The sequence below is a fragment of the Neorhizobium sp. NPDC001467 genome, from assembly GCF_050275975.1.
GTDB lineage: Bacteria > Pseudomonadota > Alphaproteobacteria > Rhizobiales > Rhizobiaceae > Neorhizobium.
On record NZ_JBNNPS010000001.1, the window covers coordinates 1 to 55,428 of the forward strand.

Genomic DNA, 55,428 nt, shown 5'->3' on the forward strand with positions numbered 1-55,428 from the left:
GTCCGGGGCGTGGCCGTCACGCTGCCGCCCGAGGCCGAGCACCTGATGGGCCATTTCGACCAGGGTCCGGGACTGGTCAGTTCGGGCAGCGCGCTGCGCATCCCGCGGGTGCCGCTCAACCCCGGCGCGTACTACAAGCTCCTCGTTCTGCTCACCGGCGGACCGGTCGACAGCGACACCACCGTCCAGGGGGATGTCGAGGGCGGTGAGCTGCACGAGAACCACAGCGTCACGCCCGACGAGAAGCCCCCCGTGTTCGGCCTCTGGGCCCGCCGGGTGACCGGCCTCCTGAGCGCCTTCGTCATCGCGCTCGCGGCCCTCGCCCTGTGGCCCGACACTCCACCGCCGCCCGACTACTGCGAGAAGGGCACGCTCACGGTCACCGGCTCGACGGCGTTCGCGCCGGTCGCCGAGGAGCTGAAGCAGAAGTACGAGGAGCACTGCCCGGACGTGACGATCACGGTCAGCGCCCACGGCAGCCAGTCCGGCGTACGGGAACTCGCCCTCGGCGGCGCGCGGGGAACCGGGGCCGCCGGGCAGCCGGCCAAGGGGTCACCGGCCGTGGTCGCCTTCTCCGACGGGCCGCGCCCCGCGAGCTACACGCAGCTCAGCGAGAACCACGTCGCCGTCTCCCTCTTCACTCTCGTCGTCAACGACCGGATCCGGCTCAGGAACCTGCGGGTCGCCGACGTACGGCGCCTCTACCGCGGCGAGATCCGCTCCTGGGCCCAGCTCGGCGGCCCCGACCTGCCCGTCGTCCTGGTCAGCCGCACCTCGGGCTCCGGCACCCGCCGCGCGCTCCAGCCACTGCAAGCCGCTCGGTGACACCGACTGGAACGGTTCGGGCATGCACTGCAACTTCTCGACGAAATACATGCGCGAAGTCGGCGGCAAGGACTATTTCGAAGCGCTGATGGCGCAGTTCGAAAAGAACCTTGAAGCCCATATCGCCGTCTATGGTCCGGACAACCACATGCGCCTGACCGGCAAGCACGAAACGGCTCCGTGGAACAAGTTCTCCTACGGCGTTGCTGACCGTGGCGCCTCGATCCGCGTTCCGCATTCCTTCGTCAACAACGGTTACAAAGGCTATCTGGAAGACCGTCGCCCGAACAGCCAGGGCTGCCCCTACCAGATCGCCTCCCAGGTTCTGAAGACGATTTCGGAAGTCCCGACCGCAGCTTCGGCTGCCGCCTAAAGCCTTCAGGGGCTCACATCGAAGCCGCCGGCTGCAAACGCAGCCGGCGGCTTTTTTCGTCATTGGTACCCTCAAGCCTTATGCGCACTTCCGCGCGACTGGCAGAGGTCCCGATCATGGCGCGGTTCAGGATGGCAGACGGCGGTCATTGCCGGCCGCGGCCTCTATTCCGCGCGTCAGGCAGCGCCGGCGGGGTCGCCGACCGGCAGAAGAGCCGGTTCGAGCGGCGGGTCATTGGGGTTCTTGCTGTCGCCCGGATCCTTCACGGGCGGAACCGGCGGTTTTTCCTGGACGCGGTCGGGAATGCCGGGCGTCGGCGTCGGGCCGCGCGGAGTGTCTGTGTCCGGCGTCGGGATCGGATCGCGATTGGGCATGTCCTGTCTCCTTGGTTTTGGTCCTGCAAAGACAACTGATGCGCCGCCTCGATGTTCCCGACTGATTCCGCGGACGCCTTCCCGCCGAAATCCACCGAGAAGCAGCAGGCATCGCCGCATAGGGGCCATTTTCGATTCGACAATGGCATGATTTGCCGCTACGGCTGGTTAAACGATTAATCACCGCGTTTCTCGTTCAAACCGCAAGCCCCGTTCCAACTGCAAGCGTTATATCCGTGTCGCGCCAAACGCCTCGACTTGCCAGAATAGCTGATAGCCTGGGGGTTTCGACCGCCACGGTCTCCAACGCGCTGTCGGGCAAGGGAAGGGTCTCGCCGGAGCTTGCGGAACGCATTCGCGCAACGGCTGCCGAACTCGGCTATGTGCCCAGCCTTGCCGGGCGCGCCCTGCGCACCGGCCGCAGCGGCGTTTTGGGCCTGGTTCTTCCTGATATCGCCAACCCGCTTTTCCCGCAGATCGCCCAGGCTATCGAGAATGCGGCCGCCAAGGCCGGTTACGGCGTGCTCATCGCCGATTCCCGCGGGCAGATCGCCACCCAGACGCAGGCGATCGAGCGGCTGCTCGAGCGTGGTGTCGATGGTCTTGTCGTGGTGCCTCGTCGGGGCACGCGGATTGGGCAGCTCGGCTGCCCCGTCGCTGTCATCGACAGTCCGTCGACGCCGGGCAATACCGTTTCGGCCGACCATTGGGCCGGCGGCGCCGAGCTTGGCCGGCATCTCCTCTCTCTCGGTCATCGCCATGTGCTTCTGGTCGGCAACAGCCCGGCCTCGACGGTCCAGAACGACCGGATCGGTGGCATCAGGGCGGGGCTCGGCAAGGTCGTGGCGGAGACGATCTGGATCGAAGCGCTCGAAGATGCGGGCGGCAGGGGATGTTCGCTGGGTCTGGCCGATGCCGTGGCCCGCGGTGCCACGGCGGTCGCCACCGTCTCGGATCTGATCGCGCTGCGGGCGCTGACGGAATTGCACCATGCCGGTCTGGAAGTGCCACGCGATGTCAGCGTCACCGGCTTTGACGACCTGATCTGGTCCTCCGTCATCACTCCGGGCCTGACGACCGTGCGCATGGATGTGGCGACGATCGCCGAGCTTGCCGTGAATGCGCTGATGACGGCGATCGCGGCGCCGTCCCCCGCGGCGGCTTTGGACACCGAGACGACGCTGGCGGATGTGGCGCCGGGCGAGCGTGGCGGCCCGGGGCGCAGCCGGGTCGAGCGCGATGCCGTGGTCGCCGCGCAATCGAAAGTACCGATGGAACTGGTGGTTCGCCAATCCACCGGACCTGCAAGCCGTTCGCATAAGAAGACTGCAAATCTCACAGTAGGAGAACTGATACAATGAACAAGGTCATGCTCGCATCGGGCGTCGCCCTGATGCTCTCCATGGGCACCGCCCATACCGCGTTTGCGCAGGAAAAGACCCTGACGATCTCCGTCTATGCCCTGGCGCAGGACGAATACAAGAAGATCGTCTACACGCCGTTTGAAGAAAAATGCGGCTGCAAGCTGGTCGTCGAGACCGGCAACAGCGTCGAGCGCATTGCCAAGATGGATGCCAACAAGGCCAATCCGGTGGTCGACATGGCGGTCGTCTCGATGGCGGATGCCCTGTCGGCAGCGCGTGCCGGCCTGATCGACAAGATCGACACGTCGAAAATCGCCAGCTTCAACCAGCTCTACGACATCGCCAAGGATCCGAACGGCGACGGCATGAGCATCGGTTACACCTTCTACACCACCTCGATCGCCTACCGCACCGACAAGATGAAGATCGAAAGCTGGGCTGATCTCCTGAAGCCGGAATATGCCGCGCATATCGCATGGCCGAACGTCACCACCAACCAGGGTCCGCCGTCGCTCTATATGCTCGGCCAGGCGCTGGGCAAGGACACGCCGGATCTCGCCGCCCCGATCGAGGCGGTCGGTGAGGCCAAGGACGATATCGTCACCTTCTATGAAAAGTCGTCGCAGCTGGTGCAGCTGATGCAGCAGGAAGAAATCTGGGCTGCCCCGATCGGCCGCTTCACCTGGGCGCCCTTCACCAAGCTCGACATGCAGATCGCCTGGGCAACGCCCAAGGAAGGACAGACGGGCGGCATGAACGTGATGATCGTCACCAAGAACTCGAAGAACCGTGATCTCGCGCTGCAGTTCATGGATTTTTGGCTCTCGGCCGAGACCCAGGCAAAGCTGGCCGAAGCGCTGATCGACAGCCCCGCCAACAAGGAAGCCAAGGTTTCCGAGGCGGCCGCCAAGAACCTCACCTATGGCGAGGAAACGGCCAAGAGCCTGAAGCTGATCCCGTCTGCTGTGGCGCTCGACAACCGTGCCGGCTGGCTGAAGAGCTGGAACGAAAAGGCCGGACAGTAAGCTTGTGACCGGAGCAGATTGCTCCATGACCCTTTGCTCTCCTCCCGTTTGAGGGGGAAGGGATCTGCTCCGCTCGCCAGTCAATCGCCGCGAGCGGGGCATCGCAACATCCTGGTTCCCGCAGCCGGCGGGAAGAAGGGGCGCTCAGGCGGGGAAGGGCAATCCGCCCAGCCGTTGCGCCGGACACGAGACGACACGCAGGAAAGACCAAGAAATGTTCCAAAACAGGGCCGAGGCCCTCGCACTGGCAATGCCTGCCGCGCTGTTTGCAGCCGCGGTTTTCATTGCGCCAGTGGTGATCCTCCTCTCCGATGGTTTCAGGGCGCCTGGCGGCGGCTGGACGCTTTCCGCCTATACGGATTTCTTCTCAAGCCCGCTCAACCAGGCGGTGTTTTTGCGCACGCTGAAGCTCGGTGTGCTGGTCACCATCGTTGCGGCGGTTATCGGCTATGCGGCGGCATTCGCCATTGTCAGCCTCGAACCGGGTAAGAAGGGCAAGGTTACGGGCCTGATCGTGCTGCCGCTGATGATCTCGCCCGTCGCGCGTACCTATGCGTGGATCGTCATTCTTGGCCGCACCGGTATCGTCAACCAGGCGTTTCAGGCGCTCGGGGTCAGCGAAGCGCCGCTGCGCATCCTGTTTTCGGAAACTGCCATCTTTATCGGCCTTCTGCAGCTCTTCCTGCCGCTGATGATCATCTCGTTGATCTCGGCGCTGGAAAACATGCCGAAGGATGCCATTCCGGCGGCCCGCGTTCTTGGCGCCAACTGGTTCCAGGTGTTCTGGAAGGTCATCCTGCCGCTGACCAAGGAAGGTGTGGTCATCGGCGGTACGCTGGTCTTCACCGGCTGCCTCACCGCCTATATCACGCCCGCCATTCTCGGCGGCTCCAAGGTGCTGATGCTGGAAACCCTGCTTTACCAGCAGGTCACGGTTTCGAACAACTTTGTCGCCGCCAGCGTCATCGCGCTGATCCTCATCGTCATGAGCTTTGCCGCCAACATTCTGCTGAAACGTGTCGCCACCGCGCGCAACAAAAACCGGAGTGCTGCGTGATGATGGCCCGTAACCTCTTCATTCCGATCACGCTCGGTCTGGTCATCACCTTTCTGATCGGCCCGTTCCTGATCATCGTCGCCGCGTCGTTTTCGGGTGGCGAAACGCTGGCCTTTCCGCCGCAGGGCTTTTCGCTGCGCTGGATCGCAAAAGTGTTCACCGTCGAAAGTTTCCGCGACAGTTTTTACATGTCGATGTTCCTGGCGATCGGCGGCACGATCGCGGCACTGATCCTCGGCATTCCGGCCTCCTATGCGCTGTCGCGCTACAAGCTGCCGGGGGGTGAAACCATCCGCACCATCGTCTCGGCGCCGATCATCGTGCCCGGCATCATCGTCGGCCTGTCGCTGTTGCGCTACATCGTCGTGCCGTTTCAGGTCGGCATCACGCTGGCACTGTTTCTCGCGCATACGGCGCTGATCCTGCCTTATGCGGTGCGCGTCGTCTCCGCCAGCCTCGGCAACCTGCGCTCGGATATCGAGGAGGCGGCGGTCCTGCTCGGCTCGTCACGGCTTGGCGCCTTCTTCCGTGTGGTGCTGCCGAACATCCGCGGCGGCATCATGTCCGCCTTCATTCTCGGCTTCGTCACCTCGTTCAATCAGGTGCCGGTCTCGCTGTTTCTCTCGGGTCCCGGCGTGCGCACGCTGCCGGTCGACATGATCGCCTATATGGAAATCGTCTTCGACCCCTCCGTCGCCGCGCTCTCCGCGCTGCTCGCCTTCATGTCCATCGGCATTGTTTTCCTTGCCGAACGTTTTCTGGGGTTCTCCCGTTATGTCTGATCCAAACTTCCTTACCCTCGAAAACCTGACGCTTGCCTATGGCGACACCGTTGCCGTCAAGGACTTGAACCTCACCATCGGCAAGGGCGAACTCGTCGCTTTCCTCGGGCCATCGGGCTGCGGCAAGACCACGACCATGCGCGCCATCGCCGGCCTTTTGTCGCCGGCTTCGGGCCATGTGAAGCTGGATGGCGCCGATATCACCCGCGTGTCGGCCAACAAGCGCAATGTCGGCCTGATGTTCCAGTCCTATGCGCTCTTCCCGCACCTGTCGGTCTATGAAAACGTCGCCTTCGGCCTGCGCCTGAAAAAGACGCCGGCGGCTGAACTCGATAAACGCGTCCGCGCCGGCATCACCTCCGTTGGCCTGACCGATTATGCCGACCGCAAGCCGGGTGAACTGTCCGGTGGTCAGCAGCAGCGCGTGGCGCTTGCCCGTTCGATGGTGATGGAGCCAAAGGTTCTGCTGCTCGACGAGCCGCTTTCCAACCTCGATGCCCGCCTGCGGCTCGACATGCGCTCCGAACTGCAGCGCGTGCAGAAGGAGACCGGCGTGACGATGATCTTCGTCACCCATGATCAGGGCGAGGCGCTTTCTCTGGCTGATCGCATTGTCGTGATGAAGCGCGGCGCGATCGAACAGATCGGATCCCCAGAAGATATTTATAATCGCCCCACTTCCGCCTTCGTTGCGGATTTCGTTGGCTTCGAGAATATTTTCGAACTTTCCGACGGACGACTGCTGACCCCAAAGGGTCCGGTCGAACTTTCCGGACCGGTCCCGGTAGCGGCGGGACTGGCCTGGCGACCGCGCATGGTCACCCTGGGCTCAGGTCCTTTCCAGGGAACCGTGCGCGGTGCATCCTTTGCCGGCAACAGCCGCGAATACCTGCTCGATACGCCGCTCGGGGCCATCAAGGCCGAAGTCGATGCCGCGCTGCCGTCGCATGAACTGGGCGCCGAGCTGGCCTTTGACCTGCCGGCAGGCGCCGCTGCGCAATTGCGCAGATACGCGTAACGGACGGGCTGGCACATGGGTATGTGGATCGATACCGATATGGGCTTTGACGACATCGCCGCCATCATGGTGGTGGATGCCGCAGCCCGTTCGCGGCCCGAGCTCGTCATTGACGGCGTCTCGCTGGTGGTCGGCAATGCGCCGCTTGAGCGGGTGACGCGCAATGCTGCGGGTGCCGCGCAGGTTTTTGGCTGGCGTTTTCCCGTCCATGCCGGGCGTGCGCTGCCGGTGCTCGGCAAGCTCGAAACCGCGACCGCGATCCTCAGCGATCACGGCATGCCGACATCGGGTCAACGGCTGCCGGACGTGGTGGTGCCGGCCATGGCCGATGCTTTCAATGCCCTGTGCCGATGGCTGGAAGGTGAGGGCCCCAAACGCATTCTGGCGCTTGGGCCGCTGACCAATATTGCCGCGCTGGCACTTGCCCGGCCTGACCTTGCGGCACGTATCACCGATATTGTCTGGATGGGAGGCGCGGTGACGGTCGGCAATCACACGGCATCGGCGGAATTCAACGCTTTTGCCGATCCAGAAGCCGTCGCCATCGTGCTTGCCCACGCCATTCCGTTCAAGATGGTCGATCTCGATCTGTGCCGCCAGGTTCTCGCAGCACCGTCGGATGTCGAGCCGGTACGCATGGCGGGAGGACGCAATGCCGCCCTGATCGCCGATCTTCTGGACGGGTTCATCGCGATTGCCACCAGCCGCGGACGGGCCGCGATGGCGCTCTATGACGCGGTGGCTGCCGTCGCCTTCATCGACGACGACCTCGTCGCCTGGAGGCCGGCGCGCATCGATGTCGAACTCTCCGGGACCTTTACACGGGGGCGCACCGTCGTGGAGACGCGATCCGGCAAGGCGGAATTCAATGCCGCCTATGCGGCGACAATTGCGGTCGACCGGGCGCGGTCGATCATTCTGGAAACGTTGCGACTGGAGGGAAGCCGTTGAACGAGATCATTGTCAACGTCCACAAATTCATCGATCCCGACCTGCGCAGCCGCGCCATTGCCGCGGCCCGCGGCGATGCCGCTTTCGACATCCTCATTACCGGCGGCACGCTGGTCGATGTGATGACCGAGGAGCGCCGCCAGGCCGATATCGGTATCATCGGCCCGCTGATCGCGAGCGTCCATGCGCCGGGCCGCCGTTCGGATGCCGCCCGGATCATCGATGCCGCGGGTGCCTTCATCACCCCGGGTCTGATCGACACGCATATGCATATCGAAAGCTCGATGGTGACGCCGGCCACCTATGCTGCGGCTGTCATCCCGCGCGGCGTCACGACCATCGTCTGGGACCCGCATGAATTCGGCAATGTCCATGGCGTCGACGGCGTCCGTTGGGCTGTCGAAGCGATCAAGCAACTGCCGCTGCGCTCCGTCGTGATGGCGCCGTCCTGCGTGCCGTCTGCACCCGGCATCGAGACGGCCGGCGCCGATTTCGATGCCTCGGTCATCGAGGAACTGCTGCTGTGGCCGAAGATCGGCGGCCTTGCCGAAGTGATGAACATGCGCGACGTGGTGAGCCGTGAACCGCGCATGGCGGCCATCATGCAGGCCGCGCTTGCTTCAGAAAAACTTATCTGCGGACATGCCCGCGGCCTGACCGGCGGCGATCTTGCAGCCTTCATGCTGGCCGGCGTGACCTCCGATCACGAACTGACCTCCGCCGACGACCTGATGGAAAAACTGCGCGCCGGCCTGACGATCGAGTTGCGCGGGTCCCATGATCACCTTCTGCCGGAATTCGTCGAGGCGCTGAACACGCTCGGCCGTCTGCCGTCCTCCGTGACCCTGTGCACCGACGATGTCTTCCCGGACGATCTGGTAAAGGGCGGTGGTCTGGATGATGTCGTGCGCCGTCTGGTGCGTTACGGCCTCAAACCCGAATGGGCCCTGAAGGCAGCCACCATCAACGCCGCCAACCGTCTCGACCGCGCCGATCTCGGCCTGATCGCTGCCGGTCGCCGCGCCGATATCGTCATTTTCGAGGATCTCGTCGATTTCCGCGCCCGCCATGTGTTCGCAAGCGGTACCGAGGTGGCGAAGGATGGGGCGATGACGGTGGCAACGCCGCTGATCGACACTGGTCCGCTGATGGATTCGGTGAAGCTGTCGTCCCTCTCCGAAAACGATTTCCGCGTCGCCTCCAATGGCGAAAGGGTCAAGCTTGCGGTCATCGACCGTCCGCGCTTCACGCAATGGGCCGAGGCCGAGGCCGACGTCCTCGATGGTTACGTCGTGCCACCCGAAGGCACGACGATGATCGCCGTCACGCATCGCCACGGCGTCGCGGAAACCTCGACCAAGGTCGGCTTCCTCGGCAATTGGGGGCATTGGCGCGGTGCGTTTGCGACGACGGTTGCCCATGACAGCCATAACCTGACGGTGTTCGGCGGCAATGCGGCCGACATGGCAGTGGCGGCCAATGCGGTCATCAAGGCGGGCGGCGGCCTGGCCGTTGCCGCGCAGGGCAAGATTATCGCCATTCTGCCATTGCCGCTCTCCGGCCTCGTATCGGATGCTCCGCTCGAAGATGTCGCCGGCGGTTTTGCCGCGGTGCGTGCCGCCATGGATACGATCGTCGAATGGCAGCCACCCTATCTCGTCTTCAAGGCCTGCTTCGGGGCCACGCTGGCCTGCAATGCCGGGCCTCACCTGACGGACCGGGGCATCGCCGACGTCGTCACCGGTCAGTTGCTGAAAACGCCTATTGTCGAGACCCTACGCTGAGGCCTTTGCCGGCATAGGGCGGCAGGGCCGGTCGCTGGTGTGATCTTCGTAGCCTTCGGAACCGATCGCGAAATCGAGCGATCTCGGAACCAAGTTTTCCGCCGGCATGTTATCCTGTCTGAAACGGCAGGAGGACCCGTCATGCAGGACCAGACCGGAATGCAGGATCGAGACGCCCACAGGGCCGGTCGGGAGCCGGATATCGCGCGCAGCTGCGGGACGGGTGAAGCGCCCCATCATGGCCGCGATCCGATCACGGCCGATCTGCGTCGGGCGAAAAAGCAGTTCGAGGGCGACAGGCCAGCCGGTCATGTCAGCCACGTCGTCGATGCCGGCGATTCCGGCGGCTATGTCAGCCCTTACGAGATCGACATGGACGATGGCGACGGCGATGATCCGGCGGGCCGTCAGCCCGGCGGGCCGAGGGATGAGGCGGAGTGACCGCCGCCTCCGCCTTTCAGCCCGTTTTCCCCGCCAGTCGCCCGGCCAGTGCGGCAATCCGCTCCATGGCGGTCGCCAGAATATCGTCTGGCACGGTCAGCGAAATGCGCAGGAAGCCGGCGGCCTGATCGCCGAAAGACGTGCCGGGCATGACGGCGACCTTTTCCGCGCGCAGCAGTTCCCAGGCGAATTCCTCGCCGCCCATGCCGGTCGCCGTGACATCGAGCAGGATGAACATCCCGCCTTCAGGCAGCATCGGTTTGACCAGATTGCTGCCGGCAAAGCTCTGCGCGACAATTTCGGCGCGGCGGGCATAGTTGCCGCGCATCACGTCGGCCGTTTCGAAACGACGCGAAAGCGCCACCGCCGTCATGTCGGAAATGAAGGGCTGCACGCCGAACAGCATTGTTTCGGAAACCGGCAGAACCTTTTCGCAGAATTCTTCCGGGCCGGCTGCCCAACCGCTGCGAAAACCCGGCGCCGCATGCGACTTCGAAATCGAGGAGACGGCGATCGTACGGTCCGCCAGTTCCGGAATATCGAAGGGCGAGGCGAACTTGACGCCATCGAAAATCAGCTCTTCGTAGACTTCGTCCGAGACGATCCAGAGGTCGTGCCTGCGGCAGACATCGCCGATGGCGGCGATTTCCGCCTCGGTCAGCACGGCGCCGGTTGGATTATGCGGCGTGTTGAGCAGGAGCACGCGGGCTTCCGGAGTGATCGCCCGTTCCAGATCGGCAGCCTGGAGATGGAACTTCTTTTCCGGGCGCAGCGGCACCGGGATCATGTGTGCGCCGGTCGAAGCGATCACGCCCTCATAGGTCGCGTAAAGCGGATCGCCGACCAGCACGCCGTCGCCGCGTTCCACAAGCCCGGTCATGACGCCGTAAAGCGCAGTCTGGGTGCCGGGAAAGCAGAGGAAATTGCGTTCCGTCACGCCGGGGCGGCGCTTGGCATATTTTTCGACCAGCGCCTTCAGCACGCCCGGTTCTCCGCGTCCGTTGGAATAGCGGGTACGGCCGGCATACATGGCACGCGACGCCTCGTCGAGCAGCGCCTGGTCGGGCGCCAGGTCCGGCTCTCCAATCGTGAGTTCGATAATGTCCTCGCCGGCCGCCTTCATGCGTCGCGCGTTGGTATGCAGGGCCCAGCGACCCGAGCCGAGATGGGCGAGGCGGTCGGTGATGGAGGCATAACGCATCAGATGTCTTTCTCGGTTGGGGGTGTATTGCCCAGAGCGCGCGGGGCCGGCACGCCCTCTGTCTGCACCGAAAGCGCGCCGGATTTCAAGCCGAGCAGCGCTTCGACGGCGCGAAAGGCAAGTGTCGGCAATTCGCCTTCCGCGAAAAGATCGTTGGCCAGCGTCGCTTCCAGCCACAGCCCGTCCAGAAGGCCGGTCATGGCGACCGTATGGTGACGGCAGCGAGGAAGATCTTCCGGCCGTCCGTTTTCGGTGAAGAAGTCCTTCAACAGGTTTTCGAGCGCGGTCAGGATGGCAGTATAATGTTCGCGGTGAATGGCGGCAAAGACGGGATCATGCGGGATGTGGCCGATAAACGCCGCCCAGAGCGACAGCATGCGCGGATCGGTGACCGTCGCGGAATGGTTGGCGTCGATGAAGCGGCCGAGCCGCCCCCTCGCGGTGCCGGCACTGTTTGCCGCGGCAATGGAGCCCGACGTCATCGCCATCATCATCTGACGATAGGCGGCCTGCATCATCTGATCCTTGCTTTCGAAATAATGCCGGATCAGTCCGCCGGTCACGCCGGCACGCGCCGCGATCTGGCGCACGGTCGCGCCCTGTATGCCGAATTCCGCGATACAGTCGAGCGTCGCGGCGATCAGGTCTTCGCGCCGCTCCGCCTCGCTGGCGCGATGAAAGGTGCGCCGGCTCATGCGCTCACCGTCAGCCGGCCTTTTGCCGCAGGATGGGACGCGTCAGGCAGGTTGGCCCACCCTCGCAGGCAATGCACAGCGCATCGGCCTCGAATGTCTCCACCGTGCAGCCATGTGCTTCCATCGCGGTTTTGGTGTCGGGAAAACCGCTGACCATGATGACATGGTTCGGCGCCACGGGCAGAACGTTGAGGTTGAGGCCGTTGCTGGCGGCAAAATCCGCGTCCGGCGCGTGGATCAGCGTGTAACCCCGCTCGCGCAGCAGCATATAGAAGGCGGCGGGCATCAGTGGCGCGTGAACGAGCGCCAGTTTGGGCGCAAGCGGGCTCATCACCGACATTAGGTGGAGGCAGGCGTCCTCGCCCTGCCAGAGCGGCAGATCGAAACCGAGAACGGTAACGCCGATCCGGCCGAGAATGTCTCGCATCTGTTCGATGCCGGCCTGGTTGGACCGTACCCCGCGGCCGATCGCCAGTGTCTCGTGATCGACCCAGATGCAATCGCCGCCTTCGACCGTGCCTGGCGCCTCGATGCGGCCGAGGATCGGAATGCCGGCATCGCCATAGGTCTTCTCGTGCAGGCCCGGTTCGGCAGCCCTCAGCGGTTTGCCCATGCGCAGGATGACCGCCCCGTGGTCGGTCATCAGCGACGGGTCATGGGTGAACATGGCGTCGGCCAAGCCGTCCCCGGCATCCTCGATCCACAAAACCTCCGCACCGGATTTTTCCACCAGCGCCGCAAAGGCCTGGTGCTGTACTATAGCCTTTTGCGCGTCGAAGGTCGGCCCATAATGCCATTTTGCCGCATCGGCGCCGATGAGGCTTTCGCCCGGCCGACGCATCATGACGCGCAACAATCGTTCCGACATGACCTGGCAGCCGTAATCGCTCATCGGGCACCCCTGGAAAGCTGTGGGTTGATCGGTCGGGAACCGGGCAAAAGCCCGGACAACCCGGTCACCGGCTTATTATACGCTTGAGTAATTTTTGGACAAGTGCATAACTTGCATCAAAATCGGGCTGCAATTCCAGCAAGTAGTCTTTGAAACATGCGCTGGGGGAACATGTCAGAACAGCAGATCGGGTAGCAGAAGCCCGGCGGTGACGGTGTGAATGAGTGATACGGCGCAAGCCATCGAGGTTCGTGACCTCCACAAGCGGTTTGGCCCGCTCGAAGTTCTCAAGGGCGTGTCCCTGACGGCCGGCCAGGGCGATGTCATCGCCATTATCGGCGGCTCCGGCTCCGGCAAATCGACGCTCCTGCGGTGCATCAACATGCTGGAACTGCCGAGCGCCGGTTCGGTGACGGTGCATGGCGAAGAAATCCTCATGAAGTCCGACGGCAGCGGCGGCCTGATGCCGGCCAATCGCAAACAGGTGCAGCGCATCCGCAGCCAGCTTGGCATGGTGTTCCAGAGCTTCAATCTCTGGCAGCACATGACGGTCTTGCAAAACGTCATCGAGGTGCCGGTCCATGTGCTCAAGCAGCCGAGGGACGAGGCCATCGCCCTTGCCGAAAGCCTGCTCAAGCGCGTCGGTCTTTATGAAAAGCGCGATGTCTACCCAGCCTTCATGTCCGGTGGCCAGCAGCAGCGCGCGGCGATTGCGCGGGCGCTCGCCATTCAGCCGCTGGTCATGCTGTTCGACGAGCCGACATCGGCACTTGATCCCGAACTGGTGGGCGAGGTGCTGACCGTTATCGGCGATCTGGCGCGCGAGAAGCGGACCATGATCCTCGTGACGCATGAGATGAAATTCGCCCGTCAGGTCGCCAGCCATGTGGTGTTCCTGCATGACGGCATCATCGAGGAACAGGGGTCGCCCCAGGCGATTTTCGAGGATCCGCAATCGGAGCGGCTGAAGAAGTTCATCAGCTCCATTCATTGAAGAACGAAAAACTGCGATTGAAAAAGGGGAAAATCATGAAGAGCATTTTGAAAACCGTTGCGCTCGCAGCGCTGGTCGGGGTCGCCTCGTTCGGTGCCGCTTCGGCCGAACCGATCAAGATGGGCGTTGCCGCCGAGCCCTATCCGCCGTTCACCTCGCCGGATGCCAGCGGCAAGTGGATCGGCTGGGAAGTCGACCTGATGAACGCCGTCTGCGCGCAGGCCAAGCTGGAATGCGTTGTCACGCCGATCGCCTGGGACGGCCTCATCCCCGCGCTTACCAGCAAGAAGATCGATGCCATCATGTCGTCCATGTCGATCACCGACGAACGCCTGAAGACGATCGACTTTTCCGATAAATACTACAACACGCCGGCTTCGCTCGCCGGTCCGAAGGATGCTACGTTCACGCCCGATGCCGCCGGTCTCAAGGACAAGATCCTTGCTGTGCAGGTGTCCACCATCCACGCCGAATATGCCCAGAAGCATTTCAAGGACACGGTAAGCGAGATCAAGGAATACCAGACGCTCGACGAAGCCAATAACGATCTCGCCGCCGGTCGCGTCGATGCCGTCTTTGCCGACGCGATCACGCTTGACGCCTTCCTCACCTCGGAACAGGGCAAGGCCTGCTGCGACAAGAAAGGCGATGTCGCCGACGACCCGGCGGTTCTGGGCGCCGGCATCGGCTTTGGCTTGCGCAAGGGCGACACCGAGCTGAAGGACAAGCTCAATGCCGGCATCAAGGCCATCCGTGCCGACGGCACCTATGAGAAGTTCTCCAAGAACTATTTCGACTTCGACGTCTACGGCAAGTAATGGATGACATGGATACGGTTCCGGCGCCTTGCCGGAACCGTCCTGCCCGGACCTTTTTTGCGCTGATCTCTCCTGACGGAGCTGTTATTTCATGGATCTGAGCCTGCTTGCTCTTTCTCCCCCGGGATGGGGCGGCGTGCTGCTGGCCGGTCTTGTCAGTTCCCTGCAGCTTGCGGTCGGCGGCTATCTGTTGGGGCTCGTCATCGGCATAGGCGGCGCTTCCGGCAAGCTTTACGGCGGCCCGATCCTTCGCGACCTTCTGGAAATCTATACGACACTGGTGCGCGCCATTCCCGAACTGGTGCTGATCCTGCTTCTCTATTATGCCGGCACCGATCTGGTGAACCAGGCAGCCGCGCTGCTTGGCCTGCCAGCCATGGATATCAGCGGTCTTGCCGCCGGCATTTTCGTCATCGGCGTGGTCCAGGGAGCCTATTCCACGGAGGTCCTGCGCGGCGCCATCAAGGCCATTCCGGCCGGACAGATCGAGGCGGCGCGCGCCTATGGCATGTCGCCGTTCATGACGCTGCGCCGCATCACCCTGCCGGCCATGCTGCCCTATGCCGTCCCGGGACTTTCCAATCTCTGGTTGATCGCCACCAAGGATACGGCGCTCCTGGCCGTTGTCGGCTTCACCGAACTGACACTGGCGACCCGACAGGCGGCCGGCACGACCAAGCATTACATGACCTTCTTTCTGGCGGCCATGGCGCTCTATCTCGCCGTCACGCTCCTGTCCAACCTTGTCATCGGCATGATCGAAAAGCGGTCGCGCCGCGGCATGGCGCGGGAGGCATGAGACGATGAGGGACGAGGTCACCATCATGCCCGCCTACACGCCGCCGAAAGCCCGCAGCCTGCTGGAGCCGCATCGGCTGCTGCTGATGGCGGTGTTTCTCGCCATCGTCGTCTGCGCGGTCGTCTTCATGCGCTGGGACTGGCTGCCGAAATACCAGGATCGTCTTATCGCCGGGGTCTGGCAAACGCTGGTTCTGCTGGTCACGACCTCGTTTGTCGGCTTTCTGCTGGCCGTGCCGCTCGGCCTGGTTCAGGTCACCGGTCCAAGGCCGTTGAAATGGTTCGCCCAGGGTTTTTGCACGATCATCCGCGGCACGCCGCTGCTCTTGCAGCTCTGGCTGATCTATTACGGGCTCGGTGCGGTTCTGGCGCAATATCCCGAAGTGCGGTCGTCCTTCGCGTGGCCCTATTTGCGGCAGGCGTGGCCGTACGGGTTCGTGGCGCTGGTGCTGTCGTTTGCCGCCTACGAGGGCGAAGTCATGCGCGGTGCCTTTGCCGGCGTGCCACGCGGAGAACTGGAGGCGGCGCGCGCCTTCGGCATGGGACGTTTTACCCTGTTTCGCCGCATCTGGCTGCCGCGTGCCATCCATCGCTCGCTGCCGACACTGACCGGCGAGACCGTGCTGCAGCTGAAATCGACGCCGCTTGTCGCAACCATCACGGTGGTCGATGCCTATTCGGTGATCACAAAGGTCAGGGCGGACACGTTCCTCACCTATGAGCCGCTGCTGCTGCTGGCGGCGATCTATGTGGTTCTGACCGGCATTCTGGTCATTGGCTTCCGATTCCTCGAAAACCGGATCCCCAGCCGCGGCGCCTGACAGGAGCTGCATCCGCCAAGGCTGCGACGGAACGACCGTGCCCCCAGTCGGTTTTCACCTTGCCCCATGGGCGAAGGCTAAAACCGCAAGGAGATGCAGATGGCCCTCAAAGCACTGGCCCTGAACGGAAGTTTGAAGACAAGCGGAAATGACCCGTCCTCGACGGAGCGCATGTTGCAGCTCGTGGCGGATGCGCTTGGCGCGTTCGACGTCGAAACGGAGACGCTGCGGCTCGCCGATCACGACATCAAGCCCGGCGTGACCTCAGACGAAGGTCCGGGCGACGCCTGGCCCGAGATCCGCCGCAGGATTCTGGCGGCCGATATCCTCATCCTGGGAACGCCGATCTGGCTCGGCCAACCTTCCAGCGTCACAAAGCGCGCACTTGAGCGAATGGACGCGTTTCTGGAGGAAACCGACGAACAAGGCCGGATGGTTTCCTATGGCAAGGTCGCCGTTGTCGCGGTCGTCGGCAATGAGGACGGGGCGCATCATGTATCGGCCGAGCTGTTTCAGGCGCTGAACGATGTCGGCTTTACCATCCCTGCCAATGCGGTCGCCTACTGGGTGGGAGAGGCGATGGGCAGCACGAATTTCGTCGATCTCGAGCAGGTGCCGGATGTCGTGACCGGGACGATCGACATGCTGGCCCGCAACGCTGCGCATCTCGCCGCCCTTTTGAAGGAGCGGCAATATCCCGGCGAGGCGTGAGAGGAAAAAGAATGGCGCTTCCCTCGTGTGAGGGAAGCGCCAGATGGGGAGGTATCCATGACGCACCGCCACGGTTGGGCGTAGCGGTACATGTCTTCAACCGCCGTCTGCGTATTTGGTTCCCGCGCTCTAGAAATCGACGGTTGCCAGCAACGGCAGATGGTCGGAGGCAAGCCGGGTCATCGGGGTCGAGACCGCCTGCGCCTCGACGATCTTCGGACCATCGGATACGAAAACATGGTCGAGCCGCAGCAGCGGAAAACGCGAGGGGAAGCTTCGGCTGGCCAGTTTGCCGGTCTCTGCGCTTATATCGCGCATCGTGGCGGTAAGGCGCTGGTAGGCCGGGGAGGAGGGGATGGAGTTGAAATCTCCCATCAGAAGCCTGGGCTTGCCGAGGGCATCCGGATGGCTGATCCATTCCGGCCCGGTCAGGATCGCGGATTGGCGCAGGCGTTCGCGCCGAAACAGGCCAAGATGGGTGTTGAATACCTGCAGCGGCCGACCGTCAATGTCGATTTCAGTCCAGATCGCCCCGCGCGGTTCGCCATAAGAGGGCAGCGCATCGGCCTTGACCAGCCGCAGCGGAAAGGCAGTCAGAATGGCATCGCCGTAATGCTCGTCCTCGACCTTCAGTGCCGGATGAAAGTGAAAATGCATTTTCAGAAGGGAGGCGATGACATGGGCCTGGTCTATGCTGCCGCTGCGCCTGCGTCCGACATCGAGTTCCTGAAGGCCGATAATGTCCGGCTCAAGCCCGGCAATGACGTCGGCGATCCGCGCAGGGTCAAGCTTCCGGTCGGTACCGATGCAGGAATGGACGTTATAGCTGAGAATCTTCAGGCGTCGGGTCGGCGCTTTGGCGGGCGTCGGCACTGAAATTTGCGGGCGGTCGTTCATGAGGCATGGAACACCGCAGGCAGGCTTTTCGTTCCGCCTGCACGCTTGAAAACCAATGCCGAACAGACAGGGAGCATGCCGCGGGTGAAGCGCCATTTATTCAGGATCCTCGTTGCGCTTGCCGTCTGCATCGCCGCCTATCTCGTCTACCGGGCGCTGGGGCGCTACAGCCTTGCCGATATCCGTGCGTCGATGAGTGCGATCCCGGCGGCGCGGATGGCTGGCGGCCTCGCCTTCGTCATCGCCTCCTATATCTGCCTGACATGGTTCGACATGCTGGCGCTGCGCTATGTCGGACGGCCGCTCGCCTATCGCCGTGCGGCGCTGGCATCCTTCACGGCTCTGTCCATCGGCCACAATATCGGTGTCGCGGCGCTGTCGAGCGGCACCGTGCGTTACCGCTTCTACACGCGCTGGGGGCTGAACGGCGAACAGGTGGCAAAGATCATTCTGTTCTGCGGTGTCACGGTCGCGCTCGGCCTCGTCACTCTGGCCGGGCTCGCCCTGCTGTTGCAGCCGGGTGGCGGCATCGACCTGCTCGATCTCGGTGACGATGCGAAACGGATGCTCGGCCTCGTTCTCTTGGCGGCACCGCTTCTCTATCTCGGTTTCTGCGCGCGGGTGCGGCGACCGCTTCGGCTGCGCTCCTGGCGGCTCGAGCCGCCCTCGGTCGGGCTGGCTCTTGGCCAGATCGCAGTCGGCACCGCCAATTTCGCCTGCGTCGCCGCAGCGCTCTACCAGCTGATGACGGCATTTACTGCCGCCGGCTATCTGGATGTGGCGGCCGCCTATGTCACGGCGATGCTGGCGGCCATCATCAGCCATGTCCCGGGCGGTCTCGGCGTGCTGGAAGCGGCCATGCTTGGGCTGATGCCGGCCAGCGCTTCGATCGGCGCGCTAGTCGTCTTTCGGGCGCTCTACTATTTCCTGCCGCTGTTGCTCGGCGTGCCGCTGCTCATTGCCAGCGAAGCCTATTACCGGCGTCGTGGTGGGCGCCTACCGCAGCAGGCCGAGGGTAAGCCGCGACAGGCTTAGGCGCAGCACCGATCGCACCTGCTGATAGGGCCAGAAGGGCCGCTTGGGATCGGCAAGACTGGTTCCCAGCACCGAATCCGTCTCGCCCTTGGTGATATCGACCGTGAAGGGCCGCAGACCGCGGCTTCCGTCGTTGAAGCGGTCGATCGTCGCCAGCATAGAGCCGGTCTCGGCCATGGCGGCGGAGATTGCCGGACGGTCCGCGCCCATATGTTCGGCCAGCAGGTCGTCGCGAAGGTCGGTAATGGCCCGGCGGCCCTCGGCGCTGATCGGTTCGAAGGCGAGATCGGATTCGGTATCCAGCCCTTCCGAGCGGTGATTGAGATTGGAAGAACCGATGCGCAGCAGCCGGTCGTCGATGACGATCAGCTTGGAATGGACGATGATCTCGCGTTCCAGCCCATTCCCATCGGCGGTAACGGCAAAATACACGCGCAATCGATTGAAGCGGTCGGCGCGTTTAAGCCCCCGGATCAGCCGGTTGCGGTTGTTGCCCATCATGACCTTTTCAAGGAAGCCATGCGATTCCCGGGTTACAAGGATGACGATCTCGGGCCCATCCTCCTCCTGCAGACGCGCCGCGATCGTGCGGGCGACGCCAAACGAGGCGAGATACTGGGATTCGAGATAGATGTGGCGTTTGGCGGCACGCAGCGCATCATGGGTCAGCCGTATCGACTCGCGATGGCCGCGTTTGCCATGCCAGCGCCACGGCATGGTAAGCGCAAGACCGGTCGGGCAATCGGTGAGCGCGGGCTCCAGGTCCTGCGGCCACAACGCCTGCGCATGGTCTGCGGGCGGGGGATCCTGGGCGACGACTTCGCCCGTCGCCCGTTTCCAGCGCTTGCGCGCCGCTTCCCCGACATTTGCCGCAGCATCGCCGCAGACCACCGCCTGCATGTCGTGCACCGGCCCATAGGGCTTGCCGTCCGGCGATACACGCAGAGGCTCGTCGATGGCATGTTCGCGCGTGTCCCAGCGCCGCGACGTCAGGTCGATGCCACCGAGAAAGGCCACCGCGTCGTCGACGCAGACGATCTTCTGGTGATGGCTGGCGCGCATCGGATGGCGAAAATCGAAGCGCAGCGACATGCGTTCATGCGTGTGCCATTCCATCGGGCTGAACATACGGAAACTCTTGCCCGAATAGACGGGTCCCATGCCCCAGACCAGAATGCGCACGGTAAGGTCGGGCTCTTCCTCGACCCGACGGCGCAAAAGTCCGCCGATCGTGGGGCTGTCGGGATCGCCCGGCCGCAGCAGGATGTCAGGGTTGAAATCCCAGCCGACGATGAAGATCGACCGTTTCGCCTTGAGGATGACCTGTTCGAGACGGCGGTAATAATCGGCGCCGTCGATCAGGAAGGCGGCCTTTCGCGCAATCGCTGTGCGCCAGGCATTTCGGCCATGCCGGATGATCGCCCCCGCTGCCTCGGTGCGGGATTGGTTACTGGTCTTTTGCATGGAATACACTTGGTCACGCCCCAAAATCCGTCGTGGCCATAAACGCGCAGGCATGAGGCTGGTTCCCTCAAAGGGTCGCCGCCGCATGCTTTTATACGTGCAATTTCCTAGAGTTGTGTCGAATGCAGCGGCGGTGCATCGCTTTCGTCCGGGTTGGGCAGCGGCACCTCGTCGGGAAGGCGATCGGGTTCCGGTTCCTCGATCGGCGGTTCCGGTGTCCAGGTCGGGGCCGGCATCGGCGGCTGTTCGCTGGGTTCGCGCGGATCAGGCATGAAATCTTCCTTCGTCTCTTTTGCGGAGCCATTTCGGAAACCGGAAAGGGCGGGGAAGGTTCCCCACTGCCGGCAGATCTTTTCGGAACCGCCTCGCTATTGCCACCGTTATCGTCCTGATTGTGCAGCCCGAACAGATCAAGGGAGAGGTTGAGCGATGACCCATGTCCAAGATCACTTCAATATCTGGCTCCGCGATGCATTTGCAGCCGAGGGCCAGTCGATCACCATGCTGACCAATCAGGCCAAACGCATCCAGAACTACCCGGACCTCAAGGCGCGGGTGGAGGACCATCTGGCCGAAACCCAGACGCAGCAGGAGCGCCTGCGCGCTCTGCTGGAGCGCACGGCCGGGCCGCCACTCATCCGCACCGTGGCGGGGCGGCTCAGCACCGCGGCGCAGGGCATCAGCGGCATGCTGGCCGGCGACGAGGTCATCAAGGGTGCGATGTCGACCTATATTTTCGAACAGGGCGAGATTGCCAGCTATCAGGTCCTGCTCGCCGCTGCCGATGAACTCGGCGATACGCAGGCACAGGATGTGCTTTCCGCCATCATGGAGCAGGAGGTGGCGATGGCCGCCTGGCTGCACGATCATCTCGACGTCCTGACGCGCATCTACCTCATGCGCGACGAGCGCGACCTGCAGGCCAAGCGCTGACGCGGCACTGACGAAAAGCCGCCACTCGAAAGGGCTGGCGGCTGCGATCTTAAGTTTCGGCGAAGTTCAGACGGTCAGCGCGCGCTCGATGTCGATCCGCGTGCGCGCACCCTTCTGGTAGGATAGGATGATACGGGCCGCGAGATCGTGGGCGGCAAGACTGTTGCCGTCAAAACCCTGCTCGGTGCGGACGTCGTCATAGAATTTCTGCAGGAATGCCAGCTCGACCGGATCGAGCGTCGGATATGCCATGGATGAATACATGTTTCTGCCTCCACAGGGGGGGCGAAAGCTGTCGAGGCCCAGTATCGGCCTGCTCTTCCAGTCGCGGCCGCCCTTGTTCGTCCTGGCCGGCGATGGGGCAAGCCTACGCTTTTGAAGGTCCATTGCAAGGCAAATCGCCCCGCCGGTTCTCAACCTGCCGTGATCGCTCGTTTATCACATGTCAGGCGGCAAGCGGCTGCGGGCGCACGTTCCGGAGATAGACGAAAAGACCGAAAACGAGCGCCAGGCCGATGCCGATGACGGCCCCGGCAACCCCGCCACCGGCAACCAGCAGGGGCGTGGCCGGCGGCCAGCTGCGCGTCTTCGGGGGAACGGGATTGGAAATGACCCGGACATTGCTGGTATCGATTTCCTGGCGTTCGCTGATCTGGTTCGTGCGGGTGAGATAGGTCTCGTACACCGCAGCCCTTGCGCGCGCATCGCGTTCCAGATCGCGCAGCCGCACCTGGGCATCATTGTTGGTAAAGACGGTGGCGCGTTCCGCATCGGAGCGACCGCGCAGGGCGGTCAGCGTCGTGCGGGCCTGATCGCTTTCCTGCTTTGCCTGCTGAAGGATGCGTTCGGCTTCTTCGTTGATGGCCTGTTCCAGCGTGGCGCGCTCCGACTGCATGGCGACCAGGCGCGGATGGCGGCTGCCATAGGTGCGTGTCATCGCGCCGATCTGCTGTTCCAGCGCGGTGAAATTCCCGCGCATCGTCGTCATCGCGGCGGAATCGAAAATCGTCGCGCTGGCGGTGCGGCGGTCGGCAACGGCCGCGCGCATCTGGTTGTAGCGGGTTTCAGCCTGGATCAGGCGCTGCTGGGCATCGAGCACTTGGGTATCGAGCGCGCTGGAGATGCGGCTGCTGGTCAGCTCGCCGGCACTCGATTGCAGCTTGTTGTCGCGCTTGAACTGCTCGACCTGTTCTTCCGCCTTCGTCACGGAAGCGCGCAATTCATCCAGCCGCGCATTGATGCTGGCGGCGATACGGCCGGCGCTTTCGGAGGAAGATTCGAACAGCTGCGCCTGAAAGGCTTCGACAACCGCATTGGAGAGGCGAATGGATTTTTCCGGATCGGAGGTCCAGACCGATAGAACGACGACGAAGGAGCGTTCCTCGCGGGTCGCCTTGATGCGTTCCTCGAGCATGCGTTGCACGGCCAGTTCGCGGGTCTCCTGGGTGGCATCGGTCGTGCCGCCGCCAAACAGCGAGGAAAGCAGGCTGGGCTTGAAGAATTCCGCATCCTCGGTCAGCTTCATGTTGCGGATGACCTGCCGCAGGACATTGCCCGAGGTCATGACCCGAATTTTGCTGTCCACTTCGAGAAGCTGCGAATCCCGCTGTGGATTGACCGCCGTCAGATCGTCCGGGGTGACGTTGAAATTCGAAGGATCGACGATGAGGTCGGTATAGACGGTGTAGCGCGGAGTGGCGGTGCTAGCATAGCCGAACGCGATCACGGCCCCCAGAACGGCCATGCCCAGGATGATCGGCAGTCCCCGTTGCAGCCAGTGTAGGACGTGACCGATACCAATGCGCGTCACGCTTTGCCACTGCGCCTGCAGCCGGGCTTCCAGCGCAGCCGAAGCATCGTCGTCCTGACGGATGCGGGCACCGGAAGCCTGCCCGGCGTTCGGCAGGATCGCTTCGGCGCTCTGCTCGGCCTGGGCGCTGCTGCGATAGACAGGCTTGATCGGTCGCCCCGGGCTTTCGGCGCCGTGCTGATCCATCTCGTCGAGAAGCGAGCCGTTTGACGGCGCGGAGGGGCGCGAGGCGTCTGCCCGCCTTGTTCGACAACTGTCTTCGGACGCGTTGGGGCGAAACATATCCATTCTCCATCCCGCACGGCACGGCCGCGGGGAGAATTCCTACCGTTCCAGAATGTTTGAGGCGCGTGAAAATCAGGTTAATTTGGCGGTGGATGCTGGTGCGATACGTTAGCCATGGCCGGCACCAGCTTCGGCTCGGGCCGGCGTGCAGGCGGCGTCAATGGAACCGGACGCCAATCCGGTGAACGTCTGCTGCCAAAGCTGGGTCGAGATGATGCCGACAAAGGCGGCATTGTCGCGAAAGCCGGCCGCCGGCTTCATCTCGCATTTGCGGGCAAGCATCGCGACCGCCTTCGGATCGAACAGGCCGCCCTTCGCAATGGCGGCCTCATCGAGCGCGGCCTTCACATAGCCTGTCAGTCCCTGTTCTGACGGAGCAAGCCCCGATGGAGCAAGGAAGGCGGCGCTGTCGGGGGCGCGATAGGGCTGTTTCGGTCGTTCGGCCACTGCGGGCGGCAGGAGATCGCGGGCGACGCGGCGCAGGATATGCTTTTCCTCAAGCCCCTTGAGCTTGAGGCCGGGGGGCAGACTGTTGGCGAATTCGACAAGCCGGTAGTCGAGGAACGGGAAACGGCCCTCTATGCCATGCGCCATCGCCATTCGGTCGCCCTGGCTCGAGAGGATATAGCCCGGCAGCAGGAACCGCATTTCCAGATATTGCGCTTGGTTGAGGACATGCCAGCGTGAAAAATCGGCAGGCAGACACGCTGCCAGTTCCTCTGCCGCGTCGTAACCCGCCAGCTGTTCCTTCAGGGCGGCGGAAAAGAATATCTTGGCAGCGCCAGTATTGCGCAGGCGCGGGCGCAGCGCGAACAAGGGGTCGTCGAGCGCATCTTTCGTCGTGCCGAAGAAGGACGAAAGATAACCGCCCGATTGCTGTTGCAGGCCGGGCAGGTAGGGATAGAGTTTCTTGAACAGATGCGGGCGCATGGTCGAGCCCGGCTGGCGGGCGCAGAACCGACGGACCTTTGCTTCCTTGAAGATGTCGTAGCCGGCGAACACCTCGTCGGCGCCTTCACCGGTCAGCACGACCTTCATGCCCCGGGCGCGCACGAGACCAGAAAGCCGGTAAAGCGGGGCGGGCGCGGTGCGAATGATCGGCCGTTCGGTAAAGCGGATCACGTCCTTGAAACTCCCGGCGATCTCGGCTGGTCCGCAGGCAACAGCGTTATGGCGGGTCCCGAGTGCCGCGGCGACCGCCGTCTGGTGCCGGCTTTCATCGTGTTCGGCGCTGTCAAAGGTGACGGAAAACGTGTTGAGCCCGCCCGGCGCCATCGGCGCAGCGATTGCCGTGATCAGCGAACTGTCCAGCCCGCCGGACAGATAGGCGCCGACCGGAACGTCGGCGCGCATGCGAAGCCGTGTCGCGTCGGTCAGCAGCGCATGCAGCGCTTCCGCCGCTGCGTCCGCGTCCATGTCGGTATGATCGCCGGCATCGGGAAATTGCGGCTGCCAATAGGGGCGGATATCGACCCGCCCGTCTTCGACGACGATGCGGCTTGCCGGTTCCAGTTCGAAAATGTCGCGAAACGCGGTCCGCGGCGCAATCGGTGCCCAGAGCGTGAAAATCTGGTCGAGCGCGAAGGGATCGAGTTCGGCAACGATGCCCGGTGCCTCAAGCAGGGCCTTGACCTCCGAGCCGAAATAGAAGGTGCCGTTGCGCTGCGCATAAAACAGCGGGCGAACGCCCATGCGGTCGCGGGCGAGCAGCATGCGGCGGCGGCGCGCGTCCCAGATGGCGAAGGCGAAATCGCCATTGAGATGCGCCAGGCAATCGTCGCCGTGGAGCCGGTAGAGATGCAGGATGACTTCCGTGTCGCTGCCGGAGCGCAGGCGGTGGCCGTCGGCCTTCAGCGCGTCGCCAAGTTCGACATAATTGTAGATCTCGCCGTTGAAGACGATCGTCAGATCGTCGTCTCCCTCGCGCAGCGCCATCGGCTGCTGGCCATCGCCAAGCCCGACGATCGACAGGCGGACATGGGCAAGACCGAGACCGGCGCCGGCATGGATGCCGCGTTCATCCGGGCCGCGATGGGCGATCGCGTCTGCCATCGCCGCCAGCAGTGCCGGCGCTTGCTCGCGCGGCACGCCGTCCCCCAGAAAGCCTGCAAATCCGCACATCGCCATCACCCCGATAGAGGAGCGTATCCAAACAGGTCCGGCTGGAAAACCTGTTAACGCCGGTGCTTCGCCTTTCGAAGACGCAAGATGGGGTTACTCTTTCGTTAAGTCCTGACCATGGACAGGATGACCGTCGGCCAGAGTTCCGACACGGTGGGATGGATCGGTACGGCCCAGCGCAGGCTGTCATAGGGTGCGGCCTCATTCATCATGTCGAGCACGCCGTGGATCGCCTCGTCGCCGCCGGTTCCGAGAATCGAGGCCCCGAGGATCTGGCGTGTGTCGGCATCGGCGATGATCTTCATGAAGCCTTGCGTCTCGCCCTTTTCGATGGCGCGCCCGACGCGGCTCATGGGACGGGTGCCGACAAGGATGTTCCTGCCGCTTTCGCGGGCCTGCTTTTCCGTCCACCCGACACGGCCGAGCGGCGGGTCGATGTAAAGCGCGTAACCGGGAACGCGGTCCGACAGTTTGCGGTTCTCGCCATCGAGCAGGTTGGCGGCGACGATCTCGAAATCATTGTAGGCGGTGTGGGTGAAGGCGCCGCGGCCGTTGCAATCGCCCAGCGCCCAGATGCCTTCGACGCTGGTGGAGAGATCGTCATTGACGGTGATGTAACCGCGCGCGTCGGTGTCGACGCCCGCCTTGTCGAGACCGAGATCGTCGGTATTGGGACGGCGGCCGACGGCAAGCAGCACATCCGAGCCGATCACCTCCGGCTCACCCTGCGTGCAACTGACGCCGACCGAAACGCCATCGTCATGTCTGGCGAAACGGATACACTCGGCATCGGTACGGATTTCGATGCCCTCCGCTTCCAGGATCTGTCGCACCGCATCGGACACATCCTCGTCCTCGCGGGCAAGGAGCCGCGGCCCTTTTTCGACCACGGTCACCCGGGCGCCGAACCGGCGGTAGATCTGCGCGAATTCCAGCCCGATATAGCTGCCACCGACCACGACCAGATGGTCCGGCACGCGTTCCAGCATCACGACGGACGTATTGGTGAGGTAGGGCACGTCGTTGATGCCCGGAAAATCGGGAATGGTTGCGCGTCCGCCAACATTCAGAAAGATTTTTGGTGCGGTCAGCAGCGCATCGCCGACGCGCACCGTGTTGCTGCTTTCCAGCCGCGCATGCCCTTCGATGAAGGTGCAGCGCTCCATGTTGCACAGCCATGTCTCGTTGTTGTTGCGGGCGTTGAGTGTCACCTGATGCGAGCGTTGTTTTACCCTGGGCATGTCGATGGCGATATCGTCGCCGAGCACGACGCCATATTCCGCACCGCGTCGGGCGAGATGCGCGGCATAGGCGCTCGCCACCAGCGCCTTGGTCGGCATGCAGCCGGTGTTGACGCAGGTGCCGCCGACATGCTTGCGCTCGATGATCGCAACGCTTTGCCCGGCCGCGGTGAGGCGGCCCGCCAGCGACGGCCCGGCCTGCCCGGTGCCGATGATGATGGCGTCGAAGGATTGCATCATGGGGTCACGACGCCTGCCGGGAGCGCGGCGATGATCAGATAGGCGGCGATGATGGCAATCGCATCTTCGACCAGAGCCGCCGGCGGATCGCGGTGGAAGCCGATCGCCAGCCGGGTGCGCAGGGCCGCGCCGCCATAGGTGCCGATGGCCGCGCCGATGATGCCGGCAATCAGCCCGCCGATCCAGACACCGCTGCCGGCGCCGATGACCGCACCGGCGAGCGCGCCCATGACGAGCCGGGCACCGAATTGCGGCGCAACCTTGCGGCTCGGTGTCGAGGGCAACTGATCGGTGATGAGTTCACCGATGGCAAGGACGGTGAAGATGCCGACGGCCCAGGCCGAGGCCATGAAGGAAAGCCAGGTGGCCGAAAGATCGAGCCAGCCGAGATAGGCGGCCCAGCTTACGGCGGCGGGCGCGGTCAGGGCCCTCAGAGCCGCCACTACACCGATGAGAAGTGCAAGTAGATATATCATGACCCCGTTCCCCCTTGGACGCCAACGCGCCCCGTATTGACGAATAAGCGTTGTGCCAGAGGCCCGGCCGCCAAACTCTCGCGTCCCCATCGCGGGATCAGGCCGCAAACCCGCACCGCATGCCTAAAGGCGACGCCGGCAATCGGATCGCCGACCCGGATGCGCCTGTTTCGTATAGTGTGCGCCCGCGTTCGAACGGAAGATAAGCACGGTTCCGCTTCGCGCGGAAGCTGTATTTTTCTAAGCGTATTGCGGCGATTTTTTCGCGCCGTGGTGACAATTGCCCCGTCTTGCTTAGAATAACCCGGCACTGAGTGCGGGAGGAGGAGCCCGGGCTTTCTTGAAAACACGTTTCGTCCCGTTGGCCGCTGGTCTGGCGGCTTTGGCACTGGCGCTGATCGTGCATGGCGGCACGGTTGCCGGCCGCAGTTACATGCGCGATGCATCAGAGCAGGCCGGCACGACACTGCGCCTCGCCGTCTCGGCACTCGACGGGCATCTGCGCCGCTACGAGGCCTTGCCTGCCTTGATCGCCGACCATGAGGATGTCGAGGCGCTGATCGTTGACCCGGCCAATCCGGGTCTGCGCGATGCTACCAATCTTTACCTGAAAGAGATCAATACGCTTCTGAAATCCTCGGACATCTATGTCATGACCATGGACGGCAAAACCATCGCCGCCAGCAATTTCGACAGCGATACCAGTTTCGTTGGCGAGAATTTCAGCTACCGTCCCTATTTTCAGGAGGCGGCGGCCGGACGACAGTCGCGCTTTTATGCCCTCGGCACCACGTCGGCCAAACGCGGCTATTACTTTTCGTCACCCATCGAGATCGGCGGCACGATTTTTGGAGTCATCGTCTTCAAGGTGGATATCGACGGTATCGAGGCATCCTGGGGTGACGGCGACAGCCGTATCGTGGTCTCCGATCCGCAGGGCATCATCTTCATGACCGGCACGCCGCACTGGCTCTATAGCAGCTTTCTGCCGCTGACGCCGGAGCGGCTGGCTGATACAAAAGCCTCGCGTCGTTATTCCGATGCCGTGTTGCGCGAACTACCGGTTCAGCGAACCAAAGATGGCGAGCATGACATGCTGTCGCTTGCGGAGGAGGGGGCGACCAAGGAATTTCTCGCGGTATCGCAAGGCATGCCCGAAGCCGGGTGGACCGTATCGGTGCTGATGGATACCGCCTCGGTGAGGGCACAAGCACGCAATTCGACCATCGTCGCCGTCCTGCTCGTCTGCCTTGCCTTTCTCGGTGGCGCCATTCTGGTGCAGCGGCGCATGCGGCTGGCCGAGCGCATCAAGCTGCAGGCGGAGGCGCAGGAAAATCTGGAGCGGCGGGTGGCAGAACGCACCGCCGATCTCGCCCGCGTCAATGGTCAGATCAAGCAGGAAATCGCCGAACGTCGGCTGACCGAACGCCGCTTGCGACGCACCCAGGCGGATCTCATCCAGGCCGGCAAACTGGCGGGGCTGGGGCAGATGTCCGCCGCCCTTTCGCATGAGTTCAACCAGCCGCTTGCGGCAACAAAAACCTATGCGGACAGTGCCATGCTGCTGATCGAACGCGGGCGGCCGGGCGAGGCCAGCGACAATCTGAAGCGCATCTCGGCGCTGATCGACCGCATGGCCTCGATCAGCCGCCACCTGCGCAATTTTGCCCGCAAGCCGGAGGAAAAGCTGTCCGTTGTGTCCTTCGATGACGTGATGCGCGATACGCTGGAAATCGTCGATGCACGTCTGCGTGCCGCCGATGCGACGCTGATGATCGAGATGGACACGCCGCCGCCCGTCGTGCTGGCTGGCGCCGTGCGGCTGCAGCAGGTGCTGGTCAACATCATCACCAATGCCGCCGATGCCATCAAGGGATTGGAAAATCGGCGCATCACCGTTGCCTCTGCCCGCAGCGATGACGGGCGGGTGTTGATCACCGTGCGCGATCTTGGTCCGGGCGTGCCGGCTGCCATTCGCGAGCGCATCTTTGATCCCTTCTACACCACCAAGGGCGTCGGCAAGGGGCTGGGGCTTGGCCTGTCGATCTCCTACAATATCGTCAAGGATTTTGGCGGCAGCCTCAGCGTCACCGACCACCCGGAAGGCGGCGCGGTGTTTGCCATCGATCTGACCTCGGCCGAGGCCGCCATCGGGAGGGCCGCTGAATGAGCGAGCAGCGCGTGCTTCTGATCGATGACGAGGAAGAGTTGCGGCGCTCCACCAGCCAGGCGCTGGAACTGGCAGGCCTCAATGTGCAGACCTTTTCCAATGCCGATCATGTGCTGGAACTGACCGGGTTCAGTTTCGACGGCATCGTGGTGAGCGATATCCGCATGCCGGGGCTGGATGGCATGACGCTGCTGCACCGGATCCGCGAACTGGATGCAGAGATTCCGGTCATTCTCGTCACCGGCCACGGCGATGTGCAACTGGCGGTGAAGGCGATGCGGGAAGGGGCGTATGACTTTCTCGAAAAACCCTTCACCATCCAGCATCTGGCCGGCATTATCCGCCGCGCGCTCGACCGGCGTGCGCTGGTGCTGGAAAACCGCCGTCTGAAGGCGGTGGCCGGCAAGCGCGACGACCTCGAAACCCGGCTGCCGGGACGCACCCAGGCCATGGTCGATCTGCGCTATGCCATACGCGCCATCGGCGCCACGGATGCCGATACGCTGGTGATCGGCGCGACGGGCGCGGGCAAGGAAGTAGTGGCACGCGCCCTGCACGATGTCAGCCCGCGCGCCAACCGCCCGTTTGTTGCCATCAATTGCGCGGCCTTGCCGGAAAATTTGATCGAAAGCGAGCTGTTCGGGCACGAACCGGGCGCGTTTCCCGGCGCGCTCCGCCCGCGTTACGGCAAATTCGAGCATGGCCGGGGAGGGACGATCCTGCTCGACGAGATCGGCTCCATGCCCTTCGACCTTCAGGCGAAACTTCTGCGGGTCTTGCAGGAGCGGGTCATCAATCGGCTCGGTTCCAACGAGACGGTGGAACTCGACGTGCGTTTCATTGCGACGAGCAAGGTCGATCTGGAAGCGGAAGTGCTGGCCGGACGTTTCCGCGCCGATCTTCTCTACCGGCTGAATGTTGCCACCGTGCATGTGCCCTCCTTGAGAGAAAGACGTGCCGATATCCCGCTGCTTTTCCTGCAGCTGGTGCGGGAGGCGGCGGCGCGGTATGGCCGCGAGGATCAGTCGATTTCGCACGAGCTGCTGACCACCGTCGCGCAACGCGACTGGCCGGGCAATGTGCGCGAACTCCGCAATGCCGCAGATAGGCTGGTGCTCGGGCTGGACCTCAATCCGGGTGATGCTTCGAGCGCTGCGAAATTGCCGGACGGACGGCTTGCGGAAAAGGTGGCGGCGTTTGAGCGCACCGTGATTGCCGATGCCATCGCAGCGCATGGGGGAGCCTTGCGGCCGGTCTATGAACAGCTCGGCATCTCCCGCAAGACGCTTTACGAGAAGATGCAGCGTCATGGGCTGGACAAGAAATTGCTAAGTGCTGACCACGTCTATGTGGGCGAGGCGGATGGCTGATCGGCTGCGTTTTCGAAAAGGCAGTCCGATGGGTGGAAACATACTCACCGGATGATTGTCATGGGTGGATTTCCACACATTTGCCGCTTCGTATTCGGGAAAAAACCGGCACATGCAAAGCGCCTGATTGCGCGCCGCCCCGAGGCTGCGGACAGATAAAACATTCGGACGAAGCGGGAGGAGCCGTGGCCGTCCGGTCAAGTTTATCTGGGAGGATAACAATGAAAATCCTGAATACGATTCTTGGCGCGGCGGCGTTTGCCGCTGCGGGTGTCATGGCAACGGCTGCCTTCGCGCAAACCTATCCGACACGCTCGATCACCATGGTCGTGCCGTTCGCGGCCGGCGGCCCGACCGATACGGTTGCGCGTCTTGTCGCCGAATCCATGTCGAAAGATCTCGGCCAGCAGATCATCGTCGAAAATGTCGGTGGCGCCGGTGGCACGCTCGGTGCCGGTCGTGTCGCCAATGCGGATGCGGATGGCTATACCGTGCTTCTGCATCATATCGGCATGGCCACCAGCGCCACGCTTTACCGCAAACTGCCCTATGACACGCTGAACGCCTTCGATTATGTCGGCCTCGTCACCGATGTGCCGATGACGGTGGTTGCCCGCAAGGATCTCGACGTCAAGGATTTCAAGGGTCTGGTGGAATATGCCAAGGCCAATAGCGACAAGGTGACGGTGGCCAATGCCGGTATCGGCGCTGCCTCGCATCTGTGCGGCATGCTGTTCATGTCGGCGATCGAGACACCGCTCGTCACCGTGCCTTACAAGGGCACCGGCCCTGCCATGACCGATCTCCTGGGCGGTCAGGTCGATATCATGTGCGACCAGACCACCAACACCACCAAGCAGATCCAGGGCGGCACGATCAAGGCCTATGCCGTAACCTCGCCGGAGCGCCTTGCGATCTTCAAGGATCTGCCCACGGTTGCCGAAGAAGGCATGCCGGCCATGCAGGTGGGTATCTGGCACGGCATCTACACGCCGAAGGGCACGCCGGCGGAAGCCAACGAGCGCCTCTCCAAGGCTTTGCAGGTAGCCTTGAAGGATCCGAACATCGCCACCCGTTTCGCCGAACTTGGCACGCTGCCTTCGCCGGAAGCAGATGGCACGCCGTCGGCGCTGAAGGCGAAGCTTGAAAGTGAAATCGCCCGTTGGGAACCGGTCATCAAGGCCGCGGGACAATACGCGGACTGACAGGTTCGCCAGTCGGTCCCTTGCCTCTAATGGGTTTTGGATTGCCCCTCACCCGGTGAGCACTGTGTGCTCACCGCCTCTCCCCGTAAAGCGGGGAGAGGGACGTGCCAGACCAGCCCTTAGAGGTTAAGGCGGGACGGTGCCACCTCTCCCATCTCCCCACGAGTGGGGGGCGCAGGACCGGACGGGGCAAGCGACCCATCCCCGGTGGGTGCCGGCAGACGAACGAGGGGTGGATTTCCGCACACGGCTAACCAAGGCGGACGATCAAAAAACCACCCGATCCACACGCATCGGAGACACCATGAACTCCCTGAAATTCGATAGAACCAATCTCATCTGCGGGCTGATCTTCGTCGGTCTTGGCATCTTTTTCGCCCTGCAGTCACTCGATCTGGAACTCGGCACGGCGTTTCGCATGGGGCCGGGTTATTTCCCGTTCATTCTGGCCTTGGCGCTCATCCTGTTCGGCGGCATCATTCTCCTGCAGTCGCTGCGTGTGGTTCACGAGGCGATCAGCGGCATTGCCTGGCGCGGCATGCTCTTCATCCTCGCGGCTCCCATCCTGTTCGGCATCACCGTGCGGGGACTGGGTTTTGCACCATCGCTGTTCATCTGCGCCTTCGTGGCCTGCTTTGCCTCGACCCGCATGAAGCCGCCTGCCGCTGTTGCCCTGTCTGCGGCCGTCACGGTGTTCTCGGTCCTGGTCTTCACCTATGGCCTCGGCCTGCCTTTCCGCATTTTCGGCCCCTGGCTGAGCTATTAGGATCAGCGCCACATGGAACTTTTTGACAATCTCGCGCTCGGTTTTTCCACTGCAAGCTCAATCGAAAACCTGTTCTTCTGCCTCATCGGCGTGCTGCTCGGGACGCTGATCGGGGTCTTGCCCGGCATCGGCGCCACCGCCACCATCGCCATGCTCCTGCCGATCACCTTCCAGCTGGAGCCGGTCTCCTCGCTGATCATGCTGGCCGGCATCTATTACGGCGCACAATATGGCGGTTCCACCACCGCCATTCTCATTAACATGCCGGGCGAATCCTCTTCGGCCGTCACCGCCATCGACGGCTACCAGATGGCGCGCAAGGGCAGGGCGGGTGCAGCACTTGCCATCGCCGCCATCGGTTCCTTCTTCGCCGGCACGGTGTCGACTTTCCTTGTCGCCGTATTTGCACCGCCGCTCACAGACGTGGCGCTGCAATTCGGCGCCGCCGAATATTTCTCGCTGATGGTGGTCGGGCTTGTCTCCTCGATCGCGCTTGCGCACGGCTCGGTCGTCAAGGCGCTGGCCATGGTGTCGCTCGGCCTGTTGCTTGGCCTCGTCGGCACCGACATCTATTCCGGAACGCCGCGCTTCACGCTGGGCATCCGGGAATATTCCGACGGCCTCAATTTCGTCGCCGTCGCCGTCGGGATCTTCGGTATCGCGGAAATCCTGCGCAATCTCGAAAACGAAAGCACCCGCTCGGTGCTGATGTCCAAGGTCAGCGGACTGATGCCGAGCCGCGAGGATTTCCGGGCGATGATCGCGCCGGTTCTGCGCGGTACCGCTGTCGGCTCACTTCTTGGCATCCTGCCGGGCGGCGGTGCCGTGCTTGCGGCCTTTGCCTCCTATACGATCGAAAAGAAGGTCTCGAAAAATCCGGAGGAATTCGGCCAGGGCGCGATTGCCGGTGTGGCTGGACCCGAAAGCGCCAACAATGCCGGCGCCCAGACCTCGTTCATTCCGCTTTTGACCCTCGGCATTCCGGCCAATCCGGTCATGGCGCTGATGATCGGCGCAATGATCATTCAGGGCATCGTACCCGGCCCGAATGTCGCGACCGAACAGCCGGCTCTGTTCTGGGGCATCATCGCCTCGATGTGGATCGGCAACCTGATGCTGGTCATTCTCAACCTGCCGCTGATCGGGCTTTGGGTGAAGCTTCTGACCATCCCCTATTACGTGCTCTTCCCGATCATCATGGCCTTCTGCTCGATCGGCGTCTACAGCGTCAATTCCAACGTCTACGACCTCTATGCCGTCGCGTTTTTCGGCTTTATCGGTTACGTGCTGGTGAAACTGCGTTGCGAGCCGGCGCCACTGCTTCTGGGCTTCGTGCTGGGGCCGTTGCTGGAGGAAAATCTCAGACGTGCGATGATCCTGTCGCGCGGCGATGCGACCACCTTCGTCACCCGCCCGATCAGCGCCGGCCTGCTGTTCATCGCGGCTGCGGTTCTGGTCATCGTCTTCCTGCCGAGCGTCAAGGCCAAGCGCGAAGTGGTGTTCCAGGAAGAGGATTGAGGATTAGCAGGCCGCCGAGAAGGCCGAAAACCCCTCCGATGCATCCTCGGGCTTGTCCCGAGGATCTGCAACGGCATGATGTCGGTGAGGTGGTTAGATCCTCAGCACAGGGCCGAGGATGACGACAATATCGAACGGCAGCGTCATCAAAGGCAACCGGACCGGGGTTCCCCGATCCGGTTTTCACGCGTCTTCGAGCCTCTGCACATGCTGCAATTCCTCAGCCGTCACCGGTCCCGCAATGCGCCGCAGCAGCAATTGTCCCATAAGCAGACCGGCCTGCGTCAGGTCCTCGTAGATCGTTTCGATCCTCGGACGGATCTGGTCGAACAGGCCCGACGTCTGTTTGGCGACGAAATCGACTTCGCGGCCCGGCAGAAGACCTCGGTCGTAGCAGGCGGCCATGATCGCCATCGCCACAACCTCGCCACCACAGACAAAACCGTCCGGCGGCGAGGGGCCGCGCAGGCGCGCGTCGAAATGCCGGCGGATCGCATCGGATTTGCTGTCGAGCGTCACCCCCTCCGCAATCTCGAAATCGACGCCTTCCTCGCGCACGGCGGCCATGAAGCCGTGGCGCATGTGATGCGCGAAGGTGAAGGTCTCGGGCGGCAGCACGATCGCCAGCTTGGTACAGCCGGATGCGATCAGTTTCTTGGCCGCGCGGTAGGCAAAGGCGAAATTGTCGTAATCGACGAAGGGATGCGGTGTCGCCAGTTCCGTGCGGCCGTGACAGATGAACGGAAAGTCGTTCTGCATCAGAAGTTTCACCCGGTCGTCCATCGGCTGGGTACGGGTAAAGATGATGCCATCGGCGAGCCGGTTGCGCAGGATATGGCTTACCGGCTCGATCTGCGGACTGTCGGAAAAATGCGGCGAAATGACGAGGTGGTAGGGCGTGCCGCGCAATGCCGATGTCAGGCCGTTGATCATCGAGGTCGCGTAGCCGAGAATTTCCTCGTGCGGGTCAAGGATCAGGCTGATGACATTGGTGCGACCGGTGCGCAGGCGCTGGGCCGCACGGTCCGGCAGGTAGCCGATCTCGGCGGCGACCTGCGCCACGCGCTGCCGGGTTTCCAGCGCGATCTGCGGTGCGCCGGCAAGCGCCCGCGAAACGGTGGTCACCGCCAGTCCGGTGATCTGCGCGATGGTCCGCAATGTCGGCTTGAGTGCCGCCGTCCTCAACGGCGTCACAGTCGTCACGGGCGCCGGCAGGTTGGCGGGCGTGGATAGCCATGCAGGCTCCCCCGCCTTGCCGGCATGCGCAGCCCTCTTGCCGCGTCGCGCACGGCGCTCGTCGAGATCGTCCGGCGACATCTGTCATCCTCCTCCATGTCGCGCGCAGGCCGGGGTCCGCGCGACATCGTGAAAACGTTGCAAAAGCCGAGGGATATTTCAAGTTCCGATTTCGGCCTCCTACCGTTATCCTTATCTTTCAATTGTTTAGGTCGAAAGCCGTGAGCCTTGACAAAGTGCTGAATGCGGGTTGACACCCACCGGGGTTGTATCGTTATAAATCTGCATGTCCGGAGAGGAGACCGGATTTGAGGGAGAGAGATCATGAACATGCGTAACTTCGCCAGCCTCGCTGCTGGCGCTGCATTGATTGCATTGGCTGCCGGTTCGGCAAAGGCTGCCGAAGAGGTCGAAGTCCTGCATTGGTGGACCGCAGGCGGTGAAGCCGCAGCGCTCAACGTCTTGAAGGAAAACCTCGCCAAGGAAGGCGTTTCCTGGAAGGATATGCCGGTTGCCGGCGGTTCCGGCGTTCAGGCCATGACCGCGCTTCGTGCCCGCGTCACCTCAGGTGATGCACCGACCGCCGTGCAGATGCTCGGCTTCGATATCCGCGACTGGGCCGAACAGGGCGTTGTCGGCAATCTCGACGAGCTGGCTGAAAAGCAGGGTTGGGCGAAGGTCATCCCGGAAGCGCTGCAGGCGTTTTCCAAATATGACGATCACTGGATCGCTGCCCCGGTCAACGTGCACTCCACCAATTGGCTGTGGCTCAACAAGGCTGCTTTCGACAAGGCAGGCGGCAAAGAGCCCCAGAACATCGACGAACTGATCGCGCTGCTCGACAAGTTCAAGGAACAGGGCCTGACGCCGATCGCCCATGGCGGCCAGCCATGGCAGGATGCCACCATGTGGGAATCCGTCGTTCTTTCGACCGGCGGCATGGATTTCTACAAGAAGGCGGTCATCGACCTCGACCCGGCTGCTCTTTCGGGCGATCAGATGAAGAAGGTGTTCGACACGATGTCGAAGCTGCGTACCTATTTCGACCCGAATTTCTCCGGTCGCGACTGGAACCTCTCGACGGCACTCGTCATCGAAGGCAAGGCCGGCGCCCAGCAGATGGGCGATTGGTCGAAGGGCGAATGGCTGCGCGCCAACAAGAAGCCGGGCACCGATTTCGTGTGCATGCGCTTCCCCGGCACGCAGGGCAACGTGCTCTTCAACGCCGACCAGTTCGTGATGTTCGATGTGGGTGACGACAAGCGCGACGCGCAGATGAAGCTGGCATCCGCTGTCGAGGATCCGGCCTTCCAGATCGCCTTCAACACCGTCAAGGGTTCCGTCCCGGCCCGCACCGACGTGCCCGGCGACCAGTTCGACGATTGCGGCAAGAAGGGCATCAAGGATGTCGCCGAAGCCGCAAAGGCCGGCACGCTGGTCGGTTCGCTGGCACATGGTTACGCCCAGCCCGGCGCCGTCAAGGAAGCGATCTTTGACGTCGTGACCCAGCATCTGAACGGCCAGATCGATACGGCTGCGGCCTTGAAGCGTCTGCCGGAAGCGGTTGCCGCCGCCAAGTGATTGGCGGGTTAGGGCGAGGTCTGTCCCTCACCCTAACCCTCTCTCCCCCCGTGCGGGGAGTGGGGACTTGCCACACTGGTCGGTCAGCAAAGAAGGACGTCCCGACGCCTTTCAGGCTCGATTGAGACGAGGACGATGCCACATCTCCCTTCTCCCCGTCAGAACGGGGAGGAGGTGCCGACAGGCGGATGAAGGGCTTTTGCCGCGACCATCAACGCAACCCATCATCCCGACAACCTGCCGAGACTATCCGATATCCGCCGGAGATCATCATGACCACAATCGAACCGGTCCCCGCCGTGGTGCCAGAACCGCCGCGCCGCTCTTTCGCGGATGGGCTGCGCGGGTGGCTGCCGAAACTCGTGCTGGCGCCGTCCTTTGCGGTGATCCTGCTGTTCGTCTATGGTTTCATTCTGTGGACGGTCTATCTCTCCTTCACCAATTCGCGCATCCTGCCGGTCTACAAGCTGGTCGGTTTCGATGCCTATGTGCGCCTGTGGTCGCAACCGAACTGGTATATGGCGATCAAGAACCTCGCCATTTTCGGTGTGCTTTATATCGGCATCTGCATTTCCATCGGTCTTGGCCTTGCCATTCTGATGGACCAGCGCATCCGCGCCGAAGGCGTTTTGCGGCCGATCTTTCTTTATCCGATGGCGCTGTCCTTCGTGGTCACGGGGACTGCCTGGAAATGGTTTCTGAACCCCGGCCTCGGCATTGAAAACACCATGCACAATCTCGGCTGGGAAAGTTTCAAATTCGACTGGCTGGTGAACCCGGACATGGCGATCTATACCGTCGTCATTGCCGGTGTCTGGCAGGCGTCCGGTTTCGTCATGGCGATGTTCCTTGCCGGCCTGCGCGGCATCGACGGCGAGATCATCAAGGCCGCGCAAATCGATGGTGCGCCGCTCACCAAGATCTATCGCCGCATCATCATCCCGATGTTGCGACCGGTTTTCCTCTCGGCCTTCATCGTGCTCGCGCATATGGCGATCAAGTCCTATGACCTCGTCATCGCGCTCACCGGCGGCGGCCCCGGCAATGCCACCGAACTGCCCTCGACCTTCATGTATTCCTACACCTTCACACGCAGCCAGATGGCTGTCGGTTCGGCCAGTGCGGTGATGATGCTCATGGGGATCACGGCGATCATCGTGCCCTATCTCTATTCGGAACTCAGGGAGAAACGTTGATGAGCGGCGCTGTCCATGAAACCGTCAGCGGCGGCTCGGCAAAAACCGCCCGCCTGGTGATCTATGGCCTGCTGCTTTTGCTCGCCGCCATCTATCTTCTGCCGCTTTATGTGATGCTGACCACATCGCTCAAATCGCTCGACGAGATCCGCGGCGGCGACATGCTGTCTCTGCCGTCCTCGCCGTCGATCGCGGCATGGACCAAGGCATGGGGCGAAGCCTGCATCGGCGTCACCTGCACCGGCATCAAGGGCTATTTCTGGAACTCCATAAAAATGGTGGTTCCGGCGGTGATCATTTCGACACTGCTCGGCGCGCTCAACGGCTACGTGCTGACCAAGTGGCGCTTTCCGGGCCACAAGATCGTTTTCGGCATGATGCTGTTTGCCTGCTTCATCCCGTTTCAGACGGTCTTGATCCCGATGGCGCGCATGCTCGGCATGATGGGCATCGCCAACACCACGACCGGCCTCGTCTTCGTGCACGTGATCTACGGGTTGGGCTTCACCACGCTGTTCTTCCGAAACTATTACGAGGCGTTTCCGGACGAACTGATCAAGGCGGCGATGATGGATGGTGCCGGTTTCTTCCGCATCTTCTGGCGCATCCTTCTGCCGACCTCGGGGCCGATCATCGTCGTCACCGTCATCTACCAGTTCACCAATATCTGGAACGACTTCCTGTTCGGCGTGTCCTTCTCGTCCGGCGGTTCCTCGCCGATGACGGTGGCGCTCAACAACCTCGTTGCCTCCTCCACCGGCGTGAAGGAATACAATGTCGACATGGCCGCCGCCGTCTTCGCGGCACTTCCGACGCTGTTCGTCTACATCGTCGCCGGACGCTATTTCGTGCGCGGTCTGATGGCCGGCGCAGTCAAAGGCTAAATCCCAAGGGATAAACTCATGAGCTTTCTTGAAATCAGGAACCTGCGCAAGAAGATCGGCAGTGTCGAAGTCCTCAAGGGCATCGATATCGAGCTGGAAAAGGGCGGTTTTCTCGTTCTCGTCGGCCCGTCCGGCTGCGGCAAGTCCACGCTATTGAACGCCATTGCCGGCCTGTTGCCGCTGACCTCGGGCGACATCGTCATCGACGGTCAGGTGGTCAATGATCTGCACCCGTCGCAACGCGATATCGCCATGGTGTTCCAGTCCTACGCGCTCTATCCCAACATGACGGTGGAAGAAAACATCGCCTTCGCACTGGAAATGCGCGGCGTGCCGAAGGACGAGCGCGCGGCGGCGGTAAGAGTTGCGGCAAAGACGCTGCAGATCGAGCACTTGCTGACCCGCCGTCCGAGCCAGCTCTCCGGCGGCCAGCGCCAGCGTGTCGCCATGGGCCGTGCTCTGGTGCGCAAGCCCCGCGTCTTCCTTTTCGACGAACCGCTGTCCAACCTCGACGCAAAACTGCGCGTCGAAGTGCGTGCGGAGATCAAGGCGCTGCACCAGAACACGCACGCGACCATCGTCTACGTCACCCACGACCAGATCGAGGCGATGACGCTGGCGACCAAGATCGTCGTGTTGAAGGAAGGCACCGTGCAGCAGGTCGGCACGCCGGCGGAAATCTACAATCTGCCCGCCAACCTGTTCGTGGCCGATTTCATGGGCTCGCCGGCCATGAACATGCTGGATGGCAAGGTTGCGGGTACCGGCGCGGACGCCCGGATCGTAGTGGTCGGCGGCGAGAATATCGGCATTCCGGTGCCGCCGACCGTGGCAGCCGGCGCTTTGAGCGAGGGCCAGACGGTTCTGCTCGGCCTGCGCCCGGAAGCGATCACCGATACCGGACTTGCCGATCCCTTGGCGCGCTCCGTCGCGCGTATCGAAGCGCCGGTGGTCATGACCGAGCCGACCGGTTCCGACACGTTCGTGACGGCCGACCTTGGCGGCAAGCATTTTACCGCGCGCACCCGTGCGGACGTCTCCTGCCAGCCGGGCGACCGTTTCCGTTTCGCCTTTAATCTCGACAAGGCCGTCGTCTTCGATCCTCAAACCGGCCTTCGCCTCTGATCGCCAATGCGGCGTTGGCCCGGAAGCGCTGCGAGCCGACGCCTCTCCTTCGTATTCGCAAGGCTCGGAACAATCCTCCTCATCCTCTGTTCGGACACTGTCTCGGACATGCGAGGCCAATTCAAATGAGGAGACACATCAATGGCCAATGGCAGCTATAACCCATCGGGCGGTTTCAACAACGATCGCAACCGTCAGGACCGCGATACGTCCACCGGCGAATTCGGGTTTTCGGAGCGCGACTATCCGCGCGAACGCGACAATCATCGTTTCAGTACCGAACCCTTCGGCGAACGTTCCTATGAGGATCGGCACAACACCCACGAGAACAGGCTGAACCGCGACATCCGGTCGTCGGATGCCGGGTATAGCGATTCCCGCTATGGCAGCAGTGCGTCTTCCAGTGCCGGTGGTCGCGATACCTACCGTGGCGATTTCGACCGCAACCGCAACCGGCCGGAATACCGTTTCGGCGAGCGCCAACGGGACCCGGTTTATTCCGACTCCGGCCGATACCAGGATCGCGGTTACGACGATCGCAATGACGGCCGCCGTGGCTTTGTGGACCGCGCGAGCGACGAGGTGGCATCCTGGTTCGGCGATGACGCGGCACGTGAACGCCGGGCGATGGATGAGCATCGCGGCAAGGGTCCGAAGGGCTACAAGCGGTCCGACGCACGTATTGAGGAAGATATCAACGACCGGCTGAGCGACGATCCGATGCTCGACGCGTCGAATATCTCGGTTACCGTCAAGGAATCCGAGGTGACGCTCGAAGGCTCTGTCTCCAGCCGCTGGGACAAGCGTCGCGCGGAAGATATTGCCGATGACATTTCCGGCGTTTCCCATGTGCAGAACAATCTGCGCGTCAGCACCGGCACAACCGATATCCTCACCGGCTCGACCGTCGTGTAAGCACTTACTACTCCGCATGAATGCGGAATGCAGAATTCTGTCCCTCGCGGGCCGCCATCTGGCGGCCCGAATCGTTTTGTCGGAACCACTGCCCGGCATGGCTGAAGCCGAGATCTGCCCGGTAGCCACTACCGCCATTTCCCCGATGTCCGGGCACGAAAAGCTTATAACGCCTGGCATCGCGGGAAACCCGCGGCGCGCATCCGCCTGTTTCCGACGCTGAATGGAACTTGGTTTCGACTGCAAACTCGGCTAGAAGACAATAATCTCCTGGGACGGGAAACTGGAATGCCGAATGCGGGGGCCGCGAAACAGTCGTCCGGCGCGAGAGAGTTGAGTGCGTTGCATGGGTAGGTTTTCGCACCTGTTTCCCAAGGCGACGATCGGCGCCTATCTCACGGCCTTTGCCGCCGTCATCGCCCTGCCGCTGATTGGTTTCGTGGTTTTCCTGATGCTGCAGCTGGAGCATAGCGAACGCGAAGTTCTCAACGCGGAAACCGCCCAGGATGCCCAGCTTCTCGGGCGCACCATCGACCGCGACCTGCGCGACATGGCAACGACGCTGACGCTGCTCGGCAATTCTCCGGAACTCGAACGCGGCGAACTGGAAGCGTTTCATAGGCGCACGCAGGACAGCCTGCGCGGCAGTTCGCTCTATGCCCTGCTGGTCGCCGAGGACGGCCAGCTTCTTCTCAACACCCGCGTCCCCTTCGAGACGGCGCTTGGCAAGATGGGCAACCTGCCGTCCCTAGCCTCGGCGCTGCGCTCGGGACGCACGGAAGTGTCCGACGTGTTCCGTGGCGCGACCAGCGGCAACTGGGTGTTCAATCTTACCCATCCGTTGCCCAGGGAGATGGCGGGGGAGGGCGCGGCTCTCATCCTCACCCAGAATGTTACCGACCTCAAGGATGTGCTCTCTACTGAGGGGCTGCCACCGGGCTGGTCGGCAGCCGTCGTCGACCAGACCGGCAAGGTCGTCGCCGTCAACGGTGCCTCGAACCTGCCCATTGCCAGTGCTTTTCCCGCCGATACCCTTCTCCTGATGCGCGGAGAGAACGGCACGATCGAGGATGTCGGCGGATCCCCGAAGCAGATGTACGGCTATTACATTCACCCCGAATGGGCGTGGCGCGTCATCGTCTGGGGACCGATCGCGTCGGCGCAGGCGACTATTCTCAGCACCTGGCGCTCGCTGATCGTCGGCAGCCTCGTGCTTCTTCTCATCGGCTTCGGTTTTGCCTCGCTCGTCGGACGGCAGCTGCGTGTTTCGATCCGGGAGATCGCCGCCATGGCCGAGCGTATCGGTCGCGGCGAGATCGTCTCGCCGGTGGACACGAAAATCGTGGAGGCCAATCAGGTCGCGATCGCGCTGTCCAATGCTTCTTTCGACCGCAGCCAGGCGGAAGACCGCATTCACCTGATCCTGCATGAACTGGTGCACCGCACCAAGAACATCCTGACGCTGATCCAGGCGATGATGCGCCAGCTGGCGCGCCAGGGTACCACGATGGAGGAATTCCAGACCGCCATCAGTACGCGTCTGCAGGGGCTCGGGCGCTCGATCGAGGCTCTGGCACGCGAGCAATGGGCCGGCGTGCCGATGCGCCGCGTCATCGAAATTCATCTTGCGAATTTCGATGAGACGCTGAAGCAGGTCGACATGCGCGGCGAGGATTTCACCCTCAAGGCCGAGGCCGTACAAAATCTCGGTCTCATCCTGCACGAACTGACGACCAATTCGATGAAATACGGGGCGCTGTCGACGCCGCACGGCCGGGTTCTGATTTCCTGGGGTGATATCGCCACGGAGAGCGGCGAGCAGACACTGAAACTGGTCTGGAGCGAAAGCGGCGGACCGCCCGTGCGCACGCCGTCCTCCACCGGCTTCGGCACGACCATCATCAAGCGCCATGCGGCGGCCGCCTTTGTCGGCCGGGCTGATGTCGACTATCTGCCCGAGGGTTTCCGCTGGACGCTGACGGCACCGCGCAACCAGCTGGAACGCACCGCCGAGGATCGCCGGCAGGAGGCCGCGAAGCTCGGGTGACACCGGCATTGCGCGCCAGCGTACCAATCGCGCGCGCACGGAACCAAGCCGCCAGTCTCGCCGTTCAGCGCCTATGGACGCGTATTCATCCACTTCGGTTTCAGAGCCCGGCGAAGGCCTCGCCATCCTTTCCACGATCGGGCTGACCTATGTCAGCGATTCGGAGCCGGGTATCCGGCGTCTGCGTCGTGGCAAGGGGTTCTGCTACAAGCTGCCGGACGGCTCGCACCTGTCGGACAAGGTGCACAAGCTGCGCATCGGCGCGCTCGGCCTGCCGCCCGCCTATGAGAATGTCTGGATCTGCCTTGATCCGAGCGGGCATCTGCAGGCCACCGGTTTCGACAGTCGCGGTCGCAAACAGTATCGTTACCACGCGGACTGGCAATCGTTCCGCAGCGAGCTGAAATACGACCAGATGATCGATTTCGGCGAGGCCCTGCCGCGCATCCGACGCAAGGTGAAACGGGATCTTGCCGAAGGGCTGGTCGGTCCGCAGGCCGTGATCGCCGCCCTCGTTGCTCTTCTCGATGCCACGCATCTGCGGGTCGGCAACCGTGCCTATGCCAAGGAAAACAAGACCTATGGCGCGACCACGCTGCTCAAGCGCCATATGGTTCTTTCGGATGACAGCATGATGCTGAAATTCACCGCCAAGGGCGGCAAGCGCGTCAGCCACACCATTCGCCACCCGCGCCTGCAGCGGATCCTCGAAAGCATTGCCGACCTGCCCGGTCGCCAGCTGTTTTCCTGGCCGGATGAGGATGGCGTGCCGCGCGGCATCGACAGCGGCCGGCTCAACGCCTATCTGGCGGCGGCGTCCGGGCTGCCGATCTCGGCAAAAACCTTCCGCACCTGGGGCGGCAGCCTGGCCGCCTTCATGGCTGCGTGGAAAGCGGCCTGTGATGGCGAGGACGTGCGCATCAAGATGCTGACGACGGCCGCGTCGCAGGAATTGCAGAACACACCAGCCGTCTGCCGTTCGAGCTACATTCATCCGCATATCCTGGCACTCGCCGAGGATGCGTCACCTCTCCAGTCGATCATGGCGACGCCGGAACTGGTGGAAGGCCAGAATAGCGGTCTGAAGGTCGACGAACGACGCCTGCTGGCGTTTCTGAAAGTCGCGAGCGCCGCGAGCGACGAATAAGGCATGCCGGGGCGGGCGTCGAAAGCGCAAGCCACAGCGCTGCGACAACCTTGGCATAACGAGCGCGGCCCTGACAGGGCTTGAAAGAGCGTGCCGCTCTACCGATCCACATCCTCACCCTTGTTTCAACATTACCGATCCGCCTCCTTGGCGGGAAACCACTCCGGCGAGGCGCGACAATCGCAAAGGTCCGCGCCTGCCGTCATGAGACGGCTGGCGGGGCGCTGTAGGTTTCGAGCCCTGGATACGGAAATCCAACGAATACAAAACAAAAAACGCCCGCCGGATCGGCGGGCGCTCATGTCAATCAACATGCTGCGAGGGTCAGGCGGCGCGCTTGTGCACGCCTTCCTCGACCTCTTCGACGATCTTGCCGACAAAGGCTGGCAGATCGTCCGGAGAGCGCGAGGTGATGATGCCGTTGTCGACCACCACTTCCTCGTCCTTCCACGAAGCGCCGGCATTGCGCACGTCGGTGCGGATCGACGGATAGGAGGTCGCCTTGCGGCCCCTCAAGGCGTCGGCCTCGATCAGCAGCCATGGCGCATGGCAGATGGCCGCAACCGGCTTGCCGCTCTTGACGAAATCGCGCACCACTTTCATGGCGTTTTCATCGGCGCGCAGCTTGTCCGGATTGATTTGTCCGCCCGGCAGGACGAGCGCGTCGAATTCTGCGGCGTTGACATTGGCTGCTTCCAGATCGACCGTCACGCTGTCGCCCCAGTCGGTCTTGTCCCAGCTTTTGATCTCGCCGGTCTTGATCGAAGCGACCTTCACATCTGCGCCCTTGTTTCGCAGCTCTTCGAGCGGTACGCGCAACTCGGACCGCTCGTAGCCATCCGTGGCGAGAATGAGGATGCGGGCGGAATTGATCTTGGTCATGCATTTCTCCTTCAATTGCTGCGGGCCGCCGTTACAGGCGGCCCGTGGAAAGATCGCGTCCATTGATCGAGGCAGGGACGCTCATTTCTTCCCGAGGGGATCGTGGCAGCGGAAGCTCGACGGCTTCCGGCACGACAACATGAGGCTCCTGGCCCGCGGCAATCTTTGCCGGCCGCGGCACCCGAGCCATGGAAAAGAGACGTTTCAGTCTCTCCGTGAACTGGATCATCTTGGTTCTCCCGTCGCCCGAAAAGGCTTTCCGCCTTTTCCTGATGAGCTAACCGGGAGGGAAGACTTTCGTTCCACCACGAAGCGGCATCGATGGCGATGCAGCTCGCAGATTGAACGGCGTCAGATCGGAACGACCAGCATTGCGCACATAGCGATGGCAAGGATAACGCTGGCGACTTCGAACCATTGCTGGGTCATGCTTCTTCATTCCTATTTCGATGGAGAAGAAACGGCGACCTGACGGGTTCTGTTCCACACCATTGCCGCAAATATGAACGATGCCTTAACCAGTTTCGCGCGTTCGCTGTTCTGCCTTCATACGAGCACGCGCCGCCTCCAGAATGGTGCGGCTTTCACGTGCCGTCGCCGTTTCGATCGCAAAGCCTTCGCCCGGTGCAATGCCCGGATCCTCTTCATGATCCTTGAACGTGGCGTCCTCGCTCAGCCGCTGCAGCAAGGCCCTGGTCGTTTCCTCGCCACCCATCATTGCCGCGAGCCAGGAGATCATCAACTCGCGGTGGGCGTTCAGCCGGCCCTCGAGTTCTTCAGGGGAAAGTGCAGTCATGGGAACCTCCTTGCGCCTTGAACGGCAATCGTGTCGCTCGGTCGCGATGGATCGATGCGGGAATGGAGGCAGATAGGGGACCGTTGCCTTCGGGAAAGACCGACTGGTCGGCTGCAGACAAGACCGATAGATCGACCCTGCGGAACAATGGCTGTTCCCAGGGGTTCATTTTCTGCGACCCGGATAGGAGATCCGGATAAGGAGACGATGGTGATGGCCGATATTGCTGCCCAGGATATCGAAACCCGCAAGGCGGATGTGCGCGACCGCCTTATTCTGGCGCTCTACGCCCAACTGAAAGCAGAACGGGAGACGCGGGAAGCGCTGGAATATGTCATCCGCCATGGCGCGCTTTCGCCGGAAGTGCTGGAGGCGATTGCCAATGACCCGGTGCCGGTCGTCTCGCCTGACGATATCGCCGCCGTCGAGCGGGTCGTCACGCTGGATGCGCACAGACGTGCGCGGACAAAACAAGGAAGGGATGCGACATGATCCGCCTCATGACCATTGCAGCGATTGCAACGATGCTGGCAGCCTGCAGCGACCAGAACAATACGCAAAAGGATCCGATCGACAGCACGCCGCCGCCGACCCAGGGGCAGAACACCGCGCCGACAGACCGGTCCGCAACCCCGCAGGGTGGCACCGGCGGCGACAGCCAGACCACGTCGCCGACCGGCACGACCAACCGCTAACCGATTTTAGTGGCCGTCGGGAACGAAAGCCGGGCTTGCGTCATTGAAGCGGCGAAACGCAACGCTCGGGGCCCGGCATGGACAAGACTGTAGACAATTTCGAGATCACGGCAGGGTCATGGACCCAGCTCGGGGCAAATTTTGATGGCGAAGGCACGAATTTCGCGATCTTTTCCGCCCATGCCGAACGGGTCGAACTGTGCCTGTTCGACGCCAGCGGCGCCACCGAGATCGCCCGCCTGACCCTGCCCGAATACACCAACGAAATCTGGCATGGCTATGTGCCAGGCCTCAAGCCGGGCCAGTTGTACGCCTATCGCGTTCATGGTCCCTTCGCGCCGGAGGCGGGCCACCGCTTCAACGCCAACAAGCTGCTGATCGACCCTTATGCGCGCGAACTGGTCGGCGAATTCAAGTGGAACGAGGCTCATTTCGCTTACGATCTTCTGGCCGAAGAGAAGGATCTGACCTTCAACGAGCTGGACAGTGCCGCCTATATGCCGAAATGCCGGGTCATTGATCCCTACGGCTTCGATTGGGGCAAGGATGTTTCGCCGAACATTTCCTGGCCGGCGACGATCGTCTACGAGACCCATGTGAAGGGCTTCACCCAGCTCAACAGGGCGATCCCGGAAAAGCTGCGCGGCACGTTTGAGGGCATGGGCCACAAGGCAACGGTGGATTACATCAAAAGCCTCGGCATCACCTCGGTGGAGCTGATGCCGATCCATGAATTCCCGCAGGACCAGCATCTGCTTGACAAGGGCCTCAACAATTTCTGGGGCTACAATTCGATCGGCTTCTTCGCGCCGGCCTCGCGCTATTACGGGCCGAACGGCATTGCCGGCTTCCGTGACATGGTGCGCGCCTTCCACGATGCCGGTATCGAGGTCATCCTCGACGTGGTCTATAATCACACGGCCGAGGGCAACGAGCTTGGACCTACGCTCTCCTTCAAGGGTATCGACAACTTTTCCTATTACCGCACGCTGCCCGATCAGCACCGCTACTACATCAACGATACCGGCACCGGGAACACGGTCAACACCTCGCATCCGCGCGTGTTGCAGATGGTGATGGACAGCCTGCGCTACTGGACCGAACACATGCATGTGGACGGTTTCCGTTTCGATCTCGGCACCATTCTCGGCCGCGAGCCGGAAGGGTTCGACCAGCGCGGCGGTTTCTTCGACGCGGTGACGCAGGACCCGGTTCTTTCAAAGGCAAAACTGATCGGCGAGCCCTGGGATATCGGCCCTGGCGGCTACCAGGTTGGCGGCTTTCCGCCGGGCTGGGCAGAATGGAACGACAAGTATCGCGATACCGTGCGCGAATACTGGAAGGGCGATAACGTGCCGACCGATTTCGCTGCACGCCTGCTCGGTTCCGGTGACCTTTATGACCAGCGCGGCCGCCGGCCCTGGGCGAGCGTCAACTTCGTCACCGCCCATGACGGCTTTACGCTCAACGACCTCGTCTCCTACAACGAGAAGCACAACGAGGCGAATGGCGAGGACAATAACGACGGTCACAACGACAACCGCTCCTACAATTATGGCGCGGAAGGCCCGACGGAGGACGAAGGCATCAATGCCGTGCGCGAGCGTCAGAAGCGCAATTTCCTCGCCACTCTGTTCTTCAGCCACGGCACGCCGATGCTGCTCGCCGGCGACGAATTTGGCCGCAGCCAGATGGGCAACAATAACGGCTATTGCCAGGACAGCGACATTTCCTGGGTCCATTGGGACGACCTGCCGGAGACCTGCGAGGAGCTGCGGGAATTCACCCGCCAGATCATCCGTCTGCGCCAGACGCAGCCGCTGTTGCGCCGCGAAAACTGGCGCGATGGACTGGATGTGAAATGGTTCAATGCCGGTGGCGGTTTCCAGACGGCGGAACAATGGGAGGAGGGGTCGACGATCGGTCTCTATCTCGGCCGGGGCGATCTCAAGGAAGAAGAGGGTATCTGGCACGACGTGCTGATGCTGTTCAATCCGTTCGAAGGCACGGTGCCGTTCCGCATCCCGCAATTCGGTGAGGGCGGATGGGTTCTGGAACTGACGACTGCCGATCTGACAAAGAAAGGCCAAGTCATCACCAAGGAAAAGGATTTCGAGCTGGAAGGCCGCAGCCTGGTGCTTTTCCGCCGCCCCTGATGCCGGATGTCCAGCGTTGGAGAATGCGCAAGGCGGGTTGAAAGACCCGCCTTGTTTCATGACGGGGATAAGATCCGTGCTCCCGTTCTCCTCTGTTCCCTTTAGGGATCTCCAAAATGGCTGACGGTATTGTGCTTGGTCTGGAGGGCGAACCCTGGAAATGCGAAATCGGCAGTTGGCCGGTCGTTTGGCAATTTGCACAGGCTCGATCGCTCCGCCTTCCAGGAACGTCACGAGGCAGGTCATGCGGACCGCTTCCTCGCTAATGGCATAACCAGTTGTGAGCCCGTTTATTGGTGGTTCTCGCCAGAACCATGGGGCTATGCAGGGTCACATTGGCGTGGGGACGGCATTGCTATGTTGACGCCGGCAACTGTCGGCACGCGCCTCAAGGAACGGTGCCAGGCTGCCAGCCGGTTGTTCGCTTGTAGGATGTTTTGCGCGGGATCTGTTCGATATGCCCGCGCCCGGCCGCTATCTCAATGCGGGGTGGACGAGCACGCGGCAGACGGGAGGCAGGAACAGGGAAGGTAGATGTCGCTTTTCCTGCGCAGCGATCTGATCACGCTCGGCGCGTTTCTGGCAGCCGGCGGCCTCGCCCTATTGTTTCTCGATTCGAGGGGCACGCTGTCCATTGTCTTTACCGGCGGTATCGTCGCCGGGGCGACCGCCGCTCTCGGACTTGCTCTGCTACTGGTGGGTCTGATCGGCAATCCCGCAACCGTCGAGCGATGGGCTGACCGCGTCTCCGTGCATGAGGGCAGCCTTTTCGTCGCCATCGTGGCATTGCCGTTGTTCCTGCTGCTTCGGCTGTTCATGCGCGCTGATAGGCGCCCGCCCGCGACGCTGCCTGTCGCGGAATTCCGCGGCAGGCAGGCCAAGCGTCGTCAGGGTCTTGTGCGAGGGCAAAAACGCCGTCAGTAAGCCTGACGGCGGGCCTTTTCGCTGGTGGCCGTGCCGCGCACGAGGCTGGCATAGACGCCGGCATACTGATCGGCGCTACGTTCCCAGGAGAACTTTGTCTTCATGCCCTGGTTCTGCAGACGCGCCCAGCTGCGGGGATCCTCGTAGGCGTCGAGCGTGCGGCGCAGCGCCAGGCGCAGTCCTTCGGTATTGACCGGATGGAACTGGAAGCCGGTGGCGACACGGGCGGAAATCGCGGCGTCATTGGCGTCGATGATGGTTTCCGAAAGCCCGCCGGTGCGCGAAACGACGGGCACGCAGCCATAGCGCAACGCATAGAGCTGGGTCAGGCCGCAGGGTTCGAAACGCGATGGCTGGACAATGGCGTCCGAGCCGGCGTGGATGAGATGGGCGGTCGGCTCGGCATAGCCGATATGCACCGCCATGCGGCCTGGAAAACGGGCGGCCGTCTCCAGCAGCCTCTGTTCGATATCGTGATCGCCCTGACCGAATACGATGATGCGTCCGCCCTTGAAGATCACCTCGTCGGCGGTGTCGGCGAACATGTCCATGCCCTTTTGCCAGGTCAGCCGGCTGACCGCTGAAAAGATCGGACCGTCGCCGAGGTCGAGGCCAAAATGGTCGAGCAGGGCGTTGCGGTTGGCGCGCTTGCGACGCAGGCTAGTGCTGTCATAAGTCTGGGGAATATAGGGGTCCGTCGCCGGGTCCCAGATGTCCATATCGATGCCGTTGACGATGCCGCGCAGGATGGTCACGCGTTCGTTGAGAACGCCATCGAGGCCCATTCCGAAGCGCGGCGTCAGAATTTCGCGCGCATAGGTCGGGCTCACCGTGGTGATTGCGTCGGCCGTCTGCAGCCCGCCCTTGAGATAGCTGACGTCGCCGAAATATTCGAGGCAATCCTGCGTCATCGTGCTGGCGGGCAGGCCCATATAGGGCAGCAGGCTGGCGGCATACTGGCCCTGGAAGGCAAGGTTGTGAATGGTCAGCACGACCGGCGTCGCGCAGCCCATTTCGCGCATATAGACCGAGGTCAGCGCCGACTGCCAGTCATGGGTATGGACGATGTCCGGCACCCAGCCCGGCAGAATGCCGTTGGCAATCTCGGCACCGGCGAGCGAAAGCGCGGCAAAGCGCTTCCAGTTGTCGGCATGGTCGTTGCCGAACTGATCGACATAGGGACCACCGGGACGATCGTAAAGCGTGGGAATGTCGAGGACGAACAGGTCGAGATCGTCGATCTTGCCGTGCAGCAGCGAGGCGCGCTCCCCTAACAGATCGTCGAACACCAGAAGCGGAACGCCGACAGAACCGATCTGCTTCATCACGGCGGGATAACCGGGAATGAGCGTGGTGGTTTCGATGCCAAAACCGCGCAGGGCTTTCGGCAGTGAGCCGGTTACGTCCGCCAGACCACCCGTCTTGATCAGCGGGAAGACTTCTGATGTCACGGACAAGGCACGCATCAAGTGAATTTCCCCTTCGCACAATGTCTTTCGGCGGTCTCGAGCCAGGCTTTTGCGTGTCAGCAAGGTGCTCGGCAGCGACTTTGTGCCAATCTGCTCGAATGTCAAAGGAGCATTCATCATGCCTGCCTCCCATCGGCGTGCCGTGCAGGCTGAACGCCCGTCCGGGCGAAGCCCGTATCCGCATGGGCATAAGCATCCTCTTCTGCTGCAAGGTCCCATGCAAAGGTTAAACGAAACCGTCGATTCACAACAAAACTCGTCAATTTAAGACAAAAACAATGCGTTTGCCGCGGATACATCCGCGGCAGCGCTGCATGCTTCAAAGCTGGAACCGTTTTATTCGGCGGCGAGCTTTTTGGATCTGGTCTTGGCAACCGGTGCGGCTTCGGCTGCAATCGCCTTCGACATGACCGGCTTGGCCACCTTCGTCGCAGGTTTCCCGGCCGTCGCGGTCTTCGCCGGGGTCGCAAGCGACACGGCTTCATCAGACTGCGCCTTGCCGGAGACCCCCGCCGGAGCCTTGGCCGCCTTCGGTTTGCCTGCCTTGCCTGCCGCGCTGGGCTTCTCATCGGCTGTCTTGTCGCCGGCTGCCTTGTCGCCTGCTAAGCCGTTGACCTTCGGCTTCTTGCCTTTCGGCAAGCCCTTGGTCTCCCCGAGCTGTGCAAACAGCAGGAATTCCTGCCGTGCCCGTTCCCAATGCTCGCTATCCTTGCCCGTCGGATAGCCTTCCTCTTCCCACAACGCGTAGGCACGTCTGCTGATCCATTCGTGTTCGGATTCCGCCATGATTACGTCTCCGTTGCCCGACTGTCACAACAGATGACACGCGCAAAAGTTCCGTTACGCAAGGTAATTTTTTGTGCGCTGCGACTTTTTTTGCCGGAACCTTTGCGGAGCGCCGGTGTTTGGCCGCCGGGAGGAGATCAACATGCAGAACTATTTCGATATTTTGCCGCATGCGACCGGCTGGATATACGTGATCGACGGGCAGCCTTCGGCCTCGTTTCCAAGCTATGCCCTGGCGCTGAAAGCGGCCCACATCCATGCCGAGCGCGACCGGCACCGTTTGCACAGGCCCGTGTTCCGCCGGCAAGGATTGGACGGCGCCATGGCGCCATGCGAGCCGACCACCACTTTGCCGACGGCGCATTTGCGGCACTGAAGGTGCTCGCCGTCGCCCGGCAGGGCTTTGTCAAGGTGAACCGGTTCGCACAAACCTTGTCCGAGGCCTCTGGCTGAAGCGCCCGCGCAAACGGTAAGCGCGGGCACCAACGGGCGGGTCGGCGAGGCAATTCAGTGCCCCGGCGCATGATTGCGAGGGGCTGTCTTCCCGGTTCGCGAGCGAAAACGGGAAGACGCGCCGATCGATCAGGCGGCCTTCTGGGCTGCGGAGTTGACGGCTGTCGTTGCCAGCGTCGTCAGGGTCTCGTCGGTCTTGGTTTCCTCGGCGAGCGTTTCTTCAAGCAGGGTCACCACGTCCTTGAGGCCCAGCTGCTTTGCCCAGGCGCGCAGCGTGCCGTAGCGGCTGATTTCGTAATGTTCGACCGCCTGGGCGGCTGCAAGAAGCCCGGCATCCAGCGCAGCAGTGCCCTTGAATTCTTCGAGGATTTCCTCGCCTTCGGACAGAATGCCTTCGATCGCATCGCAGGTCTTGCCCTGCGCGCGCTTTCCGATCAGCTCGAAAATCTGCTTGAGGCGGTCGATCTGGCCCTCGGTTTCCTCGCGGTGGGTCAAAAAGGCCTGTTTCAGCTTTTCGTCCTGAGCGCCACGCGCCATCTTCGGCAACGCTTTCACGATCTGGCGCTCGGCGTAGTAGATGTCCTTGAGGGTTTCGTAGAAGAGATCTTCCAACGTCTTGTTAGCCATGACTGGCATCCTCCTGATTGCGGGTCGTCGTTCGGGATTATTGTGTCTCACAGACCCGGCATTAACCGGCACGCCGCCCGATTGTTCCCGCTCGGACACGTCTCTTCACGGCGATTGCGCGCGGTTCGGGGGATGCTGGAGAGGACAGGCCCGCGGCAGGACGCGACCAAAGACTGGCGATCAGGGTGTTTCGGCAACCTTGCCAAGAAGGGCCTTTTGCAGGTCAAGCGCCAGCTTGAGCAGACGATCCGGCACGTCTTCCCTTTCGATCTCGCTCAGGAGAACGGCGACCTCGCGGTCGATACGGCTGCCGGCTTCGGCGAGCGGTTCAGGAATAAGCGTGCTGTCTTTCGTCATTCTTGCCTCTGCCGCAGGGCGGCGCCGGCCATCGCGGCTCTCAGCACCCGGCCCTTCGCTTTAAACCGCCTTGCTTGCCTATTCGAAAGCGCCAAACAGTGCCGCAAGTCAATGCTTGGCGCGCGCATTGCACCCATGCAGGCGGGGCCAGCAACGATTCGGCAGACGCCTGATGCGCGAATGCGACAGCATCGTCTCGCTGCGGAACCAAATGCGGAGGGCGGACGTTTGCACCCGTCATTCCCATCCGCAATGGTTTTACAAGAGGTGCGCCCGGTGTCTGAATCACAGTTTAGTCGTGATCCTGCGCGCGCCGATATCGTCCGGCTCATTCCGGCCCTTCGTGCCTTTGCCCGCACCTTCTGCCGCAGCCCGACGGATGCCGACGACCTTGTGCAGGAGACGCTGATGAAGGCGCTCGGCAATCTCGACAAGTTCGAACCTGGGACCAAGCTGAAATCGTGGTTGTTCACCATCATGCGCAACACGTTTTATACCCGTGCCAAGGTTTTGGGTCGGGAAGCCCCGGGGCTGGAGGAAAACGTCTCGGGCGATACGCCGATCGCGGCCTCGCAGGAGGTTTCCGCCCGTGCAAAGGAAGTGCAACGGGCGCTGGAAAAATTGCCGCCGCATTATCGCGAAGTGCTGACGCTGGTCGCCATCCTCGGCGAAAGCTACGAATCCGCGGCTGAAATCTGCGACTGCGCGGTCGGGACTGTCAAAAGTCGCCTCAATCGCGCCCGTCACCAGATCCTGCTGGAACTGGGCGAGGACAACGAAAACGAGGCCACGCACGTCTGACGACGTGATCCATGCCGGCAGCGAACCGATTGTCCGGCGGTAAAGCGGAGGAACATCATGAAAACCATGGGAACGATAAGAAACGTGACGGCTCTTGCGGCGATCGCGTTCGCCTGCGGCACCACGTTTGCGGGTGCCGCCGATCAGGTTGCTGCTGCCGGCGCCGCCGGTACGGCAACATTCGTCGATGCGAATGGCAAGGATGCCGGCGGGGCAAAGCTGACGACCACTCCGGCGGGGGTGTTGATAGAGGTTGAGATCAGCGGGCTGCCTGCCTCGCAATGGGTGGCGTTCCACGTCCATGAAACCGGCACTTGCGATGCCGCATCGCATCACGAATCCGCCGGCGGGCATTTCAATCCCGATGGCAAGGAACATGGCTATCACGCCGCGAACGGGCCACATGCCGGCGATATGCCAAACCAGTATGTCGGCTCGGATGGCGTGCTGAGGGCGCAGGTGGTCAACGCCGCCGTCACGCTTGACGATGGCGCGGCCGGCATCGTCGGGCGCGCCCTGATGGTGCATGCCAAGCCGGACGATTACAAGACGCAGCCTTCGGGTGCGGCAGGCGATCGACTGGCATGCGCCGTCATCAAGTGAGGTGATGCGGCAAGGGAACCCGGCTCAGGCCGGGTCCTGGTCCAGTTCCGGATAATGCCGGAACACGTCGGACTCGTTGAAATCCAGACGCCTTTCCGAGGTCAGATAAGCGGCGATGTTCGGCCGCACACCGACACTCTTGTGCAAGGCCATCAGACCGGGATAGCGTTTTTCGAAATTCGATGTCGCGCGCGGGAAGGCGTAGCGAAGACCGTCCAGAACGTGGAAGAGCGACAGATCGACGGTGGTCAGGTGACTGCCGACGATGAAGCCGCCAGACGATGGGTTCTTGG

At 62.4% G+C, this 55,428-nt stretch carries 56 protein-coding genes and 1 pseudogene (1 of these 57 only partly in view); 36 read left to right on the plus strand and 21 right to left on the minus strand.

Features of this window, described 5'->3' with window-relative positions; genetic code table 11:
- The first annotated feature begins 45 nt into the window (after positions 1-45).
- Complete coding sequence (locus ACQKKX_RS00005) at positions 46-825, plus strand: substrate-binding domain-containing protein (RefSeq protein ID WP_427569295.1); 780 nt, start codon at positions 46-48, stop codon at positions 823-825.
- Positions 806-1,198 (plus strand): annotated as a pseudogene (locus tag ACQKKX_RS00010) (glutamine synthetase); the annotation flags it as partial. The gene ACQKKX_RS00005 and the pseudogene ACQKKX_RS00010, both read left to right, overlap by 20 nt.
- Positions 1,199-1,374: 176 nt before the next feature.
- On the opposite strand, the gene ACQKKX_RS00015 reads toward ACQKKX_RS00010, so the two are convergent.
- Complete coding sequence (locus ACQKKX_RS00015; RefSeq protein WP_427567614.1) at positions 1,375-1,572, minus strand: hypothetical protein; 198 nt, start codon at positions 1,570-1,572, stop codon at positions 1,375-1,377.
- A gap of 230 nt (positions 1,573-1,802) precedes the next feature.
- Between ACQKKX_RS00015 and ACQKKX_RS00020 the strand changes: the two genes are divergently transcribed.
- The 8 genes from ACQKKX_RS00020 to ACQKKX_RS00055 all read left to right on the plus strand — a co-directional run bounded on the left by ACQKKX_RS00020 (position 1,803) and on the right by ACQKKX_RS00055 (position 9,994).
- Entirely contained in the window at positions 1,803-2,933 is a 1,131-nt protein-coding gene (locus ACQKKX_RS00020) for a LacI family DNA-binding transcriptional regulator (protein WP_427569296.1), read from the plus strand.
- Positions 2,930-3,961: an ABC transporter substrate-binding protein gene (locus tag ACQKKX_RS00025; RefSeq protein ID WP_427567616.1), complete on the plus strand. Its 1,032-nt coding sequence runs from the start codon at positions 2,930-2,932 to the stop codon at positions 3,959-3,961. Before ACQKKX_RS00020 ends, ACQKKX_RS00025 begins: the two co-directional genes overlap by 4 nt.
- A 214-nt stretch (positions 3,962-4,175) precedes the next feature.
- Positions 4,176-5,018: an ABC transporter permease gene (locus ACQKKX_RS00030; RefSeq protein WP_427567619.1), complete on the plus strand. Its 843-nt coding sequence runs from the start codon at positions 4,176-4,178 to the stop codon at positions 5,016-5,018.
- A 2-nt stretch (positions 5,019-5,020) separates the two neighbouring features.
- Positions 5,021-5,800: an ABC transporter permease gene (locus ACQKKX_RS00035; RefSeq protein ID WP_427569297.1), complete on the plus strand. Its 780-nt coding sequence runs from the start codon at positions 5,021-5,023 to the stop codon at positions 5,798-5,800.
- Positions 5,793-6,818 (plus strand): ABC transporter ATP-binding protein, encoded by a 1,026-nt coding sequence (locus tag ACQKKX_RS00040; RefSeq protein WP_427567620.1) that lies wholly within the window; start codon positions 5,793-5,795, stop codon positions 6,816-6,818. The genes ACQKKX_RS00035 and ACQKKX_RS00040 overlap by 8 nt, the downstream gene beginning before the upstream one ends.
- 15 nt (positions 6,819-6,833) lie before the next feature.
- The gene (locus ACQKKX_RS00045; RefSeq protein ID WP_427567623.1) at positions 6,834-7,769 is read left to right on the plus strand and encodes a nucleoside hydrolase; all 936 of its coding nucleotides are present in this window, start codon (positions 6,834-6,836) and stop codon (positions 7,767-7,769) included.
- The gene (locus ACQKKX_RS00050) at positions 7,766-9,553 is read left to right on the plus strand and encodes an adenine deaminase (RefSeq protein ID WP_427567625.1); all 1,788 of its coding nucleotides are present in this window, start codon (positions 7,766-7,768) and stop codon (positions 9,551-9,553) included. The genes ACQKKX_RS00045 and ACQKKX_RS00050 overlap by 4 nt, the downstream gene beginning before the upstream one ends.
- 141 nt (positions 9,554-9,694) lie before the next feature.
- Complete coding sequence (locus ACQKKX_RS00055) at positions 9,695-9,994, plus strand: hypothetical protein (RefSeq protein ID WP_427567627.1); 300 nt, start codon at positions 9,695-9,697, stop codon at positions 9,992-9,994.
- Between the two features lie 16 nt (positions 9,995-10,010).
- On the opposite strand, the gene ACQKKX_RS00060 is transcribed toward ACQKKX_RS00055, so the two are convergent.
- From ACQKKX_RS00060 to ACQKKX_RS00070, 3 genes are read right to left on the minus strand one after another with little or no spacing between them, the layout of a single operon-like run.
- Entirely contained in the window at positions 10,011-11,195 is a 1,185-nt protein-coding gene (locus ACQKKX_RS00060; protein WP_427567629.1) for a pyridoxal phosphate-dependent aminotransferase, read from the minus strand.
- Entirely contained in the window at positions 11,195-11,890 is a 696-nt protein-coding gene (locus ACQKKX_RS00065; protein WP_427567632.1) for a TetR/AcrR family transcriptional regulator, read from the minus strand. The genes ACQKKX_RS00060 and ACQKKX_RS00065 overlap by 1 nt, the downstream gene beginning before the upstream one ends.
- 10 nt (positions 11,891-11,900) lie before the next feature.
- Positions 11,901-12,782, minus strand: a complete 882-nt coding sequence (locus ACQKKX_RS00070) for a dimethylarginine dimethylaminohydrolase family protein (RefSeq protein ID WP_427567634.1) — start codon at positions 12,780-12,782, stop codon at positions 11,901-11,903.
- A gap of 220 nt (positions 12,783-13,002) precedes the next feature.
- Between ACQKKX_RS00070 and ACQKKX_RS00075 the strand changes: the two genes are divergently transcribed.
- The 5 genes from ACQKKX_RS00075 (at position 13,003) to ACQKKX_RS00095 (ending at position 16,924) form a co-directional block, all read left to right on the plus strand.
- Positions 13,003-13,776: an ABC transporter ATP-binding protein gene (locus ACQKKX_RS00075; protein ID WP_427567636.1), complete on the plus strand. Its 774-nt coding sequence runs from the start codon at positions 13,003-13,005 to the stop codon at positions 13,774-13,776.
- Positions 13,777-13,811: 35 nt separating this feature from the next.
- Positions 13,812-14,594 carry a transporter substrate-binding domain-containing protein gene (locus tag ACQKKX_RS00080; RefSeq protein ID WP_427567638.1) on the plus strand — a complete coding sequence of 261 codons (783 nt, stop codon included), beginning with the start codon at positions 13,812-13,814 and terminating at the stop codon, positions 14,592-14,594.
- A gap of 91 nt (positions 14,595-14,685) precedes the next feature.
- On the plus strand, positions 14,686-15,393 hold the full coding sequence (locus tag ACQKKX_RS00085) for an ABC transporter permease (RefSeq protein ID WP_427567640.1): 708 nt from the start codon (positions 14,686-14,688) through the stop codon (positions 15,391-15,393).
- 4 nt (positions 15,394-15,397) lie between these two features.
- On the plus strand, positions 15,398-16,213 hold the full coding sequence (locus ACQKKX_RS00090) for an ABC transporter permease (protein ID WP_427567642.1): 816 nt from the start codon (positions 15,398-15,400) through the stop codon (positions 16,211-16,213).
- A gap of 99 nt (positions 16,214-16,312) precedes the next feature.
- Positions 16,313-16,924 (plus strand): flavodoxin family protein, encoded by a 612-nt coding sequence (locus tag ACQKKX_RS00095; RefSeq protein WP_427567644.1) that lies wholly within the window; start codon positions 16,313-16,315, stop codon positions 16,922-16,924.
- Between the two features lie 129 nt (positions 16,925-17,053).
- Here the strand turns inward: ACQKKX_RS00095 and ACQKKX_RS00100 are convergent, their stop codons facing one another.
- Entirely contained in the window at positions 17,054-17,821 is a 768-nt protein-coding gene (locus ACQKKX_RS00100) for an endonuclease/exonuclease/phosphatase family protein (RefSeq protein WP_427567646.1), read from the minus strand.
- Between the two features lie 75 nt (positions 17,822-17,896).
- On the opposite strand from ACQKKX_RS00100, the gene ACQKKX_RS00105 reads away from it, so the two are divergent.
- The gene (locus ACQKKX_RS00105; RefSeq protein WP_427567648.1) at positions 17,897-18,856 is read left to right on the plus strand and encodes a UPF0104 family protein; all 960 of its coding nucleotides are present in this window, start codon (positions 17,897-17,899) and stop codon (positions 18,854-18,856) included.
- Here the strand turns inward: ACQKKX_RS00105 and ACQKKX_RS00110 are convergent.
- Positions 18,818-20,320: a phospholipase D-like domain-containing protein gene (locus tag ACQKKX_RS00110; protein ID WP_427567650.1), complete on the minus strand. Its 1,503-nt coding sequence runs from the start codon at positions 20,318-20,320 to the stop codon at positions 18,818-18,820. The genes ACQKKX_RS00105 and ACQKKX_RS00110 overlap by 39 nt on opposite strands.
- Before the next feature lie 107 nt (positions 20,321-20,427).
- The gene (locus ACQKKX_RS00115) at positions 20,428-20,592 is read right to left on the minus strand and encodes a hypothetical protein (RefSeq protein ID WP_427567652.1); all 165 of its coding nucleotides are present in this window, start codon (positions 20,590-20,592) and stop codon (positions 20,428-20,430) included.
- Between the two features lie 157 nt (positions 20,593-20,749).
- Here ACQKKX_RS00115 and ACQKKX_RS00120 point away from each other — a divergent pair, with 157 nt between their 5' ends.
- Complete coding sequence (locus tag ACQKKX_RS00120) at positions 20,750-21,253, plus strand: ferritin-like domain-containing protein (RefSeq protein WP_427567654.1); 504 nt, start codon at positions 20,750-20,752, stop codon at positions 21,251-21,253.
- A gap of 66 nt (positions 21,254-21,319) precedes the next feature.
- Here the strand turns inward: ACQKKX_RS00120 and ACQKKX_RS00125 are convergent, their stop codons facing one another.
- The 5 genes from ACQKKX_RS00125 to ACQKKX_RS00145 all read right to left on the minus strand — a co-directional run bounded on the left by ACQKKX_RS00125 (position 21,320) and on the right by ACQKKX_RS00145 (position 27,426).
- A complete protein-coding gene (locus ACQKKX_RS00125; protein WP_427567656.1) occupies positions 21,320-21,517 on the minus strand; it encodes a hypothetical protein in 198 nt (65 codons plus the stop codon).
- Between the two features lie 181 nt (positions 21,518-21,698).
- Positions 21,699-23,345 carry a GumC family protein gene (locus ACQKKX_RS00130; RefSeq protein ID WP_427567657.1) on the minus strand — a complete coding sequence of 549 codons (1,647 nt, stop codon included), beginning with the start codon at positions 23,343-23,345 and terminating at the stop codon, positions 21,699-21,701.
- A gap of 111 nt (positions 23,346-23,456) precedes the next feature.
- A complete protein-coding gene (gene asnB, locus ACQKKX_RS00135) occupies positions 23,457-25,469 on the minus strand; it encodes an asparagine synthase (glutamine-hydrolyzing) (RefSeq protein ID WP_427567659.1) in 2,013 nt (670 codons plus the stop codon).
- 104 nt (positions 25,470-25,573) lie between these two features.
- The gene (locus ACQKKX_RS00140; protein ID WP_427567661.1) at positions 25,574-26,950 is read right to left on the minus strand and encodes an FAD-containing oxidoreductase; all 1,377 of its coding nucleotides are present in this window, start codon (positions 26,948-26,950) and stop codon (positions 25,574-25,576) included.
- On the minus strand, positions 26,947-27,426 hold the full coding sequence (locus ACQKKX_RS00145; protein ID WP_427567663.1) for a DUF4126 domain-containing protein: 480 nt from the start codon (positions 27,424-27,426) through the stop codon (positions 26,947-26,949). The genes ACQKKX_RS00140 and ACQKKX_RS00145 overlap by 4 nt, the downstream gene beginning before the upstream one ends.
- A 340-nt stretch (positions 27,427-27,766) precedes the next feature.
- Here ACQKKX_RS00145 and ACQKKX_RS00150 point away from each other — a divergent pair, with 340 nt between their 5' ends.
- The 5 genes from ACQKKX_RS00150 (at position 27,767) to ACQKKX_RS00170 (ending at position 34,455) form a co-directional block, all read left to right on the plus strand.
- Positions 27,767-29,596, plus strand: coding sequence for a sensor histidine kinase (locus ACQKKX_RS00150; protein ID WP_427567665.1), 1,830 nt, complete (start codon positions 27,767-27,769; stop codon positions 29,594-29,596).
- Complete coding sequence (locus ACQKKX_RS00155; protein WP_427567667.1) at positions 29,593-30,966, plus strand: sigma-54-dependent transcriptional regulator; 1,374 nt, start codon at positions 29,593-29,595, stop codon at positions 30,964-30,966. Before ACQKKX_RS00150 ends, ACQKKX_RS00155 begins: the two co-directional genes overlap by 4 nt.
- 221 nt (positions 30,967-31,187) lie before the next feature.
- On the plus strand, positions 31,188-32,171 hold the full coding sequence (locus ACQKKX_RS00160; RefSeq protein WP_427567669.1) for a tripartite tricarboxylate transporter substrate-binding protein: 984 nt from the start codon (positions 31,188-31,190) through the stop codon (positions 32,169-32,171).
- 304 nt (positions 32,172-32,475) lie between these two features.
- Positions 32,476-32,937, plus strand: coding sequence for a tripartite tricarboxylate transporter TctB family protein (locus tag ACQKKX_RS00165; RefSeq protein ID WP_427567671.1), 462 nt, complete (start codon positions 32,476-32,478; stop codon positions 32,935-32,937).
- 12 nt (positions 32,938-32,949) lie between these two features.
- Complete coding sequence (locus ACQKKX_RS00170; protein WP_427567673.1) at positions 32,950-34,455, plus strand: tripartite tricarboxylate transporter permease; 1,506 nt, start codon at positions 32,950-32,952, stop codon at positions 34,453-34,455.
- A gap of 183 nt (positions 34,456-34,638) precedes the next feature.
- Here ACQKKX_RS00170 and ACQKKX_RS00175 read toward each other — a convergent pair whose 3' ends face one another.
- Complete coding sequence (locus ACQKKX_RS00175) at positions 34,639-35,772, minus strand: LacI family transcriptional regulator (protein ID WP_427567675.1); 1,134 nt, start codon at positions 35,770-35,772, stop codon at positions 34,639-34,641.
- Positions 35,773-36,021: 249 nt separating this feature from the next.
- Here ACQKKX_RS00175 and ACQKKX_RS00180 point away from each other — a divergent pair, with 249 nt between their 5' ends.
- The 7 genes from ACQKKX_RS00180 (at position 36,022) to ACQKKX_RS00210 (ending at position 44,586) form a co-directional block, all read left to right on the plus strand.
- Positions 36,022-37,272: an ABC transporter substrate-binding protein gene (locus tag ACQKKX_RS00180; RefSeq protein ID WP_427569298.1), complete on the plus strand. Its 1,251-nt coding sequence runs from the start codon at positions 36,022-36,024 to the stop codon at positions 37,270-37,272.
- A 272-nt stretch (positions 37,273-37,544) separates the two neighbouring features.
- Positions 37,545-38,468 (plus strand): carbohydrate ABC transporter permease, encoded by a 924-nt coding sequence (locus tag ACQKKX_RS00185; protein WP_427567677.1) that lies wholly within the window; start codon positions 37,545-37,547, stop codon positions 38,466-38,468.
- Positions 38,468-39,352 (plus strand): carbohydrate ABC transporter permease, encoded by an 885-nt coding sequence (locus ACQKKX_RS00190; protein ID WP_427567679.1) that lies wholly within the window; start codon positions 38,468-38,470, stop codon positions 39,350-39,352. The genes ACQKKX_RS00185 and ACQKKX_RS00190 overlap by 1 nt, the downstream gene beginning before the upstream one ends.
- Positions 39,353-39,370: 18 nt before the next feature.
- On the plus strand, positions 39,371-40,477 hold the full coding sequence (locus ACQKKX_RS00195) for an ABC transporter ATP-binding protein (RefSeq protein ID WP_427567681.1): 1,107 nt from the start codon (positions 39,371-39,373) through the stop codon (positions 40,475-40,477).
- A 141-nt stretch (positions 40,478-40,618) separates the two neighbouring features.
- Complete coding sequence (locus ACQKKX_RS00200; protein WP_427567682.1) at positions 40,619-41,392, plus strand: BON domain-containing protein; 774 nt, start codon at positions 40,619-40,621, stop codon at positions 41,390-41,392.
- 346 nt (positions 41,393-41,738) lie between these two features.
- A complete protein-coding gene (locus ACQKKX_RS00205; protein WP_427567684.1) occupies positions 41,739-43,439 on the plus strand; it encodes a sensor histidine kinase in 1,701 nt (566 codons plus the stop codon).
- Between the two features lie 73 nt (positions 43,440-43,512).
- Positions 43,513-44,586, plus strand: a complete 1,074-nt coding sequence (locus ACQKKX_RS00210) for a DNA topoisomerase IB (RefSeq protein WP_427567686.1) — start codon at positions 43,513-43,515, stop codon at positions 44,584-44,586.
- 324 nt (positions 44,587-44,910) lie between these two features.
- On the opposite strand, the gene ACQKKX_RS00215 is transcribed toward ACQKKX_RS00210, so the two are convergent.
- The 3 genes from ACQKKX_RS00215 to ACQKKX_RS00225 form a co-directional block, all read right to left on the minus strand.
- Positions 44,911-45,468: a type 1 glutamine amidotransferase domain-containing protein gene (locus tag ACQKKX_RS00215; protein WP_427567688.1), complete on the minus strand. Its 558-nt coding sequence runs from the start codon at positions 45,466-45,468 to the stop codon at positions 44,911-44,913.
- 31 nt (positions 45,469-45,499) lie between these two features.
- Positions 45,500-45,697 (minus strand): hypothetical protein, encoded by a 198-nt coding sequence (locus tag ACQKKX_RS00220; protein WP_427567690.1) that lies wholly within the window; start codon positions 45,695-45,697, stop codon positions 45,500-45,502.
- 285 nt (positions 45,698-45,982) lie between these two features.
- On the minus strand, positions 45,983-46,264 hold the full coding sequence (locus tag ACQKKX_RS00225) for a hypothetical protein (protein ID WP_427567692.1): 282 nt from the start codon (positions 46,262-46,264) through the stop codon (positions 45,983-45,985).
- A gap of 213 nt (positions 46,265-46,477) precedes the next feature.
- On the opposite strand from ACQKKX_RS00225, the gene ACQKKX_RS00230 reads away from it, so the two are divergent.
- From ACQKKX_RS00230 to ACQKKX_RS00245, 4 genes are all read left to right on the plus strand, one after another.
- Positions 46,478-46,756 carry a hypothetical protein gene (locus ACQKKX_RS00230; RefSeq protein ID WP_427567694.1) on the plus strand — a complete coding sequence of 93 codons (279 nt, stop codon included), beginning with the start codon at positions 46,478-46,480 and terminating at the stop codon, positions 46,754-46,756.
- Complete coding sequence (locus tag ACQKKX_RS00235; protein ID WP_427567695.1) at positions 46,753-46,959, plus strand: hypothetical protein; 207 nt, start codon at positions 46,753-46,755, stop codon at positions 46,957-46,959. Before ACQKKX_RS00230 ends, ACQKKX_RS00235 begins: the two co-directional genes overlap by 4 nt.
- Positions 46,960-47,036: 77 nt before the next feature.
- A complete protein-coding gene (glgX, locus tag ACQKKX_RS00240) occupies positions 47,037-49,115 on the plus strand; it encodes a glycogen debranching protein GlgX (protein WP_427567697.1) in 2,079 nt (692 codons plus the stop codon).
- Between the two features lie 534 nt (positions 49,116-49,649).
- Entirely contained in the window at positions 49,650-50,039 is a 390-nt protein-coding gene (locus ACQKKX_RS00245) for a hypothetical protein (RefSeq protein WP_427567699.1), read from the plus strand.
- Here the strand turns inward: ACQKKX_RS00245 and glgA are convergent.
- Positions 50,033-51,505, minus strand: coding sequence for a glycogen synthase GlgA (gene glgA / locus ACQKKX_RS00250; protein ID WP_427567701.1), 1,473 nt, complete (start codon positions 51,503-51,505; stop codon positions 50,033-50,035). The two genes, ACQKKX_RS00245 and glgA, sit on opposite strands and share 7 nt — an antisense overlap.
- Before the next feature lie 339 nt (positions 51,506-51,844).
- Positions 51,845-52,294, minus strand: coding sequence for a DUF2934 domain-containing protein (locus tag ACQKKX_RS00255; RefSeq protein ID WP_427567703.1), 450 nt, complete (start codon positions 52,292-52,294; stop codon positions 51,845-51,847).
- Positions 52,295-52,436: 142 nt separating this feature from the next.
- Here ACQKKX_RS00255 and ACQKKX_RS00260 point away from each other — a divergent pair, with 142 nt between their 5' ends.
- Entirely contained in the window at positions 52,437-52,670 is a 234-nt protein-coding gene (locus ACQKKX_RS00260) for a hypothetical protein (protein WP_427567705.1), read from the plus strand.
- A gap of 206 nt (positions 52,671-52,876) precedes the next feature.
- On the opposite strand, the gene ACQKKX_RS00265 is transcribed toward ACQKKX_RS00260, so the two are convergent.
- Complete coding sequence (locus ACQKKX_RS00265; RefSeq protein ID WP_427567707.1) at positions 52,877-53,374, minus strand: ferritin-like domain-containing protein; 498 nt, start codon at positions 53,372-53,374, stop codon at positions 52,877-52,879.
- Between the two features lie 180 nt (positions 53,375-53,554).
- Entirely contained in the window at positions 53,555-53,731 is a 177-nt protein-coding gene (locus tag ACQKKX_RS00270) for a hypothetical protein (RefSeq protein WP_427567709.1), read from the minus strand.
- 276 nt (positions 53,732-54,007) lie between these two features.
- Here ACQKKX_RS00270 and ACQKKX_RS00275 point away from each other — a divergent pair, with 276 nt between their 5' ends.
- On the plus strand, positions 54,008-54,532 hold the full coding sequence (locus ACQKKX_RS00275) for a sigma-70 family RNA polymerase sigma factor (protein WP_427567711.1): 525 nt from the start codon (positions 54,008-54,010) through the stop codon (positions 54,530-54,532).
- A 66-nt stretch (positions 54,533-54,598) separates the two neighbouring features.
- Complete coding sequence (locus tag ACQKKX_RS00280) at positions 54,599-55,135, plus strand: superoxide dismutase family protein (protein ID WP_427569299.1); 537 nt, start codon at positions 54,599-54,601, stop codon at positions 55,133-55,135.
- Between the two features lie 24 nt (positions 55,136-55,159).
- Here the strand turns inward: ACQKKX_RS00280 and ACQKKX_RS00285 are convergent, their stop codons facing one another.
- Positions 55,160-55,428, minus strand: partial view of a glutathione S-transferase gene (locus tag ACQKKX_RS00285; protein WP_427569300.1) — the 3' end only. The gene runs 457 nt beyond the window's last position; 269 of the gene's 726 nt are visible here — the last part of the coding sequence; its start codon lies beyond the right edge, outside the window — the gene reads right to left on this strand; the stop codon is at positions 55,160-55,162.

Bases quoted from the DNA above. Each gene is read 5' to 3' on its own strand.
- ACQKKX_RS00005 (WP_427569295.1), top strand. From the start codon at position 46: ATGGGCCATTTCGACCAGGGTCCGGGACTGGTCAGTTCGGGCAGCGCG.
- ACQKKX_RS00015 (WP_427567614.1), bottom strand. From the start codon at position 1,572: ATGCCCAATCGCGATCCGATCCCGACGCCGGACACAGACACTCCGCGC.
- ACQKKX_RS00025 (WP_427567616.1), top strand. From the start codon at position 2,930: ATGAACAAGGTCATGCTCGCATCGGGCGTCGCCCTGATGCTCTCCATG.
- ACQKKX_RS00030 (WP_427567619.1), top strand. From the start codon at position 4,176: ATGTTCCAAAACAGGGCCGAGGCCCTCGCACTGGCAATGCCTGCCGCG.
- ACQKKX_RS00035 (WP_427569297.1), top strand. From the start codon at position 5,021: ATGGCCCGTAACCTCTTCATTCCGATCACGCTCGGTCTGGTCATCACC.
- ACQKKX_RS00040 (WP_427567620.1), top strand. From the start codon at position 5,793: ATGTCTGATCCAAACTTCCTTACCCTCGAAAACCTGACGCTTGCCTAT.
- ACQKKX_RS00045 (WP_427567623.1), top strand. From the start codon at position 6,834: ATGGGTATGTGGATCGATACCGATATGGGCTTTGACGACATCGCCGCC.
- ACQKKX_RS00055 (WP_427567627.1), top strand. From the start codon at position 9,695: ATGCAGGACCAGACCGGAATGCAGGATCGAGACGCCCACAGGGCCGGT.
- ACQKKX_RS00060 (WP_427567629.1), bottom strand. From the start codon at position 11,195: ATGCGTTATGCCTCCATCACCGACCGCCTCGCCCATCTCGGCTCGGGT.
- ACQKKX_RS00065 (WP_427567632.1), bottom strand. From the start codon at position 11,890: ATGAGCCGGCGCACCTTTCATCGCGCCAGCGAGGCGGAGCGGCGCGAA.
- ACQKKX_RS00070 (WP_427567634.1), bottom strand. From the start codon at position 12,782: ATGAGCGATTACGGCTGCCAGGTCATGTCGGAACGATTGTTGCGCGTC.
- ACQKKX_RS00075 (WP_427567636.1), top strand. From the start codon at position 13,003: ATGAGTGATACGGCGCAAGCCATCGAGGTTCGTGACCTCCACAAGCGG.
- ACQKKX_RS00080 (WP_427567638.1), top strand. From the start codon at position 13,812: ATGAAGAGCATTTTGAAAACCGTTGCGCTCGCAGCGCTGGTCGGGGTC.
- ACQKKX_RS00085 (WP_427567640.1), top strand. From the start codon at position 14,686: ATGGATCTGAGCCTGCTTGCTCTTTCTCCCCCGGGATGGGGCGGCGTG.
- ACQKKX_RS00090 (WP_427567642.1), top strand. From the start codon at position 15,398: ATGAGGGACGAGGTCACCATCATGCCCGCCTACACGCCGCCGAAAGCC.
- ACQKKX_RS00095 (WP_427567644.1), top strand. From the start codon at position 16,313: ATGGCCCTCAAAGCACTGGCCCTGAACGGAAGTTTGAAGACAAGCGGA.
- ACQKKX_RS00100 (WP_427567646.1), bottom strand. From the start codon at position 17,821: ATGAACGACCGCCCGCAAATTTCAGTGCCGACGCCCGCCAAAGCGCCG.
- ACQKKX_RS00105 (WP_427567648.1), top strand. From the start codon at position 17,897: ATGCCGCGGGTGAAGCGCCATTTATTCAGGATCCTCGTTGCGCTTGCC.
- ACQKKX_RS00110 (WP_427567650.1), bottom strand. From the start codon at position 20,320: ATGCAAAAGACCAGTAACCAATCCCGCACCGAGGCAGCGGGGGCGATC.
- ACQKKX_RS00115 (WP_427567652.1), bottom strand. From the start codon at position 20,592: ATGCCTGATCCGCGCGAACCCAGCGAACAGCCGCCGATGCCGGCCCCG.
- ACQKKX_RS00120 (WP_427567654.1), top strand. From the start codon at position 20,750: ATGACCCATGTCCAAGATCACTTCAATATCTGGCTCCGCGATGCATTT.
- ACQKKX_RS00125 (WP_427567656.1), bottom strand. From the start codon at position 21,517: ATGTATTCATCCATGGCATATCCGACGCTCGATCCGGTCGAGCTGGCA.
- ACQKKX_RS00130 (WP_427567657.1), bottom strand. From the start codon at position 23,345: ATGTTTCGCCCCAACGCGTCCGAAGACAGTTGTCGAACAAGGCGGGCA.
- asnB (WP_427567659.1), bottom strand. From the start codon at position 25,469: ATGTGCGGATTTGCAGGCTTTCTGGGGGACGGCGTGCCGCGCGAGCAA.
- ACQKKX_RS00140 (WP_427567661.1), bottom strand. From the start codon at position 26,950: ATGATGCAATCCTTCGACGCCATCATCATCGGCACCGGGCAGGCCGGG.
- ACQKKX_RS00145 (WP_427567663.1), bottom strand. From the start codon at position 27,426: ATGATATATCTACTTGCACTTCTCATCGGTGTAGTGGCGGCTCTGAGG.
- ACQKKX_RS00155 (WP_427567667.1), top strand. From the start codon at position 29,593: ATGAGCGAGCAGCGCGTGCTTCTGATCGATGACGAGGAAGAGTTGCGG.
- ACQKKX_RS00160 (WP_427567669.1), top strand. From the start codon at position 31,188: ATGAAAATCCTGAATACGATTCTTGGCGCGGCGGCGTTTGCCGCTGCG.
- ACQKKX_RS00165 (WP_427567671.1), top strand. From the start codon at position 32,476: ATGAACTCCCTGAAATTCGATAGAACCAATCTCATCTGCGGGCTGATC.
- ACQKKX_RS00170 (WP_427567673.1), top strand. From the start codon at position 32,950: ATGGAACTTTTTGACAATCTCGCGCTCGGTTTTTCCACTGCAAGCTCA.
- ACQKKX_RS00175 (WP_427567675.1), bottom strand. From the start codon at position 35,772: ATGTCGCCGGACGATCTCGACGAGCGCCGTGCGCGACGCGGCAAGAGG.
- ACQKKX_RS00180 (WP_427569298.1), top strand. From the start codon at position 36,022: ATGCGTAACTTCGCCAGCCTCGCTGCTGGCGCTGCATTGATTGCATTG.
- ACQKKX_RS00185 (WP_427567677.1), top strand. From the start codon at position 37,545: ATGACCACAATCGAACCGGTCCCCGCCGTGGTGCCAGAACCGCCGCGC.
- ACQKKX_RS00190 (WP_427567679.1), top strand. From the start codon at position 38,468: ATGAGCGGCGCTGTCCATGAAACCGTCAGCGGCGGCTCGGCAAAAACC.
- ACQKKX_RS00195 (WP_427567681.1), top strand. From the start codon at position 39,371: ATGAGCTTTCTTGAAATCAGGAACCTGCGCAAGAAGATCGGCAGTGTC.
- ACQKKX_RS00200 (WP_427567682.1), top strand. From the start codon at position 40,619: ATGGCCAATGGCAGCTATAACCCATCGGGCGGTTTCAACAACGATCGC.
- ACQKKX_RS00205 (WP_427567684.1), top strand. From the start codon at position 41,739: ATGGGTAGGTTTTCGCACCTGTTTCCCAAGGCGACGATCGGCGCCTAT.
- ACQKKX_RS00210 (WP_427567686.1), top strand. From the start codon at position 43,513: ATGGACGCGTATTCATCCACTTCGGTTTCAGAGCCCGGCGAAGGCCTC.
- ACQKKX_RS00215 (WP_427567688.1), bottom strand. From the start codon at position 45,468: ATGACCAAGATCAATTCCGCCCGCATCCTCATTCTCGCCACGGATGGC.
- ACQKKX_RS00220 (WP_427567690.1), bottom strand. From the start codon at position 45,697: ATGATCCAGTTCACGGAGAGACTGAAACGTCTCTTTTCCATGGCTCGG.
- ACQKKX_RS00225 (WP_427567692.1), bottom strand. From the start codon at position 46,264: ATGACTGCACTTTCCCCTGAAGAACTCGAGGGCCGGCTGAACGCCCAC.
- ACQKKX_RS00230 (WP_427567694.1), top strand. From the start codon at position 46,478: ATGGCCGATATTGCTGCCCAGGATATCGAAACCCGCAAGGCGGATGTG.
- ACQKKX_RS00235 (WP_427567695.1), top strand. From the start codon at position 46,753: ATGATCCGCCTCATGACCATTGCAGCGATTGCAACGATGCTGGCAGCC.
- glgX (WP_427567697.1), top strand. From the start codon at position 47,037: ATGGACAAGACTGTAGACAATTTCGAGATCACGGCAGGGTCATGGACC.
- ACQKKX_RS00245 (WP_427567699.1), top strand. From the start codon at position 49,650: ATGTCGCTTTTCCTGCGCAGCGATCTGATCACGCTCGGCGCGTTTCTG.
- glgA (WP_427567701.1), bottom strand. From the start codon at position 51,505: ATGCGTGCCTTGTCCGTGACATCAGAAGTCTTCCCGCTGATCAAGACG.
- ACQKKX_RS00255 (WP_427567703.1), bottom strand. From the start codon at position 52,294: ATGGCGGAATCCGAACACGAATGGATCAGCAGACGTGCCTACGCGTTG.
- ACQKKX_RS00260 (WP_427567705.1), top strand. From the start codon at position 52,437: ATGCAGAACTATTTCGATATTTTGCCGCATGCGACCGGCTGGATATAC.
- ACQKKX_RS00265 (WP_427567707.1), bottom strand. From the start codon at position 53,374: ATGGCTAACAAGACGTTGGAAGATCTCTTCTACGAAACCCTCAAGGAC.
- ACQKKX_RS00270 (WP_427567709.1), bottom strand. From the start codon at position 53,731: ATGACGAAAGACAGCACGCTTATTCCTGAACCGCTCGCCGAAGCCGGC.
- ACQKKX_RS00280 (WP_427569299.1), top strand. From the start codon at position 54,599: ATGGGAACGATAAGAAACGTGACGGCTCTTGCGGCGATCGCGTTCGCC.